Origin of the sequence: Corynebacterium sp. P4-C1 (assembly GCF_030503595.1) — a bacterium.
Classification (GTDB): Bacteria; Actinomycetota; Actinomycetes; order Mycobacteriales; family Mycobacteriaceae; genus Corynebacterium.
Genome location: NZ_CP129966.1, coordinates 2,229,680 through 2,285,641, shown reverse-complemented (window position 1 = coordinate 2,285,641; position 55,962 = coordinate 2,229,680). Strand labels below are relative to the sequence as shown.

Here is a 55,962-nt window from a genome sequence, read left to right as displayed (position 1 = left end):
GTACGCGATCTCGAGCACGCCGCGCGGAATGCGGCCGAGTTGCCGAGCGACGGTGGCGAGCTCTTCCTCAGTGGGTTTCTGCATGACGCTCATTGTCGCACACGACAGGCTACTGCTGTTCGGGGATCTCCTCGGGCGGAGCTGCCTCTTCTTCCTTGGGAACCTCGCGCAAGGAATTCCAGAGGATCTCGTTCCACGGCGCACCCGCGTTAGGGTCCTCCGCGTGCTCGCTCGTGATCGTCGAACCCTCCATGCGCGGGTCGATGATGCGCCACGCGGTCTCCCCCGGCTCCACCATGCTGAGCCGGCGACGGGCCTCCTGCTTTGCGTACTCGGGGTCGCTGTAGCGCTCCAGATCCTCCTGAAGCTGGGCCTTTTCCTCTTGCTTCGCCGCGATCGACTCGTTGAGACGCGCGATCTCGGCCTTACCCGTGTAATAGTTGCGCAGCGGAACTGCGATCGCGACGAGAACGACGAGTACGACCGTGATCAAGACGGCGACACCGACAATGTCGCCTTTGAGCATGTCTGTGCGCGAGCGCTTCTGCTTCCTCGCGGCCCGCTCGGCGTCGCGGCTGGCCACGGGCACCGTCGTCGGACGACGACGTGAGCCCCCAGCACGTCCGGGCATGCCGGTGTGCTGGGGGCTGGTGTCGCTTCGGAGAGCGCCTCGTGCGGAAGAAGTGGCCATAGTGACTGTGTAGTCTACGTGGCCCCGCTACCCGCGGGCGGAAGGCGCGCTACGTGCCGCTACTTGTTGAAGCGCGGGAACGCGTCACGGCCGGCGTAGACCGCAGCCGGGCCGAGCTCCTCCTCGATGCGGATGAGGCGGTTGTACTTGGCCACGCGCTCGGAACGTGCCGGCGCACCCGTCTTGATCTGGCCGCAGGACAGGGCCACGGCCAGGTCGGCGATGGTCGTGTCCTCGGTCTCGCCGGAACGGTGGGACATCATCGTGCGGTAGCCATTGCGGTGGGCGAGTTCGACAGCGTCGAAAGTCTCAGTCAGGGTGCCGATCTGGTTGACCTTGACCAGCAGGGCGTTGGCGGCCTTCTCCTCGATGCCGCGTGCGAGGCGCTCCGGGTTCGTGACAAAGAAGTCGTCACCGACGATCTGCACCTTGTCACCGATTTCGGCGGTGAGCTTGGTGTAGCCCTCCCAGTCGTTTTCGTCCAGCGGGTCCTCGATGGACACGATCGGGTAGTTCTCAACCAGGTCAGCGTAGACCTTCGCCATCTCCTCGGCGGAGTGCTGGCCGCCCTCGAAGTTATAGGAGCCGTTCTCGAAGAACTCGGAGGATGCGACGTCCAGAGCCAGAGCAATGTCGGTGCCCGGCTTGTAGCCGGCCTTCTCGATGGCTTCCACAATCAAGTCGAGAGCCGCCTTGGTGGAATCGACGGAGGGGGCGAAGCCGCCCTCGTCGCCAAGTCCTGTGGACAGGCCCTTGTCTTTGATGACGGACTTCAGCGCGTGGTAGACCTCGGCACCCTGGCGCAGCGCCTCGGTGAAGGTCTCAGCGCCGATCGGGGCGATCATGAACTCCTGGACATCCACACCCGAGTCGGCGTGCGCGCCGCCGTTGAGGATGTTCATCATCGGCACCGGAAGGACGTGCGCGTTCGGGCCGCCGATGTAGCGGTAGAGCGGCAGGCCGGCAGAATCAGCAGCAGCCTTCGCCGCTGCCATGGAGACACCCAGGATTGCGTTAGCGCCGAGGTTCTTCTTGTTGTCGGTGCCGTCGGCCTCGATCATGGTGGCGTCCAGCACACGCTGATCATCAGCCTCGATGCCGGCGATGGCATCGGCAATGGTCTCGTTGACGTTGCGGACAGCGTTCAGGACGCCCTTGCCTGCGTAGCGGTCATCGCCGTCGCGGAGTTCGTGCGCCTCGTGTTCACCGGTCGAAGCGCCGGACGGAACGGCGGCGAGACCGTGGGAGCCATCGTCGAGGAAGACCTCGACCTCGACCGTGGGATTACCGCGGGAATCCAGGATCTCGCGGGCGTACGTCAGCATGATGTCAGCCACTGAAATTCTCCTTGCATCGAAGTAGCCTTTGCGCCCTCAATTGTTCCAGAAAATCGGCCTGCCGGTCAGAGCCTTCGGCGCCAGTCGGGGCTAACACCTCAGCAAAGACACATATGCACTATGCGACACTTCCGCCCCATGCGTTTCACTCTGCTAGGCCTTAGCGCGTTCAAAGACCCCAGCCCGCCCGCCAAGGAAGGACCGACTATGCGTTTCACCCCCGCCAAAACCGCGGCCGCTGCCGCCGCCCTCGTCGTTTCCGCCGGACTCTTCGCTGCCGCGCCGGCACAGTCCCAGACCGCCAACTTTAAGAACCTCATGAAAGTCGCCGCGCAGGCCGACACCATCTCCTGCCCCGACCTGAAGAAGCAGCTGGACAAGACCGGCCGCGTGAACGCCAACACCACCCGCACCGACTTGGTGAACATGGCCAACGCCGAGCTCGCATCCAAGCCGGCCCTGCGCGCCGCCGCTGGCGGCACCATCAACAAGGTCGCGGACCGCGCCGTCGCGTGCGGCCTGGTCAAGACCGGCAACGGCGGAAACAACGCGCCGGCCCCGTCCAACCGCCTCCCGGGCGTTCCCGCCCCGGCACGCCCGTCGGCACCGGGACCGGCACTTCCGGCCAACCCGGTCAACCAGATCGTCAACCAGGTCAACCAGGCCATCGGCAACCCGGCCCAAATGTCCTCTGCCGCCCAGGCACAGCTCAAGAACCAGATCAACGCATACCGCGCGCAGGTCAACGCGAACCTGCCGGCTGGCTCCAGCATCTAAGCAGAAAATCTCTTGAAATGAAGGCCTCTCTCCCCTCCCAGGAGAAGGCCTTTTCACGCGGCCAGGAATAACTTATAAAGCGGGCACCCCAGACCCCTCCTCGTCGACAGAGATCATCCACTCAACCCGAAGAGTATCCAGGTCAGCCAAGTAGTCAGCTTCGACTCCGATTTCGTAAAACTTGTCTAAACCACAGTCCAAGAAGTCATCAAAACTCTCGTTGCTGCACTTCGGCCGCTGGCAACGTTGTTCGATAGAGATGATGCTTGTCATGACCTCTCCTCCCAGCAGGTCACCCTCTTCAACTGCTTCACAAGTTCGCGAGAATAGTTAGGGTTCGAAGACGAAACGTGGACAGACTTATCCAGCCTCGTTTCTCGGCTTCGCGAAGAATCGCTTCAAGTTCTTTTTGAATGCACGGACCGAAGAGGCACTCAGATTCTCCCGACGATTGAGCCCCGGCAACCGTCCCCAAATCCTCAGGCCAGGCTCACCCACCCAGCTCCAAACCTAGCCCCGAGCCAAGCCTTTTCTACCTATGCGCCGGCTGGCCAAGCGCGTAGTTTGCCGCCGCGTCACGCACCCTGATCACGTAATCGTTCGACTGGTTGTACCCGAGAATCGCCTCCTGCCAGTCCTCCGGCGTATCCAGGTCGCGGCCCCCGGCACACAGCAGATTCGCCGCTCCGAGCGCCGCGTCGTCAATCTGCTGGGGGTCGGCGTAACCGTCGCCGTCCGCGTCCCGGCCGTAGCGCGCCCAGGACTCGGGAATGAACTGCATCGGCCCGACAGCCCGGTCGTACTCGGCGTCGTTGTCGTGCTCACCACCGTCAGTGTCGGGGACATGCGCGAAACCATCGCCATCCAGCGCCGGACCGATGATGGGTGGAGTGGGGCGGCCAGCGTCGTCAAGCCGAGCGCCCGACGCGATCTTGCCGGTGTAGGTGCCGTGGCGCGTTTCCACCCAGCCGAGCCCCGCGAGCGTGTTCCAGTGCAGGTTGCACCCGGGCCACGCTTCCCGCGCGATGAGTTCCGCGTTGCCGTAAGCCCGCACCGCCTGCGGTGAGATATCGATGCTTTCCGCGATCGGTGCCGCCCAGTTCGCGAGCTGATCCGCGGTGCGCCCGGGCCCATGCACGTCAATGTCTGGCGGGCTCACCGCCGCTGCCGGGGGCACATCCGCCGGAACGGGTGCCCGCTTCTTCGTGCTGAGCGGCGCGTCGAGAATGCTGAATAGCCACATCAGCAGCGAAATGATTAGCACGATCGCCATCACGATGATCAGCGCTCCCCCGCACCCGCAGCCCGCGGCGTTGCGCGGGCGCCCTGGGTTTCTACGAGACGGGTTCACGATCGCTCACTTTACCGCCCGCCCCCGCGGACCCATTCTTCCCCACGGAAATTCGCCTTTAAGCCACAACTTTCACTACAGTCACTGTAGTATCAACGTTCGTCTGGAAAACCAGATTCGCGCATCCCCATGCAAACAGCCCGAAAGGACTCCCCCACCATGCGTTTCCGCACCGCTGCCATCGCCACCGCACTGGCCGCCGTCGCCACCACCGGCGTCATCTCCTCCAACCAAGCCGACGCACAGAACAACACCCTCGCCCTCGTCAGCGCCCTCAACGGCAACATCGCCAACCTCGACTGCAACAGCGTGGGCACCCTACTGCGCGGCGCCAAGCTCGTCGGCCAGGACACCACCCGCTCCCAGCTGACCGCCACCCTCAACAGCAAGATCGGCACCGACCCGGCCTTCGCCCTCCTCGGCGCCCCCACCGTCAACGCCATTGGCAACCGCGCCCTCCAGTGCGGCGTGGTCAAGCCCGACCCCGTCACCCCGCAGTCCCAGGCCATCGACTTCGCCTCGGAGCTCTCCTCCCAGGCCGGCCTGCCCGAGCTGCGCAACGTGCTGCCGGCTATCGCGCCGAACGTGAGCCGCTTCTAAGGCGCTTGCTAAACGGCGTAGGCGCTGACCCGCAATTGGGCCAACTTCATCCCATCATTCGAAGAATCGGAGGCAGTAAAGAGAGGGCCCCGCCCCCTAAGCGGTGAAGCACGGATTTCCATCCTTACTCGGGCCTACCTCACCGTTGATTGGATCCATCCCTTCAAGCACTTTGGTTATGACCTGGTTCAGAGTTTGCCGCGGACCATCAGGTACAAGTCGTGAACGATCCCTGAAAAACCGCACTTTTTTAGATTTCCTGATTACCGGAGCGGGCTCGATAACTTCAAGGCGTATCCCAAACTTAACCATGACCGTCAGCGGCTCCTGCCAAGCCCCTTCCACGACCGAGAGGTCGAACAGGCCCCTCTACTACGAATTTTTCTTTTCCCGCCGCTTCCCCTCCGCCCACAGGCGGTCCTGTTCGTCGACCGGGACGGTGCCGGTGGAGCCGTCGAAGAAGTAGGGGGCGCGGTTGCGCATCTTGTCCACGAAGGCTTGGGCGACATCCGGGAAAGTGAAGGCGCCGCGGCGGGACGCGATCTCAGCGTGGAAGAGGACCTGGAGAAGGAGGTCGGAGAGCTCTTTCTTGAGGGCGGTGTCGGGGTGGTGGTTGCGGATGGCGTCGATAAACTCATGCGTTTCCTGCTCGAGGTACTCAATGAGCGTCTCGTGCGTCTGCGCCATCTCCCACTCACCGCGGGTACGGGCAGTGCGCATGACCTGCTGGGCTTGGTGGAGCGGGTCGCTTAGCGACGGAGCCTCAATGACCTTCTCCCCCGCCGCGATGCGTGTGCGCACCTCCACGTCATCAGGATCGGTCGTGACCAGCGTCCCCGTCGCAGACTCCGTCGTGCTGATATCCCCGAGGTTCCAGCGGACGGAGACCGGCACCTCGTCGGTGTAGACGACGGGGCCTTCGAGGCTCGTGGCGGCGGCCAGCGGGATCATGTCGGGCCAGCGGGAGTCCAGGACGAGGATGGTCATGGGCTAGATACTAGTGTCTCTCAGTTGCCCCTGAACGCCCGGTCATTGAGCTCCCGCCGCGCCTGCTCGAGAGCGACCAGGTCGGAGAACAAAGCGTTGTAGGCCATCTCGTCGTCGCTGGGGCGCATACGCTGCAGCTGAGACTTCAGCTGGGCGATCTGGTTGCCCACGCGGACTTCCTGCAGGCGGGAAAGGACAGAGTCAGCGTAGGAGGCGGGGTCCTCGGCGAGGATCTCCTCGACGGCGAGCTCGGACACGAAAGTGCGGCCGGTGGGATCGAGCATCTCGTCGGCGACGTGGGAGATCCAGGTGCCGGCCCCGATTGCGGCGGAATTCGACGTGCCGCCAGCTCTGCCCATGGCGTCGCGGACAGCGCGGTAGGCGGGGTGGGTGAACGCGTCGGGGTTGATGCCGTCGAAGTAGCTGCCGGCAGCCTCCGGATATTGAAGGGCCACCTTGAGCGCCTCCCGCTGGGCCCACAGCATCGGGTCGTCGGGGTTGGGCAGCTCGAAGGCGGGCTGGTTAGGAGCGGGCTGGTTCGCCGTGGTGGAAGTGCCCTCCCAGACGGTCCGTTTGACCAGCTTGGGGTTCTTGGCCTCCTTACGGACCTGCCGGATCACCTCGCTCGGATCAGGCCAGCCGACCCAACCGGCGAGCTGGCGGGCGTACTCGGTCTGCAGCGGGGTGTCGCGGATCTGGGCGACGACGGGAACGGTGCGGCGCAAAGCCTGCAGGCGGCCCTCGGGGGTGTCCAGGGAGTAATCCTGGAGCAGAGATTCGATGACGAACTCGAACATGGGAACCCGGGAGGCCACAAGGTCGCGCACGGCGGAATCGCCCTTGGCCATACGCAGGTCGCAGGGGTCCATGCCGTCGGGAGCGACGGAAACAAAGGACTGGCCGGTGAACTGCTGGTCGCCCTCGAAAGCACGCATGGCGGCTTTCTGCCCAGCCTCGTCGCCGTCGAAGGTGTAGATCAACTCGCCGCGGAAGTAATTGTCGTCCAGCATCAGGCGGCGGATGATGCTCATGTGGTCCTTGCCGAAGGCGGTGCCGCACGATGCCACCGCGGTGGTCACACCGGCGGCGTGCATGGCCATCACGTCCGTGTAACCCTCCACCACGACGCACTGGTGGCCCTGGGCGATATTCTTCTTGGCCAGATCCAGGCCGAACAGCACCTTTGACTTGTGGTACAGCATCGTGTCCGAGGTGTTCATGTACTTGCCCATGGTGTCGTCATCGAAAAGCTTGCGGGCACCGAAACCGATGACGTTGCCGGCCACGTCCTTGATGGGCCACAGGAGACGGCGACGGAACTTGTCGATGGGCCCGCGGCGCCCCATCGTGGACAAACCGGCATCGATAAGCTCCTGGACATCGAAGCCCTTGCGGAGCAAGTGCTTTGTCATTGTGTCCCACCCGTCGGGCGCGTACCCGCATTCGAAGTGGTGGATGATCTCCTTATCGAAGCCGCGGTCGAGCAGAAAACGACGCCCCACTTCGGCTTCCGGCTGCTCGAGCTTGTCGCGGTAAAACTCGTGCGCGGCCTTATTCGCGGCGAGCAGTCGCGCGCGGGTACCGGGTTTGACGTCGCGCGCGCCCGTGGATCCGCCCTGGTAATTAATGTGGTAGCCGATCTCCTCGGCCACCGCTTCGACGGCCTCGGGGAAGCTGAGCTGCTCCATCTCCATCATGAAGGAGAAGACGTCGCCGCCTTTTCCCGTGGAAAAGCAGTGGTAATAGCCGCGCGCGGGGCGCACGTGGAAGGACGGCGTCTTCTCGTCCTTGAACGGGGACAGCCCCTTCAGCGAGTCGTGCCCGGCGGGTTTGAGCTGGACGTACTCCCCCACAATGTCGGCGATGTTGGCGCGCTCGCGAATAGCCTCGATATCACTATCCGGAATTCTGCCCCTAGCCATGGCGCACATCCTACCGCGCGCGTGTGTTTAAAATGAACGCATGTCTACTGAAGGAGACAGTTCGAGCCATTCGGTGGCTCTGCCTTTGATTCTCATCGTCGGGCTCATCACTTTGGTGTCAATCGTCTACACCATCCTGCACGATCCGGAGACCGCCAGCGCCCCGCAAGCAACGGACGGCATCAGCGCGTGCACGTCGGTTCCGCAAGAAGCAACAGAGCTTATCGACGACATCCACTCCAACGGCCCCTTCACCTACCCCCAGAACGATGGTGCCCACTTCGGCAATTACGAGCGCGTTCTCCCGGAGGAGGACTCCGACTACTACCGGGAGTACACCGTTCCCACCCCGGGCCTGAAGCACCGCGGGGAACGCCGCATCGTCACCGGCGGAGGCACCGAGACCGACCCGGACGTGTACTACTACACAGACGACCACTACGAGTCGTTCTGCGAAATGGATGTCAAGTAATGAGCACTCCCGCGAACACCGAGAACACCGAGAACACCGCGACCTCTGCGAACACTGCGAACACTGTGTGCGTCACTCGGCCCATCCACTCAGTCGAGGACCTCGGAACCGCGATCATCGACGCCGTCTACGACTCCCGAGAAGTGGAGGAGAACACCCCGACCCGTCCGGTGCCGCGTAACCTCGATGCCCTCGCCGACCTTCTGCGCGAAACGCGGGTGGATCGAGTCATCGTCACGGATTGGCGCGTACCCAGGGATCTCGGCGACCAACTTCTACACGTGTTCACCTGCGAAGGCGTGGCACTGACACACATGTAGAGCGCACCTGCCCGCTGTCCTTCCCCTTTCCGCTCTCTGAGAAACAGAGCACCCTGGGTAGTGCATCAGCACCGTTGCCTAAAACCTGATTCCAGAAGGTGAAAACGGGCCGATATTGCGCATTTCAGTGCGCAATATCGGTCCTTTTATCGGGTTTTGGAGAGAATCCTGAATTCATCCGGGGTAAACAGGAGACATGGCTGGGGGTCGGGATTGGGAAAGCTTTGCTAAACAGGACGTTCGGGAGATTCGCCAGAGGTTTATCCGCGAACGGATTCAGGTTTCACGAAAGGGTACAGGGAACCTTCCCCCTAATCTCCGCCAGATCTCGCCGACCAGCGCAGTCGCGGCCGAGTGGTTCCGCAGCCTCGGCCTGAGACGCCAGTTGGTGGTGCGGGGAGCCGCAGCCTCGCAGGAATCGCGGAAGGCGGTGTTAGTCGGCCCCTGGGCGGCCGCGCAATGGGGCATGTGGTTCATCCCGCCGAAGGACCACTCGGTGTTGTTTGCACTGCCGTCGGGGTACCAGCCGTCGAAAAGCATGCTGCCCCATGGTGTGCGGTTCAAGTCCATGAAGCTCCGGGAGGAGGAAATCGAGGAGCTCGACGGCGTGCGCGTGACGGATCCGCTGCGGACGTACCTGGATATGTGCCGGCTGCGGCAGAATTCGAATGCGTGGCTCGCGGCGGGCTGGTTGCTCGAGCGCGGACTGACGGCGGAGGGGATTTCTGCTTATGCACGGGATTTCGAAGGGCCGCTTCACCCGAACCGGAAGCGGATGGCCGCGTCGCTTCCGCACACCGCCAAGGAGCTGAAGTCCTACCGGTACCTGCTCGCGTATTCGCTTCTTCTCGACTCCCCTGTCCGGGTCCGCATCAACTGCGAACTCGATGAAATGGGGCACGCCGTTCTCCTAGCCGGCAATGACTTAGTCATCGCGGTCGACGAGGACCCACTGTTCCGTGAGCTCGAAGAAGAACCGCACGGGCGGATGCTTGCCCGGAACCTGCGGAAGCGCGACCGGTGGGCTGCGGCGCGCGGATACCGCAAGCTCCACTTCACTACCCGGGAAATCGAGGCCGACCCGGAGGGGTTCGTAGGTGAGGTGCTCGGGGCACGGCGGCTACGTCGCCGGGACCTTTCATTCTGACCTAGAGGTACCCGTCCAAGGAAGCGGTCTTTTTCGCCGTGCGCTCGAGGCGGGACTCGGTCATGGAGGCAATCTGATCGATGATCACGCGCTGGCGGGCTGCTTCCGAGTCGGCTTCGTGCCACCAGGCGGCGAACATGGTGTCCAAAGCTCCGGGAGCGCCGGCATTCAGGTAGTCGTAGACGCGCACGATGCGGCTGCGCTGCCGGTCCTGCCGCGCGATATGGGATGGCATGTCCATGACGTAGAGCACAGCCACAGTCTTGAGTAGCCGTACTTCTGCCTCCGCCTCCGGCGGGACGACCAGTTCGCCGTGCATGCGTCCGACGGGGAACGGATTGGCCTCCTTCGTCGCGGTGATAACGGCGGCAACGTAGCGTCCGACCAGCTCGGAGGTCATCTTCTTCAAGGTGACGTAGCCGGTGAGCGAGAAGTCGAAATCCGCGGCGGCGCAGACGATGGGGAGGGAGCGGAGGCGGGCGGCGGCGTCGATAAGCTCGTCTGCCGTTCCCCCGAACGCCGCCGCCCCTTTAGCTGCGAGCGCGGCCAGCTCGACGAGGTCCCACAGCACCTTGAGGTCGACGCGGCCGGAGACGATTCCGTCCTCCACGTCATGGACGCTGTAGGCGATGTCGTCGGAGCAGTCCATCACCTGCGCTTCCATCGGCGGCAGATCGTCCGTGTGCCCCTCACGGAGCCACGCCAGAACCTCGGCGTCTTCGTCGTAGGCCCCGTATTTCCGGCTGATCGTCCCGTCCGGGTTGGTGCGTGTGCGCGGGTATTTGCACGCGGCGTCGAGTGCCGCCCGGGTGAGGTTGAGGCCGAAGGACTGCCCGCCGTCCAGGACTTTCGGCTCGAGGCGGGACAGAATGCGCAGGGTCTGGGCGTTGCCTTCGAAGCCGCCGCAGCCGGCGGCGAGCTCGTCGAGCGCCACCTCCCCGTTGTGCCCGTACGGCGGGTGCCCGATGTCGTGGGTGAGGCCGGCCATTTCGCATAGGTCGGGATTGAGTCCCAGTCCCATGCCGATACTGCGGGAAATTTGGGCGACTTCCAGCGAGTGCGTCAGGCGGGTGCGCGGGGTGTCTCCGTCGCGCGGCCCGACAACCTGGGTTTTGTCCGCTAGGCGACGCAGCGCCGCCGAGTGCAGCACGCGGGCGCGGTCGCGGGCGAAAGCATCGCGGTGCTCCTGCATGCGGGTGAGTTGGGAGCCCTTCTCCCCCTCCACCACGCGGCGGGCGAGATCCGCCGAATCATACTGGTACGTCATAGCGCCATCGAGCCTAGACGGGAATCGCGTAAACCCACGGCTACCACGCGCCCACGGGTACTCTTGTGCCCATGACTCCGCGCTATCTCCGTATTGCCCTGGCCGCCCCGCTGCTCGCCGGCGGCGTCGCTTTGTCCGCCGCTCCCCAGGCGTTGGCTGTGACAGATTCTGTGCTGACGCAGATGGCTCCGACTGAGCTGAAGGACAACGTCGTCGACGAGGCTGGCGTGCTCTCTGGCGGGGAGAAGGCGGAGATCGAGGACGCCATCGCGAAGCTGAAGGAGTCGAAGAAGCTCAACGCGTATGTGGTGTACCTGTCATCCTTCGGCGGCGAGGACCCGGCGACGTGGGTGCGCGAGGCTGTCACGGACAAAGGCCCTAATACCGCGGTGATCGCGATTTCGCCTGAGGAGGGCAAGTACAACGTCAACGCCGGTTCCCAGTGGGCGGCTGGCGACGTAGACAAGATGTCCGACGCGGCGTACAGCCAGTTGACGAACAAGAACTACGGGGCGGCGGGCCTGGACGCCATCAACGCTGTCAACGGCTCCTCCGACGGTGAGGGTGCGGCATTCGTCGCCGGCGGTGTGGGCGCGGCGGCGCTCGCCGGCGGCGGCTTCTGGCTCTACGGCCGGAACCGGAACAGGAAGCGGGATGAGGAGCAGCTGTCGTCGGCACGCGAGCTGGCCCCAGGCGACACCGAGTCCCTGGGCCGTCTGCCCACGCACACCCTGGAACAGCTCGCCCAGGATGCTCTGGTGGACACCGACGAGTCGATCCGCGTGGGCAAGGAGGAGCTCCAGGTCGCCAACGCCGAGTTCGGTGCTGAGCGCGTCCGCCCGTTCACGGCCGCGATGAACGAGGCGACGTCCGCGCTTCAGCGCGCGTTCACGACCCACCACCGGCTCTACGACTCGATCCCGGAGACCGAGCCCGATAAGCGTGCCATGCTCATCGACATCATTTCCTCCTGTGGCAAGGCGGAGCAGGCTCTGCGGGACAAGAGCCAGGAGTTTCAGGACATGCGCAATGTGCTCATGCGCGCCGACAGCGAGATCGACGGAATTTTCCAGCGCACGGTCGACCTGCGCGCCCGCATTGAGCCCGCGCGCAGCACGCTCGAGGATTTGCGGTCCCGCTATTCAGAGCAGCTTCTGGAGTCCATCAGCCACAACACGGACATCGCTTCCGAATCCATCGACGAGGCCGAGCGGCAGATCGAGGAGGCGCGCAGTCTCGCCGGCCAGCCGGCGGGCAAGCAGGGCGCTCTCGTGGATGTGTTGCGCGCCGCGAAGCACGCCGTCGATGTCGCGGACACGAATCTCGCGTCGATCGAGCACGCGGACACAAATATCCAGACGGCGCGCACCAACCTGCCCGCCCTAGTCCAGGAGATCAAGGACGAGCTCGACGATATTGAGCGGCTCAAGGCCGAGCGCAGCACGGGCGCGCGTATCGACGTCACCGCCCTCGATGCCGTCGCCGACCGTGCTCGCAGGGAGCTCGGCGCCATGGGCAACCGCGAGCAGACCGATCCCCTCGCCCTGTACACGGAGTTGACGGAGCTGGACGCGGATATCGACGCCGAGATTGACACCGCCCGCGGCGCCGCCAGCGATCAGCAGCGCCAGCTCCAGATCCTCGACCAGCAGCTCCAGGTCGCGGCGGCGCAGATTCAGGGCGCCCAGGACCTCATCCAGTCCCACGGCCGGATCATCGGCTCCCAGGCACGCGCGCTGTTGGCGGAGGCCGGCCGCCAGTACGCGGAAGCCCAGAACAACCGTGTCAAGGACACCCGCGGCGCGATTGATTCCGCGCGCAGCGCCACCAACACCGCCCGCCAAGCGGTGAGCAGCGCGGAGGGCGATATCAACCACTACCGCCGCCAGCAGACCAACCAGTCGATGAACAGTATGGCCAACGCCATCATCTGGGGCTCACTGCTCTCCGGCGGGGGTGGTTTCGGCGGCGGCTTTGGCGGCGGAGGCGGCGGCTTCAGCGGTGGTGGCGGTGGCGGAGGCGGGTTCGCCGGCGGCATGGACGGCCGCGGCGGCAGCTTCTAGCCCCGGCTAGATCTTCGTCCTGCGCCCTGGTGTGTCCATGAGGGTCAGCGCCCAGGTGATGAAGGCGAGGTCGGCGACGGGGGCTGCGTCGTAAAGCTCGACGTGCAGTTCTGTCCCGTTGCGGGGCGCGGTGCGTGCGACGAGCTCCCCCTCTTCGTTGACGATGGACCGTTTCGTGCTGAAGGTGCCGTCACGCTGCGCGGTGTAGCGGCGCGGGCCGCATTGCGCGGTCAGCGTGCCTGTGCCCAGCCCGCGCATGCGGATCTGGAAGTCTTCCTCCGCCGCTGCGCCGGAGACTTCCCAGCGCAGCGCGCCGGCTGTGTGGGAGACGGAAATCTTTGTTCCGTCTGCCACCAGTTCGTTCCCGGCGGTGACTGCGGCGATGACTGTGCCGCTCTCAGCGACGAGAGCCGCTTTTTCCCACACTGCTTTCACCGCACCCGCCATGTTCTACCTCGGCCCGATGAGCCAGACGAGAACGATGAACACGCTGAGGAAGACCAGGAAGCCGATCAACGCGGTCGAGTTGATCATCTTCCGCGCCTCCAGCACGAGGCGGCTGACCCAGGCGAGGGCGATGACGTCGACCGGGTTCAGCGCCGTTTCTCCCTCGAATTCGAGGATGGAACGCCGCACACCGTTGTGATCGGAGGTGAATTGGCCGATCTTCTCCCCGTTCGCGTCGTCGATGATCCAGTTCTTGGACGTCTCCGCAACGAGCACGTAGCGGCGGCCCTCAACGGTGACCGGGATCTGCTTGTCGCGGCGCAGGGAGCCCTCCGCGCGGACGACCTCGCGGCCGTCCTGCTGAGCCACGGCGCCACCTTCCGGGGTGGTCACCAGCTCCCACACCTCGCCCGACGTGAGCTCGGCGTTCGCGTGCGTGAACTTCGCCAACGCGGCCGGCCCTTCCTCGACGAGCAGGACGGGGGCTTCGCGGTCCGCGCGGTCCCAGCTGACGTAGTGCATGGTCTTTTGCCCCTAGCAGCCGATCAAGCGTGCGGCCAGGTAGGACTCAAGCTCATCGATCTTGACGCGCTCCTGCTCCATGGTGTCGCGCTCGCGTACGGTCACAGCGCCGTCCTCCAGCGAGTCGAAGTCGTAGGTGACGCAGAACGGGGTGCCAATCTCGTCCTGGCGGCGGTAGCGGCGACCGATGGCGCCGGAAGTGTCGTAGTCGACATTCCAGTGCTGGCGCAGCGTGTCCGCCAGCTCCTGCGCCGGGCCGGACAGCTCCGGCTTCTTGGACAGCGGGAGCACAGCCACCTTCACCGGTGCGAGACGTCGGTCGAGCTTGAGCACGACGCGCTTGTCCACGCCGCCCTTGGCGTTCGGGGCCTCGTCCTCGTGGTAGGCGTCGATAAGAAAAGCCATCATCGCGCGGCCGAGACCGGCAGCTGGCTCGATGCAGTACGGGATCCAGCGCTCGTTGGTCTCCTGGTCGAAGAAGCTCAAGTCCTCGCCGGAGCCCTCCGCGTGGGTTTTCAGGTCGTAGTCGGTGCGGTTAGCCACGCCCTCCAGCTCGCCCCACTTGGAGCCCTGGAAGCCGAAGGCGTACTCGATGTCCACGGTGCGCTTGGAGTAGTGCGACAGCTTCTCCTGCGGGTGCTCGTAGAGACGCAGGTTGTCCGGGTTGATGCCCAGGTCAATGTACCACTGGTGGCGGTCGTCGATCCAGTACTGGTGCCACTTCTCGTCCTCGCCCGGCTTGACGAAGAATTCCATCTCCATCTGCTCGAACTCACGAGTGCGGAAGATGAAGTTGCCCGGCGTGATCTCATTGCGGAAAGACTTGCCGGTGTTCGCGATGCCGAACGGCGGCTTCATACGCGCCGAGGTCATGACGTTCTTGAAGTTCACGAAGATGCCCTGCGCCGTCTCCGGGCGCATGTAGTGCAGGCCTTCCTTGTCGTCGACTGGACCCAGGTACGTCTTCATCAGGCCGGAGAATTCGCGCGGCTCCGTCCAGTTGCCCGGCTGGCCGGTCTCCGGGTCGTTGATGTCGGCCAGGCCGTTTGCCGGCGGGTGGCCGTGCTTCTCTTCGTACGCCTCGAGCAGGTGGTCGGCGCGGTAGCGCTTGTGGGTGTACAGGGACTCAACCAGCGGGTCGGTGAACACATCGACGTGGCCGGAGGCGACCCACACCTGGCGCGGGAGGATGATGGAGGTGTCCACGCCGACGACATCGTTGCGCGACTGGACCATGTGCTTCCACCACTGGCGCTTTAGGTTCTCTTTCAGCTCCACTCCCAGCGGACCGTAATCCCATGCGGACCGGGTGCCGCCGTAAATCTCACCGGCTGGGTACACCAAGCCGCGGCGCTTACACAGGTTCACAACGGTATCGATCACGGTCGAAGCCATGGGTAGTTCAACTCTCCTGAATAACTCGGGTAACTCGTTCGTTACGTCAACGGGAACAAGTGTAGCCGGTCGCCGGAAACACAGGCGTGGCGGCCAGCGGCAAAGCAAAGCGTCTTTCTTTCCTCAAAAAACAAGCGATCATCCCGTTTTTTCTGGGGCCTAGCTGAAAACTAGGACACCTTCTTATTAAACTAAAGCGACAATCTAAGTTTTCTGCACACCTGGAGACGACGAGGAAGATGAGCGACCCCACGACGTGGCCCGCGGACAAATTGAGCCGTACCGCGGAGGTCATCAGCGCACTCGACTCTCCCTTGCGCCTGCATGTTCTTCTTCTGCTGAACACCCGCGATCACGTCGTGCACGAACTCGTGCGCATCCTGGACAAGTCCCAGCCGCTCGTGAGCCAGCATTTGCGGGTGCTCAAGAACGCGGGCCTCGTGGAGGCCACCCGCTCCGGCCGCGAGGTGGTGTACCGGCTCGCCGTCCCCGGCATCATCCCCACCCTCGAATCCATCTCCTTGCTCACGGAACGCGCTGATGAGGCACCGGAGGACGAGCTCGCTGCCCGCCGGAAACCCTCCCCGGACTTCATCGACGCCTCGAACAGCGCAGGCGCGGCCGCCGCATTCGGGCCCCTGCCGGACTGCACTCCAGAAACCGATCCGGGTCTTGCACCGGACACCTCTGCACCTCCACACTCATAAGCAATATGGTGGAGGGCATGACTACCCGCCCGGCAAGGAACGAGACCCCGAAAATCGGAGCGCGCAACACGCGCCAGCGCAGCGCCGTCGTCGACGTGCTCCAGGAAATCGACCGATTCGCTTCGGCCCAGTCCATCCACCGGGAACTCACCGACCGCGGCCAGAAGGTCGGCCTGACCACAGTCTACCGCACGTTGCAGACACTCACCGAGGTCGGCGCAGTCGACGCGCTCAACTCCGACACCGGCGAGACCCTCTACCGTCATTGCTTGACTGACCGTCACCACCACCACCTGGTGTGCACGAACTGCGGACGGAGCGAGGAGATCGACGGCGGCCCAGTCGAAGAATGGGCGAAGCAAACCGCCGAGAAATACGGCTTCGAGCTCAGCGGCCACGACGCCGAGATCTTCGGTGTCTGCGGGACCTGCAGGAAGCGTTAAGCGCCCACCACCGAGCCGAAGAGCGCGCCGAGCAGGTACGTCACCAAAGCAGCACCGAGTCCGATCACCAGCTGCCTGAACGCCCTCAGCGCAGGTTTCTTTCCGGAGAGCAGCCCAGTGATTCCACCGGTGATCAGCAACGCCCCGGACACGAGAATCAACGCCACGATCGCACCTAGGCGCGGGCTGGCGCCGAACAGGAACGGGATGATCGGGATGAAAGCGCCGGTGGCGAAGAAGACGAACGACGCGATCGCCGCCGACCAAGCGCCGCTGGCATCGGTGTCCTCCGGTTCCAACCCGTCCTCGACGTGGTGGTGCTGGTGCCCCGTCATCATGGACCAGAACACGTTCTTCGCCTGGGTGTCGGCTTCTTCGGCGCTCATCCCGCGTGCGCGGTAGACCAAGGCGAGCTCGTTCTGGTTCACGTCCAGTTTCGGCAGCAGGTCGCGGGCCTCGGGGGCGGGCGTCGATGCGTCGAGAAGCTCCGCCTGCGATTTCACCGAGACGTACTCGCCCGCCGCCATCGACAGGGCGCCCGCTAGCAGACCGGAAATGCCGGTGAGCAAGATGAAATTCGAGGACACTCCGGAACCCATCACGCCGAGCACGAGCGCGACGTTGGAGACCAGACCGTCATTCGCGCCGAAGACTGCCGCACGGAAGGACCCGGAGAGCTTCTCCCGGCCTTGAGAGGCCAGCGCGCGGACGACCTCCGCATGCATCGCCTCATCCGCCGCGATCTCGTCGGAGGCGTCCTCGTCGTCGAGGTACGGGGAACGCTGCTCCGAGGTCTGCATCAAGGCCAGGGCGAAAACGGGCGACACATTGCGCGCCATGAACGACATGAAGCGCGTGTGCAGGTCCGGCTTGATGGGCATTCCCACTTCCGGGCCGAGCTTGTCGCGCCAGTATTTCTCGTGGCGCGATTCCGCTTCAGCGATCTCCTCGAGGATCTCGCGCTCATCCCCCTCCCGCTTCTTCGCCAGCTCGCGGTAGGTGGCCGCCTCAGCCCGCTCGTTGGCCAAGTACTGGCGCCACTTGCGGATTTGGCTGCGGGTGGGTTGCTGCACCGGTGCGGTCCCTGTCATTTCACACCTCCGAACCTGCGGTCGCGCTTGGCGTATTCCAGCACCGCATCGTACAAATCATCGGCAGTGAAATCTGGCCAGAGGATGTCCCGGTACACCATCTCCGCGTACGCCGACTGCCACAGCAGGAAATTCGAGGTGCGCTGCTCACCCGACGGGCGGAGGAACAAATCCACGTCCGGCATATCAGGGCGGTACAGGAACTCGGCGAGCGTCTTCTCGTTGATCTGGCCCGCCTTGATCTCCCCGCGGGAGGCCGCCTGGACGAGCGAACGCGCGGCGTCGACAAGCTCGGCCCTGCCGCCGTAATTGATGCACATAGCGAGCGTCAGGCCCGTGTTGTTCTTGGTCAGTTCCTCGGCCGCTTCCAGCTCACGGATGACCGAGCGCCACAGGCGCGGGCGCCGGCCCACCCACACGATGCGCACATTCTTCTCGTGCAGCTGGTCGCGCTCTGCACGCATGATGTCCCGGGAAAAGCCCATGAGGAAGCGGACTTCCTCCGCGCTGCGCCGCCAATTCTCCGTGGAGAACGTGTAGGCGGAGAGCCATTCGACCCCGCCGAGCTCAATAGCCGCGTCGACCATGTTCATCAGCACCTTCTCGCCGACACGGTGGCCTTCGGTGCGCGGCATGCCGCGTTCCTGCGCCCAACGGCCGTTGCCGTCCATGACCATGGCAATGTGTCGGGGAATGAACTCGCAGGGGATATCGGGGATGGTGCTCACCCCGCCCATTATGCCTGCTCCATGATCTTCAGCGAAGACACGGCCGATTCCACATTGAACTGCAGGTGGGCGGTGGATAGCCGGTGCACCTGAATTGCCGTCGTCTCAGTCAGCTTCTGCTCCGCCGCGCCGCGGTAGCCCCCGGCGAGCAGCCACATGATGTGCAGGGTGTCCTCCTGGACATCGAAGGAGCCAGGCGGACGGCAGTGCACGCACGCCGCCCCGCCGACGGCCGGGTGGAAGGCGTGGTGCGGCCCCGGGCGGCCGCACTGGGCGCAATCGAACAGGCTCAGCCCCCAGCCGGCATGCGCGGTGGCCCGCAGGATGAATGCGTCGAGCACCAGTGTGGGGAAATCCGTGTCCTGCAGAGCCTCGAGCGCTGTTCCCACTTCCGCGAACAGGAAGGAATCCGCCTCGTCGGCGTAGCTGAGCTTCTCCGCCGCCTCCAGCACGGCGCAGGCGGCGGTGTAGCGGTCGAAGTCCTCGATGATGCCGCGCCCGTAGTACGCGACGGTGTCGGCCTGTGTGATGGTGGCCAGGTTGCGGCCCGGGTAGAGCTGCACGTCGATGTCCACGAACGGCTGCACTCTCGAACCGAAACGGCTCTTCGTCTTCCGCACGCCTTTCGCTACGGCCCGGACGAGACCGTGGTTTTCTGTGAGCAGCACGACGACGCGGTCGGCTTCGCCGAAGTCGTAGGTGCGCACGACGAAGGCGCGGTCGCGGAAGCTGGGTCTAGAAGCCAAGGCGCCCCAAATGCTTCGGGTCAGACTGCCAGTTCTTCAGCACTTTGATGCGCAGGTCCAAATAGACATTCTGGCCGACCAGCTCCATGATCTGCTTGCGCGAGCGCTGCACGATACCGGACAGGCGCCGGCCGTCCCGGCCCTCGATGATCGCTTTCTGGCCCGGACGTTCGAGGTAGATCACCGCGTAGATCTTGGCGCGGCCGCCTTCGTTGATGATCTCGTCCACCTGCACCGCCACGGAGTGCGGCAGTTCGTCGCGCAAGCCGCGCAGCGCCTCTTCGCGGATCAGCTCGGCGATGCGCGTCTCGGTGTCCTCGTCGGTGACGTGCCCCTCCGGGTAGAAACGGGGCCCTTCCGGCAGGTGGGAAGCCAACACGTCGAGAAGCACGTCCAGCTGGACATCCTCAGTCGCGGACACGGGCACGACATCGACGTTCTCGCTGCCGGTGGCCTCCACCAGCATGTCGTGCAGCCGCACCAGCTGCTCGCCCACTTGGTCCTTCCCGGCGCGGTCGAGCTTGGTCACGATGCCGACAATCGGGGTGCCCGGCTTCGTCTTCAGCACCGCGTCGAGGATCCAGCGGTCGCCGGGACCGATCTTCTCGTTCGCGGGAATGGTCAGTCCGATCACGTCCACGTCCGCGAAAGTGTCCTTGACCACCTCGTTGAGGCGTTCGCCCAGCAGCGTGCGCGGGCGGTGCAGGCCGGGCGTGTCCACAACGACGATCTGCGCGTCGTCGCGGTTGACGATGCCGCGGATCGGGTGGCGGGTGGTCTCCGGCTGGTCGGCCATGATGGCGATCTTCTCGCCCACCAGAGCATTCGTCAGCGTCGATTTGCCCGTGTTAGGGCGGCCGACGAAGCTGACGAATCCGGAGCGGAAGCCCTCCGGGGTGTCGGTGAACTGGGAAAGGTGGTCCATGCCTGCTGATGGTACGGCACTGAAACTGTCTTCCGGTGCCACGATGAGGTCCTGCCGCTCCACCAACGGCAACCCGGCGAAGCTGTTGTCCAGCCGGGTCGTTTTCTGCGCGGCCACGACCATGCCGTATAGGGACGCGGCGATGTGCTCGAGACGATCGGCTGGAGCCTCGTCGATGAGCGCGGTGTACATCGCGGCGGCGAGATCGCCGGCGCCGACGACGTTTCCCCCGATGCGCGGTGTTTCCACGTACCAGGCTCCCTCCTCGGAGATGTCTAGCATGCCGATCGTCTCAGGGTTCCCCGTGTCCACGCTGGTGATCAGGGCCCTGCTCTTCAGCGCCCGGGCGGCATCGACCGTTTCCCCGATGCTGTTCAGCTCCCTGCCGGTGAGCAGCGCCAGCTCCCACTGGTTCGGGCAGATGGCGTCGGCCAGCGGGATGATCTCCTCTTTGAAGATCGCCGGAATGTCGTCGTCGACGAACGAACCGACTTTGGCGTTGCCGATCACTGGGTCGCACACCCACTCCGCTTCCGGGTTCGCCCGCTTGATCTCCCCCACCGCTCCGACGATGACAGACGCCAACGCAGAGGATCCCAGGTAGCCGGTCAGAACCACGTCCACGAGCGGGTAGGCGGAGCACATTCCGTCGAGCACATCGGCGACATCTCGCGGCGCGATTTTCGGGCCGCGCCACGACGGGTATTCGGTGTGGTTGGAGAAATTGACGGTGTGCACCGGCCACACCTCGTGGCCGAGACGCTGCATCGGGAACACGGCGCCGGAATTGCCCACGTGCCCGTACGAGACCGCCGACTGGATGGAGAGGATATTCACAGCGCGGTGACCTCGAACTGCATGCGCGGGTTCGCGTAGAACTCCTGCGACTCCACCAGGAGCAGCTCCGGCGCATCCGCTTTGTAGGTGGCTTCCAGCAGGTCGAACACACTGCTCGCCGTCTTCGCCAGCGCATCCGCCGCGTCGCCCGATTCCATGTAGTGGCCGGTGAACAGTGCGCTCGCGACATCCCCGGAGCCGTTGCGCTTGAACGGCAGCCGCGGTGTCTGCACGATCCACGCGCCATGCTGGTCCACCGCGATCATTTCGAGCACGTCCGCTGGCTGGTCAGGCCGCTCCACGGAGGTGACCAGAACAGTCTCTGGCCCCATGCGCTGCGCCTCCTCGACCGCCTTGAGCGTCGAGTCGAGTCCGGAGCACTCAACCCCGGTCAGGTAGCCCAGTTCGAACTGGTTCGGGGAAATAATGTCGGCGACCGGCACGACTTTGTCGCGCAGCAGCGGCGGAATATTGTCCGAGACGTGGCAGCCGGATTTCGCGTTGCCCATCACCGGGTCGCACGCGTAGACGGCCTTAGGGTTCAGCTCCTTCACACGCGCGACGGTGTCCACGATCACCTCGGCGATGTCGTCGCCGCCCTGGTAGCCGGAAAGGACCACGTCGACATCCTTGAGGGCTCCGCGGTCGTCGATCCCCGCGATGACCTCGCGCACGTCCTCCGCCGGAATCATCGGCCCTTTCCACGATCCGTAGCCGGTGTGGTTGGAGAAATTCACGGTGTAGACCGGCCACACTTCATGCCCGATCCGCTGGAGCGGAAACACCGCCGCCGAATTCCCGACATGGCCGTAGGCGACCGCCGACTGGATGGAGAGAACGTTCTTCATGCACCTATTGTGCACCGTCGTGGTACCTGTCCTGTTCACGGGGCTGCTCCGGGACGTCGATGAGCACGGTACGCACCTTCACGCGCCCGCGGCGATCGTGACCGCCTTCCGCGGTGTAGCGCAACCCGTCGACTTCCACATACGAGCCCGGCAGCGGCACGCGCCCCAATTCATACGACAGCAGCCCGGCCACCGTCTCCACGTTGTCGGTGATTTCCTCGTCGAATTCGAGGTCGTAGTCGAGTTCGTCCTCGAGGTAATCGACCAGGTCATCGAGCGGAAGCCGCGCCTGCGCGCGGTATGTCCGTTCCTCGACCGGCTCGATCGGCGCTTCCTCGTCGGCGTCGTACTCGTCCGCGATCTCACCGACGATCTCCTCGAGGATGTCCTCCATTGTCATCAGCCCGGCGATCCCGCCGTACTCGTCGACAAGCACCGCGATGTGCGTCTGGTCCCGCTGCATCTCCGCGAGCAAATCATCCAGCGGCTTGGAGTCGGGGACGAATTTCGGTTCGCGCATGATGTCGGACACGGCGACGCCGCTGCCGCCGTCGGTGCGGTTGTAGGTGCGCTCCACGATGTCCTTCAAGTAGATCACGCCGACAATGTCGTCGACGCTCTCTCCGATCACAGGCACGCGGGAATGGCCGGAGCGGATCATCAGGTTCGCCGCCTGGCCGGAGGTCTTCTCCGCCTCGATCCACACCATTTCCGGGCGCGGCACCATCACCTGCCGCGCATGAGTGGTGGCCAGGTCGAAAATATTCTGGATCATGCGGTGCTCGACAGTCTCCACCACGCCTTGTTCCTGCGCGATGTCCACCGCCTCGCGCAGTTCCACGTCGGTGGCGTACGGGTTCTCCAGCGATTCCTCACCGGGGGTGACGAGGTTGCCGATCCAGATCAGCAGCTTCGACACCGGCCCCAACACGGCATAGACGACGGTGAGGATCTGCGCCGCGCGCAGAGAGATCGAGTACGGATTGAGCTTGCCCGCACGCCGCGCGATCACGCCGATGATGCCGAAGCGCATGAGCGTAACCACGATGATCGCCACCGTGATCGCCCAGCCGCGCTGCGGAATCAGGTCCAAGGCGGTCAGCAGGGCGAACACAGCGGCGAGCGTGTCCAGCACCGTCTGGATCAGCGCCAGCAGGCCCAGATGGTTCGACCGCGCGTCCACGACGCGCAGCAGCGACGCAGCGCCGCCGACATCGTCCTTCGCCATCGATTCCACCCGGGCGCGCGAGATGGGCACGAGCGCGGACTCGAGCATTTTCATCACGCCCGCCCCCAGCAGGGACACCAGCGAGATGAGCAGGTAGGTCACCCACAGATCCACTTATTCGCCCCGCTTCTCGACGAGCCCGTCAAGCTCCTCACGGTCCGCCGCCGACGGGAAGGCGTGCTTGCCGTCCGGTTTCGGCTGGAACTCCACCCCGCGGGCTGAGAGATCGTCGTACCAGTCGGCCAAGATCTCGTTCTGCAGCGCGAACATTTCGCGCTCGTCCGCCGGGGTCGCGTGATCGTAGCCGAGCAGGTGCAGGCAGCCGTGGACGGTCAGCAGCGCCATCTCGTGGCCGAGGCTGTGCCCCGCCGCGTCCGCCTGCTTCCGGTCATAGGCGGGACACAGGATGATGTCCCCCAGCATCGCCGGTCCCGGGGCAGGTGCGTCCGGTCGCCCCGAGCCGGGGGTGAGCTCGTCCATAGGGAAGCTCATCACGTCGGTTGGGCCGGGCAGGTCCATCCAGCGGACGTGCAGGTCCGCCATTGTGTCCGTGTCCACGCACGTGATGGTCACCTCAGTGTCGGGGTGCACATCCATCGCGGTCAGGGCGTAGGAGGCGACGTCGACAAGCATCTCCTCGTTGATGTCTGCCTCGCCCGACTCGTTGAGGACCTCGATGCTCACTGTTGCTCTCCCTTATCTGCTCGTTGTGCGTCGTACCGATCGTAAGCAGCGACAATGCGGCCGACAAGCTGGTGGCGCACCACGTCGTTTGCGCCGAATTCCTGGAAGTGGATGTCCTCGACGTCCTTGAGGATCCGGCTGGCCACCCGCAACCCCGAGATCACACCGCGCGGCAGGTCCACCTGCGAAATATCGCCCGTGACCACCATCTTGGAGCCAAAACCCAAACGAGTGAGGAACATCTTCATCTGCGCCGGGGTGGTGTTCTGCGCCTCGTCGAGAATGACGAATGCGTCGTTCAGCGTTCGTCCGCGCATGTACGCGAGCGGCGCCACCTCGATGATGCCGGCCTCCATGAGCTTCGGGATCATCTCCGGGTCGAGCATGTCCCGCAGCGCGTCGTAGAGCGGCCGCAAATACGGGTCGATCTTGTCGTTCAGCGTGCCCGGAAGGAATCCGAGCTTCTCCCCCGCCTCCACAGCCGGACGGGTGAGAATGATGCGCTTGACCTCTTTGGCCTGCAACGCTTGGACCGCTTTCGCCACAGCGAGATATGTCTTGCCGGACCCTGCCGGGCCGATGCCGAAAACAATCGTGTTGTCGTCGATCGCGTCGACGTACTCGCGCTGCCCCGCCGTCTTTGGGCGGATGATCTTGCCCCGGCGCGCGACGATCTCCTGGCCGAGGATTTCCGCCACGGATTCGGGCATGTCCGTGGCCATGATGTCCACCGCGTGCTTCACCGCGTCGGACGTGATCACGATGCCGCGGCGCGCCATCGCCTCGAGCTCGGAGAGCACCCGCGCCCCGTGTGCGACCTTGTCCACCGGCCCGCGCAGCATCACGGAGCCGCCGCGGGCGAAGAGGTCGATGCCCAGAATCTCGTTGAGGGCGCGCAGATTCCCGTCGGTGATGCCCAAAACAGCCTGGGCGAGTTCCGGGTCGAGCTCGTAGGAGCTGGAGACGAGTTCTGCCATGCGGTTCACCCTACCAGCGGGAAAGTGCCCCAATGGCACTCAATCCCGCGAAGGCCGCGGAAGCCGTGCGCAGGACTTCAGGCCCCAGCTTCACTTTCTGCGCGTCGAGCAGCTCGAGCTCGTCGTCGCCGATTCCACCTTCCGGGCCGACGATCAAGAACAGCTTGTCGACGCTAAAATCTACCTCTCCGATCTTCGTCTCCGCATCCTCGTGGAGGACCACGGCCGATTCTCCCCGGATCAGCTCCGCCAGCTGGTTCGTGGTCACCGGCTCGTGCACCTCCGGGATCCACGGCCGCCGCGACTGCTTCGCCGCCTCGCGGGCTGTCGCCCGCCATTTCTCCACGTTCTTGCCCACCTTTGCGCCCTGCCAGCGGGCGATAGTCCGGTGGGAGACCCAGGGGTAGATCTCGTCGGCCCCGCCCTGCGTGGCCAGGTCGACGGCGAGCTCCGCCCGCTCGGATTTCGGGATCGCCTGCACCACAATCACAGCCGGCCCCGGCTTCGGCACCTCGGCCACATCCACAACACGCCCGGTCAACTGGTCCTTCCCGGAAATATCTTCGACTTCGACTTCGGCGACGGTCCCGCGGCCGTCGGAAAGCACAATGTGCTCCCCGACTTGGATGCGCTTGACTGTGACGGCGTGCCGCCCCTCCGGCCCGTCCAATCGGCCCGATGCGGGATCCTCGGCGATGAAATAAGGCAGGCTCATTAGCGGCGGAAACGGTCGCGGAGACGGGAGAAGAAGCCCTCGTCGTGGCCCGCTTCTTCTTCGACGTACGAGGAATCCCCGTGCGCGTCGCGCAGCTCTTCCAGGCTGCGACGCTGCTCCTTGGTCAGTTCCGTGGGCACGACGACCTGGACGTGCGCGACCATGTCGCCGGTGCCTTCCCGGCGCAGGCGCGGCATGCCCTGGCCGGTAAGCACGAGCTCCTCCTCCGGCTGCGTGCCGGCCGGAATGTCGATCGTCGTGGTCTCGCCCGCCAAATTCTCCACCTCGACGGTGGTGCCCAGTGCCGCGTCGTACATCGGCACGTTGACCTTCAGGTGCAGGTTGTCGCCTTCGCGCACGAACACCGGGTGGGTCTCCGTGTCCACCTCCACGTACAGGTCGCCGGCCGGGCCGCCGCCGTGCCCGACCTCACCCTGGCCGGCCATGCGGATTCGCATGCCGCCAACGATGCCCGCCGGAATCTTCACGGCGATATCCCTGCGCGAACGGACACGCCCCTGCCCGCCGCACTTCTGGCACGGGTCGGTGATGATCTCCCCGAAACCGGAGCACTTCGGGCACGACGTGGTGGTCATGATGTTGCCCAGGAAGGACTGCTGCACCTGCTGGACCTGGCCCTGGCCGCCGCATTCGTCACAGGTGACCGGCTTGGATTCCGATTCGGAGCCTGTGCCGTGGCAGTGCTCGCACAGCACAGCGGTATCCACGGTCACATCCTTGCGGGTGCCGGAATACGCCTCCGCCAACGAAATCGTTGTGCGCAGCAGGGCGTCGTTGCCCGGCTGCACGCGCGAACGCGGACCACGCCCGCCGCCTGTGTCCCCGAAGAATGCCTCGAAGATGTCCCCGAAACCGAATCCGCCGGTGCCGCCGGCTGGGCCTCCGCCCTGCTCCATCGGGTCGCCGCCGCGGTCGACGATGCTGCGCTTCTTCGGGTCGAGCAGAACCTCCTGCGCCACGGAGATTTCGCGGAATTTCTCCGCCGCTTCCTCAGTATCGTTAACATCCGGGTGGTACTTGCGCGCCAGGCGGCGGTACGCCTTCTTGATCTCCGCGTCGGTGGCGCCCTGGTCCACTCCGAGAATGCCGTAATAGTCGCGAGCCATCTAAAGTCCTTTTCCGCTAAATCTGTTCATCTTCTAATCGTGTGAAAACGCGGGGTGTCATCCGCCCTCTTCGCCGAGGATGTGGCTGATGTAGTGGGCCACGGCGGCGACCTTCTGCATGGTACCGGGGTAGTCCATGTACGTCGGGCCGAGGACACCCACCCCGCCGAGGGTTTCTCCGGCCGCACCGTAACCGGTGGTGACGATGCTCGCTTTGGACAGTTCCTCGTCCTCGTTCTCCGCGCCGATGATCACGCTGACGTTTCCCAGTTCCGGCAGGTTGGCCAAGAGTTTGAGCACCACCACCTGTTCTTCGAGCGCCTCGACAACGCTGAGCAGGTCGGTGGTCATGGGCACCAGGTTCGCGGCCCCCGCGATGAGCACGCGGTCGCTCGGGCTCTCCACCAGCGTGTCGATCAATACAGCAATGGCCCTGTTCAGCGGCTCGGCGATGGCGGCTGGGGCGTCGTCGGCAAGCAGGGCGAGCGATGTCGACGCATCCCCCATCGTCTTGCCTGCCAGGGCCCGGTTCAGGAGATCCCGCAGCTGCGTCAGTCCGTCCTCGTCGATCGGGGCGGCCAGCTCCACATTCCGCTGGTCCACTCTCCCGTTGTCCGTGATGAGCACGAGCAGCAGGCGCATCGGTGTCAGCGCCACCACCTCGCAGTGCTTCACGCGCGAGACCGCCAGGGTGGGAAGCTGGACCACAGCCGCCTGCCGCGTGAGCTGCGCCAGCAGGTGCGCCGACCTGCGCATCACGTCCTCGAGGTCGACGGAGGACTCGAGAAAGTCCGAAATCGCCCGGCGCTCCGGAAGCGACAGGGGCTTGACGTCGTTGATCGCGTCCACAAAGGCGCGGTAGCCCTTCTCGGTGGGCACGCGGCCGGAACTGGCGTGCGGCTGCGCGATGAAGCCCTCCGCTTCGAGGACGGCCATGTCGTTGCGGATCGTCGCGGAACTGACTTTGAGCTTGTGGCGTTCCACGAGGCGCTTCGAGCCAACCGGTTCCTGGGAAGAAATGTAGTCCGCGACGATCGCACGCAGGACTGCTTGCCTGCGTTCGCGCGCGACACCCGCCATACTTGGCACTCTCCTTCCTCGACTGCTAAGTCACGAGTGTAGCGCCCGCGTCACTCCGCGGCCAAGATGTCCGTGACCACCCCGTCGATCAGCAATCTTCCGGCGTCGGTCGCGGAAATTCTCCCGTCTTTCTCCGCCAGCACACCGCCGCGCACGTGCTTATCGACGACCCCCTGCGCCTTTCCCCCCACCCATTCCCGCGGGATTCCTTCTTTCAGGCGCAGCCCCAGCATGATCTGCTCGAAGTGGTGCTCCTCGTCCGTGATGATCTCGCTGCCGCCGACAGGAAGAGCGCCGTCCGCCAGCATCACGTTGTATTTCTCCGGCCGTTTGACGTTGAAGTACCGGTAGCGGTCCACGTAGCCGTGCGCCCCCGGCCCGGCACCCCACCAGTTGCCGCCGCGCCAGTAGATCAGGTTGTGCCGGCACTCTCCGCCCGGCTTCGCCCAGTTCGACACCTCGTACCAGCCAAAACCATTTTCCTCGAGCCGTGAAGCAATGATCTCGTACCGGTCCGCGTACGTGTCCTCTTCCGGCGCCGGCAACTGCCCTGACCGGATCTTACGCGACATGGCGGTGCCGTCCTCCACGATCAACGAGTAGGCGGAAACGTGGTCCACGTCCGCGCTGAGCACCGCATCCACCGACGTGCGCACGTCGTCGTCCGTCTCCGTCGGCGTGCCGTAAATTAGGTCCAAGTTCACGTGCTCGAAGCCGGCGCGTTTCGCCTCTTTGGCCGCCTCCACCGCACGACCCGGGGTGTGCTGGCGGTCGAGCACCTTCAGCACCGGGGTCGATGCCGACTGCATTCCCAGCGACACCCGTGTGAATCCCGCTTCTCTGAGGCCCGCGAAATACTCGGGGCTGGTCGACTCCGGGTTCGACTCGGTGGTCACCTCGGCATCTTTGGCCAGGCCGAATGTATTCCGGACCCGGTCCAGAATTCTTCCCAGCCCTTCGGCCCCCAACAGGGATGGGGTTCCCCCACCGATGAAGACAGTCTCCGCGGCCACCCCGACCTTTCCGGCGACCAGTTCAAGCTCCTTGTCCAGGGAGTCGAGGTAGGCGGAATAGCTCGTTTCGGTCTCCGACGGAGTGTACGTGTTGAAGTCGCAGTAGCCGCACCGGGTCGCGCAGAACGGGACATGGACGTAGACACCGAAACTCATGCGCCGCGGCGCGACCGCTTCGCCGCCACCTTCGCCACAATGGCGTCAACGCGGGCGCGCTCCTCCAGGAATTTCGGGGGGTTGGATCCGCGCATCGCGCGGGTGAAACCGGGGTGCTCGGCGACCACAGCGTCGAGCCAGCCGTCCACAGCCGACTCCACCAGCTCGCCGACGCGGGCGTACAAGTGCGGCAGCGACACAGCCGCCAGATTCTGCGCCACCATGTCGGTCTGCTCGAGGGTGTAGTCCACCACTTCCCCGAGGTGCTGCACGATCAGGTCTGTGCGCTGCGTGCACACCTCCGTCATGGCCTTCACCGGGGTAGGCGAACTCAGAGGGAACAGCTCGAACAGCCCCGCCGCATCCAGCGGTTCCGGCTCCGGAAGCCTTTCACTAGCGGGAAGAGCGGCTGAAATCGAGCCGGCCTTCACCCCCGACACCAGCGCCTGGCGCAGGCCGATCAGCTCGCCGACCACCCGGCGGGCATCGGTGCGTGCGTCATCTACGATCTCGGAGAACTCGGCCAGGCAGTCGTCGGTGAGCTCCCCGTCGTAATCCGCGACGGCCTCGGCGATGTGCTCGATGTACTCCGCGACCTCGTCTCCGATGTTGTAGACCTCTTGGGTCAATTCGCGGTGGCGCAGCGTCGCGGCAGTCCGGTGCACACTGGCCCCCTTCAACTCAAGTCCTGTTATGGCGTTCGAGCGTTGACTCTAGGCCAGAGTTTCACAGCGTTTTGTACGGCGCGCCGGGGAGCTACCCGTAAAGCTTCCGTATCTGGTGGCTGAAGGTCCGCAGCACCACCGGCCGCTTCCGTCAGGTCGCGGGGAAGAATGCGGAATTTCTTGATCTGTTCCGCCCTGCTGACGGATGCGTTCACCCGGTTCACCGCATCTTGCACCTCACCGCGCAACTCCGGCAGCTTCGCCAGCTTGTATGCGGGCAAGTCCAGCCCACGCGCTTCTTTCCACCGGGACAGCGCATCCTCGGCGAGGGCGATCAGCACCCCGATGAACGGCTTTCCGTCACCGACCACGACAGCCTGGGAGATCAGCGGATCCTGGCGCAGCATTTCCTCGAGCGGCTGCGGCGCCACATTCTTGCCGCCGGATGTCACCAGGATGTCCTTCTTGCGGCCGGTGATGGTGATGAATCCGTTCTCGTCGATTTCGCCGAGATCGCCGGTGTGGAACCAGCCGTCGATAAGCGCTTCTTTTGTTGCTTTCTCGTTCTGCCAGTACCCGACGAAGATTCCGTCACCCGAAAAACAGATCTCTCTGTCCTCGGTCGTCTTCGCAGAATAACCGAACATCGGCTTACCCACGGACCCAATTTTTGCGTCGTCCCCGAAATTCACGGCGGCCGCCGACGCAGTTTCAGTGAGCCCATACCCCTTGTACACGGGCAGTCCGGCCCCACGGAAAAAATGCCCGAGCGGCACCCCCAGAGCCGACCCGCCCGAAATGCCGTACTGCACATTGCCGCCGAGTGCCTCCCGGATCTTCGAGTAGACGAGCTTGTCGAAGATCGTGCGCTTGAGCTTCAAGCTTATCGACGGCCGCCCCCTCCCCTCCAGCGCCTTCGAATACTCGATGGCCGTCTTCTCGACCTCCTTGAAGATGCGGGCACCGATAGCCGAACCGTCCGACGCCTTCACGTATGCGGCGTTGCGCGCCTTCTCGTACACCCGGGGAACCCCAAGCACCACATCCGGCTGGGCGCGCTGGAATTCCGCGGCGACCGTCTTCACATCCGACCAGTGGGTTTGGAGCGTACCCGAAATGGTCGCCAGCAGGTGCACGGAGCGCGCCATGACGTGCGCCAGCGGCAGGTACGTCACCATCTTTGTGCCCGGCCCCGCGATCTTGCCGATCGGGTGCTGCTGCAGCCCTTCGAACGCCCCGTTGTGCCCGAGGTGTAGACCAGCGAAGCGATATCGTCGTGCCGGATCGACGCGATTCTTTCGTCCAGCACCTCGTCGCCGATGATTTGCCCGGCGCGTTCGAGATAGCCGACTGCGTCTTCGTTGAACAGCAGGATCTGCTCCACGGGCGAGTCGGTCAGGTGCGCGAATTTCACACCGTGGTCGCGGGTCTCCCCGATAGCGAACCCTGCTCCGGAATCCTCCACGATCCACTGGATCTAGTCCAGCGAACTCGTCGGGTAGATCGCCACCGTCGTCGCCCCGGAGGCCATGATGGCGATGAGCCCCTTCGCGACCTTCCGCACCTGCGCGACGAATTCAGCGGCGGTCACGTCCACCCAGTCGTGCTCGCCGGGGCGGGAAAACAGGACGTTGTCCGGGTTCTTTTCGGCGGTGTCCACCAGAGCGGAATAGCAATTCTCGTCCGGGGCGACGACGAACCCAGCGGGAACAGTGAAAGTGGTCACAAAAGCCTCCTTAGTTTTCAAGTACAAAGTAGTTGGTTTCCAGGAGGCTCGTGCGGTTTTAGCGGTAGAGACGCTCGATCTGCTTCGCGTAATTCTCGATGACCACGTTGCGCTTCACCTTCATGGTGGCGGTGATCTCGCCGTTCTCCTCGCTCAATTCCTTGGTCAGAATGCGGAACTTCTTGATCTCCTCGGCGTGGCTGACCGTCTTGTTCGCCTCGTTGATCACGTCCTGGACCGCGGCGCGCAGCTCAGGCGTCTTCACCAGATCCTTCAGCGGGCGCTCGCCCATGTTGTTCTGCTTGCGCCAGCGGCTCAGCTCATCTTCGTCAATGGTGACCAGCACGCCGACGAACGGCTTGCCGTCGCCGACCACCACAGCTTGGGAAATCAGCTTGTCCGAGCGCAGGATGTCCTCGAGCGGGCCCGGGGAAATATTCTTGCCGCCGGCGGTGACGATCAGGTCCTTCTTGCGGCCGGTGATCCTCACGTAGCCTTCCTCGTCGATTTCGCCCAGATCACCGGTGACGAACCAGCCGTCGACAAGAGCTTCCTTCGTTGCTTCCTCGTTGTTCCAGTAGCCCTTGAACACGCCGTCGCCCTTGAAGCAGATCTCGCCATCTTCGTTGATCTTCACCGAGTAGCCGTTGTTCGGCTTGCCCACCGTGCCGATCTTCGTGCCGCCCGGGTAGTTCACGCATGCGGCCGCCGCGGTCTCCGTCAGACCGTAGCCCTCGTAGATCGGGATGCCCATGCCGCGGAAGAAGTGCAGCAGATCGGTCGAAATCGCCGAGCCTCCGGAGATCGCCAGCGTCGCCTTCCCGCCGACCGCGTCGCGGAGCTTCTTGTACACGAGGCGGTCGAAGACCTTGTGGCGCACCCGGGAGCGCAGCGACAGCCGCTCCCCCGAATCCATCGCCTTGGAGTGCTCGATAGCGACCTTCTCCGCCTCAAGGAATGTGCGCGCCGCAAAGTCCGACCCTTCCGCCGCCTTGTTGTAGGCGCCGTCGCGGACCTTCTCATAGACACGCGGCACGCCGAGCAGCATCTCCGGCTCAAAGCGCTGCAGCGCCAGCGTCAAAGTCCGCATGTCCGCCCAGTGCGCCTGGTGGGCACCGCCCATGGAGCTCGCCAGCGCCACCGAGCGCGCCAGCACGTGCGCCAGCGGAAGGATCGTCATGTAGTGCGTGCCCTGCTTGTCGTTGATCAAGTGGCCGATCGGGTTGGTCAGCAGCGCCTTCGCCTGAGAGGCCCACACCAAGTGGGTGAGGATGCAGCCCTTCGGCCGGCCCGTGGTGCCCGAGGTGTACACCAGCGAAGCCAGATCATCGTGCTGGATCTTGGAGATCCGCTCGTCGATCACGGAGTCCTCGACCTCGCGGCCGTCCGTGGTCAACGCGCCCACCGCACCGGTGGCGAAAGACAGGGTGCGCTTCAGCTGGGTCGGCGAGTCGCGCAGGGGCGCCTTTCCCTCCTCGTTGAGCACCAGGTGGTCGTAGAGGCGGCGGTTCGACTCTGTGTCGGTCAGCGCCAGCTTCGCACCGGAGTCCTCCACGATCCACTGCACCTGGTGCTCCGACGACGACGGGTAGACCGGCACACTCGCGGCGCCCGCCGCCCAAATCGCGTAGTCGAGCAACGCCCACTCGTAGCTGGATTCCCCCATGAGCACCACGCGGTCGCCCTGCTCCACGCCGTTGGCCACGATTCCCTTCGCCACCGCGCGGACCTGGTCGGCGAATTCCTTGCCGGTGACCTCGATCCACTCACGGCCTTCCGGGCGGGAGAAGAATGTCTGGTCCGGATACTTCTCGCATTGCGCGAGCATCATGGTCAGGCAGTTGTCCCCCGGCGCCAGCGTGAATTCGGCGGGCTTGGTGAAGACTTTGGATTCTTGTGCAGTCACTGTGAAACCTCCCTCGGTGTGGGCTATCTAACAATGACCGTACCCTTGCCCCGTAGCTCACCGCTCACCAGTACCTGCACTTTTGCGCAGGAAATCTGTGGAGGCCGTCATTCTTTGGCACAATGACGTGTTGTGGCTGATACGGAACTGCTCGAGCAACTCGCGACCGCGTACGGGTTCACTTTGACGTACCGGGGCCAAAATAACGAGATCGTGGCCTCGCCGCGCGATTCCCTGGTCCTCCTCCTGAAAGCTCTCGATGTTCCGCTTTCCGACGACCCGGCCCCCGAGGAGCTCACCGACGCCCTCCAGGCGTGGCGCACCCACTGGGACACCCGCCCCTTACCCCCGGTGGTGATCGCGCGCGAGGGACGGGAGACCTACTTCAACGTCCACGTCCCCGAAGGTGCCCCCGCGCACGTGTGGATCACCCTCGAAGACGGTTCCGAGTCCCCCGCCTACCAGGACGAGAACTGGGCTCCGCCGACGGAAGGTTGGGGGGAAGCGACCTTCCATACCCGCGGCGACCTACCCACCGGTTGGCACACGATCCACCTCGAATCGGGCGACATCCGCGAGGAGTGCACCCTCGTCGTCACGCCCCAGGTGATCCGCCGCAACCTCGAGCTGCTGCAGAACCCCGCCTACGGCGTCATGGCGCAGCTCTACTCGGTACGCTCGGAGCATTCCTGGGGGATCGGCGATTTCCACGACCTGGGCGAGCTCGCAAAGGTCCTTGCCCGCCACGGTGCCGAATACCTGCTTATCAACCCGGTCCACGCCGCCCAACCGCTGCCGCCGATCGAGGATTCGCCGTACCTTCCCACCTCCCGCCGCTTCATTAACCCGATCTATATTTCGGTCGAAGACGTGCCGGAATACGCGCTTCTCGACGACGACACCCGCGCCGACATCGACGAGCTCGCCGCCGAGTTCAAGGCTCTCAACACCTCCCCCGCCTTCATCGACCGCGACCCGATCTTCGACGCGAAACTCGCCGCCCTGAACGAACTCTTCTACGTCTTCGAGGAATCAGGCGACCACGAGGAATTCGACCGCTTCGTCGAATTCGAGGGAGAGGGTCTCCGCAACTACGCCCGCTGGTGCGCGGAATTCGAGGTCGACGGCGATTCCGACGACCTGGTCCGCTTCTACATGTGGCTCCAGTTCGTCGCCGACAAGCAGCGCGAGCACGCCCAGAAGGTGGCGAAGGACGCCGGCATGTCCATTGGCATCATGACGGACCTCGCCGTCGGCGTGCACCCGGGTGGCGCGGATGCTTTCACTCTGCGCGACGTCCTCGTCCAGGATGCTTCCGTCGGTGCCCCGCCCGACGGGTACAGCCAGCACGGACAGGACTGGTCCCAGCCGCCGTGGAACCCGTTCAAACTGGCAGAAACCGGCTACACCCCGTGGCGCGAGCTGCTCCAGACTGTCCTGCGCCACTCGGGCGGGATCCGCGTCGACCACATTCTGGGTCTGTTCCGCCTGTTCTGGATCCCGCGCATGGGCACCCCCGCCGACGGCGCGTACATGAATTACGACCACGAGGCGATGCTCGGCATTCTCGCCCTCGAGGCCGACCGCGCCAATGCTGTCGTTGTCGGGGAAGACCTGGGCACCTTCGAGCCGTGGGTCCAGGAGGAGCTGCGCGACCGGGGCGTGCTGGGCACCTCCGTCATCTGGTTCGAGCACGCCCCCACCGGCGAACGCCCGATGCACCCGCAGGAGTACCGCAACCTCGCTTTGTCGTCGGTGGGCACGCACGACTTGCCGCCGACCGCCGGGTACCTCTCCGGCGCCCACAACGAGCTGCGCGCCCAGCTCGGCCTCGTCGACGAATCCCTCGACGAGATGGACGCCGAGGACATCGCCTGGCAGTCCCATGTCCTCAACACCGCCCGCGAGCACGGCTATTTCGCGGGCACTCCACTGGCCGACACCGATTTCGACGGCCTCGGACGGGACGAACGCGGCGACGTCGATGAGCTTGTCTTGGGCCTCACCCGCTTCATCGCCGACACGGGTTCAGCTTTGACCTGCACGAACCTCGTCGACATGGTCGGCGACACCCGCATCCAGAACCAGCCCGGCACCAATTCCCACCAGTACAAGAACTGGTGCGTCCCGTTGAGCGACGCACAGGGAAACGCTGTCCTCATTGAGAACCTCGAGGACATCGACCTGTTCCACCGGGTGGCTGAGGCCAGCGCTAGAACAGCCCGATAAGCCCCATCACCACCACGAGGGCGATGAGCACCCACAGTGCCTGGGTGACACGGGAGCGCGGGTACTTCCTGCGCGCCTTCGGCAGCTTCATGTCCTCTTTGCGCAGGTCTTCGGGGTTAGCCATGGGATCCTCCATTCAATACGGCAGCCAGCCAGTCCACTAGCCGCAGCAGCCCGACGGACGCGAGCCCAGCCAACGGAAGCGCGATCGCCAGAACAACCGGCAATTGCAGCCACGGACTCGCCTGCGTGAGATCGATCATGTCGCTTAAGCTTAGGCCCCATGAGCTCCCCGGTTGAAGTGACGTGCCCTGCCGGCACCATCATCGGTACCGCGCGCGGGGACATCTCCTATTTCCACTCCATTCAGTACTCGCGCATTCCGGCGCCCTTCGACGATGCGGAACCAGCACCGAAGGGCCTTCTTATCGACGCACAACGCCCCACCCCGGACACCACCGCCCTGTCCATCGTCGCCCCGAAAACCGGTGAGAATCTCCCCGTCGTCGTCCACATTCACGGCGGCCGCTTCGAGATGAGCAACCACGAGGACGAAGGCTCCCCCGGCGAAGACCTCGCCCGCAACGGCGTCATTCTCGTCCGCATCAATTACCGGAAGAAGCTGCCCGGTCTCGTCCCTTTCCCCGACGACCACCCCCACCACTACCGCGCCACCGATGACGTCGCCCTCGGCTTGGAATGGGTCCAGTCCAATATCGAGTCCTTCGGCGGCGACCCCACCAATGTCACCCTCACTGGGCAGTCCGCAGGCGCCGCTATCGTCCTGTGGTTGATGCGGAGAGACCATTTCCGCGGCGCTTTCCGCCGCGCGGTCGCCATGTCCCCTGCTTTTCCCCGCGGCAGCTTCCAGCAAAGAAAATCCTCGCTTCGCATCCCCACGACCCGACGTTGGCTAAACCGTGCACGCCCGAGAACTCTCGACCGCGCCTACAACCGACTGCGCCGCCGCTATTTCACCGACATGGCGTTGGGCCCATACCCCCTCGCACCGGAGGAAATGGCCGACATCGACCTCGTCGTGTCCTCCCACGAGCGGGAATTCCAGCACCCCATCATCGGGAACCGCCTGACCAACCGCATCATCCGCAACCGTGTCCGCGAGGTCATCGACCGCGCGCCCGGCACGGTCTGGAATGTCACCTTCACCGGTGACTCAAAGCACTGCGACGAACTATTCCCGCTCTTCAGCGGCCCGCTCACTCCGTGGCTGGTCGAGTTCGCGTCCTCCGGGGACCCACACCTCAAACCGGAAACTGAGCTAGCTCTTCCACCAGCCACGGAGAGAAGATGAATGGACAGCGGGACACTGCTTCCCGCAGATCATCCATGCTCACCCACTGGTATTCGCAGACTTCCTCAGGCCGCGGATTCAGGTCACCGTCAAGCGCGGCGAAGAAGACCGGGCACACTTCATTCTCCACGATCCCGGAAGCATCCACCGCACGGTAGCGGAAATCGGGGAGGACCGACTCAATGTCCTTCACCGCGGCCCCCAGTTCTTCGCGGCTCCTTCGCACCACCGCTTCCTCGAACGTCTCCCCCGGCCCTGGGTGTCCGCAGAAGCTGTTCGTCCACACGCCCGGCCACGTCAACTTGGACAGGGCACGGCGGGTGAGGAGAACGTTGCCCTCACCGTCGAAAAGCCATGCCGAAAACGCGAGGTGCAGCGGAGTGTCCGCAGTGTGCACCGAAACCTTCGGCGCAGTGCCGATTTGTTCGCCGTCCTCGGTGCACAGCACCACGAGCTCATCCACTAGTTGTTCAGGTTCCCTTCAAAGACGACGTTGCCGATCTTGAACGTCGCGTCGGAAAGATTGCCCGAGCTGACATCGAATGCGTACTGCACATTCATTGTCGCCCCCTTGCCCAGCGGGAGATCGAGCCCGTCGGTCTCGATACCGGCCTCTTCCGCGCTCATGCGGCTGGCTTTCTCCTTGCCGCCCTTGTACTTCAGCTCAGGTTCGCCGAGAGCCTCCGGCGGCATGATGTTGTCGGAGTGGTTCATTACCGCGACAGTGACCACGGTGCCGCCGTTCGGGGCGTAGGTAGTGCCCTGCCACTTGTAGGAGACATCCATGCCCGGATCCTCAACGACCTTGCCGTTAATCTGGTCGGTGGTCAGCGGTTCGGCACTGTGGGTCTCGAAAGATTCCGGTTCCTCCGTCGGTGTGGCCACGCCCGTGGTCGGGGTGATGGAACTTCCCTCTTGGTCGACAACTCCGCTGTCGCCGCATGCGGCCAGAATCAACGCTGATGAAACTGCCGCCACAATGCCAAGAGCCCTACGCGTCATGATGTGCCTTCCTATCGATGAAACTCCAACACACTTTACAGTGGAGCCTGTGCAGCCACTAGTACGAATCATCCGTAGCGCATCCGCCCTCTGGCCCTATTACGTCGGCATTATCCTCATTTCCACCGTCACGGCGGCGCTCAACCTCGTTTCACCGTTCATCATCCGTGAAGCGACAAACATCATCGTCGACGGCGGAAAACTTGGCACGGTCGCCTGGCTCGCCGTGGCACTGTTCGCCGCCTATTCCGCGAACACACTGATGCAGAACATCGGCGGCTACCTCGGCGATGTCGTCGCCGTCCGCATCCGACAAGTGCTGTCCACGCGCTACTTCGCCAAACTACTGGCTCTCCCGCAGCGCTATTTCGACGGCCAAGTCACCGGCACGATCATCGCGCGCCTGGACCGTTCAATCATGAACATCACCCAGACGGTCCAGACCTTCTCCAACACCTTGCTGCCGATGCTGCTGCAGGTTACGGCGATCCTGGGCATCACCGCATTCTTCTACTGGCCCCTCACCCTCCTCCTGCTCGCGCTCTTCCCCATCTACCTCGGCCTGACTGCCTTGACATCGAAGCGTTGGCAGAAATTCGAGAACGAGAAGAACGAGCAGATCGACCTAGCCAACGGCCGCTTCGCCGAGGTCGTCGGGCAGGTCAAGGTCACGAAGTCCTTCGTCGCCGAATCCCGCGAGCTTCAAGCATTCGCGAACCATTACGGAAAGACGGTCGGCCTCACCCGCCCCCAGTCGCGCTGGTGGCACAGTATGGATGTCGCGCGTGGACTGGCGATGAACCTGGTCTTTTTGGGCATCTACATGATCCTGTTCGTGCAGACCTACAACGGCCGTTTCACCATCGGCGACATGGTCATGCTCATCCAGCTGGTCACCATGGCGCAGCAGCCGGTCCACATGATGAGCTGGCTCGTCGATTCCGCCCAGCGCGCCATCGCCGGTTCCCGTGACTACTTCAAGGTGATGGACCAGGAGATCGAGGAAGCTGCCAACACCCAGATCGTCGCCGCCACCGAAGCCGCCGATGTTCCCGAGCTCGACACCGCCCCTGTCATCCCGTTGCCCGCCGCGGAGCCGACCATCAAATTCGACCGCGTTTCCTTCGCGTACGACGAGGGCGAACCTATCCTCGATGACATCACGTTCACCGCCCGCCACGGGGAAACGGTCGCCCTCGTCGGCGAATCCGGCGGCGGAAAATCCACGCTGGTCAACCTCCTTTTGGGGCTCTACCCCATCTCCACCGGTTCCCTGACCGTCTGCGGCAAGGACATCGACACCGCAGATGTCGAGCGCGTACGAGCCTCTGTCGGCGTCGTCTTCCAGGAACCCGCCCTGTTTTCCGGCACCATCCGCGAGAACATCGCCTACGGCAAGCCGGATGCGACCGAACAGGAGATCATCGACGTCGCCAAGCGCGCGAACGCCCACAGTTTCATTTCCAGTTTCACCGACGGTTACGACACCGTGATCGGCGAGCGCGGTCTGCGCCTTTCCGGCGGCCAAAAGCAGAGGGTTGCCGTCGCCCGGGCCATGCTCAAGGATGCCCCAGTTCTCGTCCTCGATGAAGCCACTTCCGCCTTAGACACCAAGTCGGAGAGATTGGTCCAGGCCGGTCTCGACGAACTGATGAAAGACCGGACCACCATCATGATCGCGCACCGCTTATCGACGATCGCCGATGTCGACACCATCATCACCCTCAAGGACGGAAAAATCGACGAGATTGGCACCCCCTCCGACCTCGCAGTCTCCGGCGGAATTTATTCAGAGCTGCTCGCACTTACCGCCTCGTCGTCGGCCGCCGACCGGAAGCGCCTCAAAGCCTTCGGCTTCAAGGCGTAGGTTGGGGCCATGCAGTTCCCAGATCTTGAGACCCTCCGCGCCCGCGGCACCCGCAAGTGGACCCAGTTCGAGGACGATGTCCTCCCACTCTGGGTCGCCGAGAGCGATTTCCCCACCGCCGAGCCGGTGAAAAGCGCGATCCAGGACGCGGTCGACCGAGAAATGTTCGGCTACACCCCTGCCCACCACACTCTCGGAGACTCCCTGAGCAGGTTCTATTCCGAGCAGTACGGATGGACACCGAATCCGGAGCACATTTTTCCCGTCGCCGATGTCGTGCGCGGCATGCTACTTGGCATCCAGTACTTCACCAAGCCGGGTTCTCCCGTCATCGTTCCGGTCCCCTCGTATCCCCCGTTCCTCGAGCTTCCCGAAACCGCCGGCCGCGAGATGGTCGAGGTTGGGGCAAAGGACGGCCTGGACCTGATGGAAATCGAGGCCGCCTTCAAGAACGGCGCCGGATCCATTCTCCTCGCCGCGCCCAATAATCCGTGGGGCTACACATTCGACGAAGAGGAGCTCGTCCAGATCACCAATATCGCCGACAAATACGGCGCCCGGGTGCTTGTCGACGAAATCCACGCCCCCATCGTTTATGAGGGAAAACACCACTGCGCCGCTGGCGTCAGCGACACCGCCGCGAATGTCTGCATCACCGTCACCGCCACCTCGAAGGCGTGGAATGTCGCCGGCCTCAAGTGCGCCCAGATGGTCTTCAGCAATGAAAAAGACGTCGACACCTGGAAGAACCTCACCGGAGTGGCGAAGGACGGAACCGGCACCCTCGGCATCGTCGCCGCGCAGGCCTGTTACGACCACGGAAAAGAAGCCCTGGATGACCAACTGAAAACCCTCAAGGCCCACCGAGATTATCTGATCGAGAACCTCCCGGAGGCAGTCCCCGGCATCCAGTTCACCAAGCCGGAGGCCACCTACCTCATGTTCCTCGATTTCAGTGGCACTGTGATCGAAGATGAAAAACCGGCTACCTGGATTCGTCGAGAAGCGAAAGTCGCCCTCAATGAAGGGGTCACGTTCGGCCCGGGCGGCGCGCACCATGCCCGCCTGAATTTCGCGACCAGCCCCGAGATCTTGTCCGAAGCGCTCGACCGGATCTCTACCGCTATTGTTAGGGGCCATGGACTCCACTGACGAGCAAGGCTTCCTCATCGAGGCAGACGCCAGCGAATACGCCGCACCCGCCCCCGCCCCCGGCAACGAGCCCTGGCAGCGCCCTGACCCGGAGTGGTACAAGGACGCTGTCTTCTACGAGGTGCTCGTCCGCGCCTTCTACGACCCGGAGGGTTCCGGGTCCGGGTCCCTGAAAGGTGTCGAGGAAAAGCTCGACTACCTTCAGTGGCTCGGTGTCGACTGCCTGTGGCTGCCGCCGTTCTACGATTCCCCCCTCCGCGACGGCGGCTATGACATCCGCGACTTCCGCAAGGTCCTGCCCGAGTTCGGCACCGTCGAAGACTTCGTTTCGCTTGTCGACGCCGCCCACAAACGCGGCATTCGCATCATCACCGATTTCCCCATCAACCACACCTCCGACACCCACCCGTGGTTCCAGGAATCCCGCCGCGATCCCGAAGGCCCGTACGGCGATTTCTATGTGTGGTCCGACACCCCCGCCCCGTACGCGGACGCCCGCATCATCTTCATCGACACCGAAGAGTCCAACTGGACCTACGATCCGGTGCGCAAACAGTACTTCTGGCACCGTTTCTTCTCCCACCAGCCGGACCTGAATTACGACAACCCGGATGTCCAGGACGCCGTCATCGATGTCATCCGCTTCTGGCTAGACCTCGGCATGGACGGCATCCGCCTCGACGCCATCCCGTACCTCTTCGAGCGCGAAGGAACGAACTGCGAAAACCTCCCGGAAACGCACGAATTCATCAAACGCGTGCGGAGGCTTTTCGACGATGAGTACCCCGGCCGTTTCCTCCTCGCCGAAGCCAACCAGATGCCCGACGAGGTCGTCCAGTATTTCGGAGACAGCGACGAGTGCCAGATGGCCTTCCACTTCCCGGTGATGCCCCGCATCTTCATGGGAATCAGCCAAGAATCCGCCCAGCCCATCATCGACATCCTTCGCGAAACCCCGAACATTCCCGATTCCGCCCAGTGGGGCATCTTCCTCCGCAACCATGACGAACTCACCCTCGAAATGGTCTCCGAGGACGAGCGCGACTTCATGTACACCAACTACGCGACAGACCCCCGCATGCGCGCGAACGTGGGTATCCGGCGCCGCCTCGCACCTTTGCTCGGCGGCCACCGCGACCGTCTCGAGCTCGCCCACGCCCTGTTGCTGTCCCTCCCCGGCTCCCCGTTCCTCTACTACGGCGACGAGATCGGCATGGGCGACAATATTTGGCTCCCCGACCGCGACGGCGTGCGGACCCCCATGCAGTGGAACGCCGACCGCAACGGCGGCTTCTCCCGCACCGACCCCGAGCGCCTCTATCTGCCTGCGATCCGCAACGACACCTATGGTTACCAGGCCGTCAACGTCGAATCCCAGATGGAGCGGGAGAATTCCCTCCTCCACTGGGTCCGCGAGCACGTGCACATCCGCAAGCAGTACAAGGCATTCGGCCGCGGCGACTACCAGGAAGTCCAACACGGCAACCCGCAGGTCCTCGCCTTCATCCGTGAATACGACGACGAGCGCATCCTGTGCGTGAACAACATGAGTTCCCTGCCCCAGCCAGTGGAAATGCAATTGTCACACCTCGCCGGCATCGTCCCGCGCGAGCTGTCCGGCAACGTCGAGTTCCCCGCCATCGGTGAGCTTCCCTGGCTTGTCACCCTCGCCCCGCACGGCCACTTCTGGTTCGACATCTCGTAGGGTTTCCAGCATGGATCTGAAAAGCACCCGTTTCTACGGCGCCAAGTCCGAGCCGATCAACCACCAGTCGGTCGTCTCGGAACTTTCCGCTGGTTCGTTCACCTGGCAGATCCTCGAGGTCGACCACGGAGCCGTCGACCAGTACCAGGTCCTAGTTGCTGGCGGCCGCGACGCCCTCGAGACCGAGGCGGGCGCGCAGTCCTATCTCGAGCACCTCCACAATTTCGGCGAAATCACAGGAGATATGTCTGGGGGCACCGCCGTTCCTTTGAGGGCCGACCAGTCGAACACCTCCCTCGTGGTCGACGGCACCTGGATGCTCAAGGTTTTCCGCAAACTCGAAGAAGGCATCAACCCCGACGTCGAGCTGCTCAGCTCCATCGGTGACTGCCCGCATGTCGCGGGCGTGCGCGGGTACCTCACCCACGACGGAAAAGTCCTGGCGATGATGCAGGAGTTCATCACCGGTGGCCGCGACGGCTTCCAATTGTCTCTCGACCCTGGTCTCGATAATGAGCACGATCTCGGTGCCGCCATCCGCACTGTGCACGAAGCGTTAGCCGAAGCATTCGGAGCGGAAACCGTTGCCGGGTCCCGCATCCGGGGTTCCCTCAATTCGCATCTCGACGAGCTTCTCACCCAGACCGACGCCCTTTCTCCCTTCGAGGGCAATTTGCGGGAAATCTACTCCCGCATCCCTGACGGGGACGTCGACATCCAGCGCATTCACGGCGACCTTCACCTGGGACAGACACTTCTCGCGGATCGTTGGTACCTGATTGATTTCGAGGGCGAACCTGCCCGACCCCTCGAACAGCGCAGGCTCCCCGACCATCCGTTGCGGGATGTGGCCGGCATGGTGCGAAGTTTCGGGTACGCGCATGCGATGGGCGGTAAGGCGGACGTCGATAAGCTGCTCGCCGGTTACGGCACCTCCCGCTCCCCTGTCTTGGATGCGTATATCGCTGACAAGGCCGCGTACGAGGTGGTCTACGAAGCGAACAACCGGCCTGATTGGGTGGACATTCCGCTGCGAGCAATCCGGGAACTCTCCTAGTCTTCGGGCGGCGGCTCGAATTCCGGGTCGTACGGTCCCGGCGGCGGCTCAGGGTGGAAGGGGAAACGGAGCTCGTATTCCCTCTCCAGCTCCTGCAGCTTGCCGATGCAGGCCTCGTAGTCGAAATCCTCCTCGAAATCGTCCAGGACACGGTGGCACTTGGCGAAAAACCGGGCATTTTTGCGCTTCAACCGCTTCACGTCATCCAGGGTGCGCGACCACTTCGGATTCGTCGGAGTTATCTGGCCTTCCAGCACGCTGTCCGGCTCTACGCGGGCATAGGTGCCGTTGGCGAACAGCCAGACGATCTCACCCGTGACCGGATCGGGAACATAGAAGGCCAGGCGGTCGGTCTTCATGTTGTGGTGGTGCTGGCAGAGGCAGAAGAGATTGTCGGCGCTGGTCAGCCCACCCTCGTCGAACGGGATGCGGTGGTCGAGCTGGCACGTCCACGCACTGCGGTCGCAGCCCGGGTAGATGCAAGTACCGTCGCGGCTGCGGACGAATGCCTTGACGGCGTCTGGCGCGACATACCCGGCGACGGTGCAGGTAGCGGCCGCGTCGAGGTCGACCACGTTGAGGCTGAAGGAGTGGAACATCTCGGTGCCCACTGCACCCGACCAGCCGAAGCCAGGAATGAAGACCGGCCTAGTGACATCGACGGAACCGTCTGCGTTTTTGGGTGCGTAGGCGAAGATCGTCGCGGGAAGCTCAGGAGTCAGGCGGCCGCAGATGAGTTTAAGGGCGGCATCCGAATCCGAGAGGTCGTGCTTGCGGGCCGTAGCGGCGATGGACGCTCTGGCGGCTGCCATCGAGGCATTATCCGCGGACAGGGTCAGAGCGGCCAATCCGACGCCGGAGGGATCAGGGTGGAACTCAACATGGCCGATCCCGGGCGGGCCTTCCGACCGCCTCTTCTTTTTGTCCGCGTCGAACGACACCGAGCAGTCGAGTGTGGCCAGAAGCTGGTTGAGTCTCAGCGTCACCATGTACGGCGTTGGCAGCTGCTGGTTTGGGTAGTCGGGCGTGAACAGACCGACGAGGAGCTCGTCGATCTGCCCGTAGTCTTCCTCCTCCACGTCATTGCCCAGACGGTTCACGGCTTTCTCGATGGCGGCGAGCCGTCTCACGTCCAACCGGTGGTTCTCGTCTTGGAGGGCACGGAGGCGGGGAAGCTGCTGGAGGCTCATGTAGGCGAACATGCCTTCCTTCACGTCACGGGGCGTCAGGCCGGTGGCGATGCTGACAGCTGTCACTTCCTCGTCCACATCGCGGGACCCGAGGAACTCATTCTGGTGGGCGTATTTCCCGAAGATGGCGTGCTGGTTCCGGCGGAACCCGGTTCCCGCGGCGGTCAGTGGGTCGTCGGGATTCTCACTGGCGAAGAACGCCCCAGTCGGGACGTGCGCTTCTTCTTCTGCTGCGGCAGTCACGGTCTTCTCCTTTCTGTGCTCGGAGCGGGTGCCGCCCGGGCGGCCTAGCACCACCCGTTCAAACGGCTGTGCGGACAGTGTTGCATGCGACCCGGACACCGCCCAGGAAAACTGCAGAGACTTATCCACAGATTCGATCACTTGTTCGATCGCCAATCCACAAACGGCAGGTCGCAACTGAATGATGGGATGGGAAATTCGAACAGCGAGAGGGCGTCGAAAAGCGAAATTTTCACGCAATGGGATTCTGTTCCGTAGCGTGAGATGATAGGGTGGCCCCTACATTTTGTTCATTTTCCTTGGGAGGCCCAATGTCTACTGCTGTGCCAAGCGGCAAGAAGACACAGACCAGCGCGATCGTCGTCACGGCGCTCGCACTTTTCTCGATGTTCTTCGGTGCCGGCAACCTCATCTTCCCGCCCATGCTCGCCGTGGAGGCGGGCGAGAATTTCTGGCCCGCGATCTTCGGCTTCCTGACCACGGGCGCGCTTCTGCCCGTGCTCGCGGTGATCGCGATCGCCCTCTCCGGCTCGAACGTGCGCGACCTCGCGCAGCGCGCCGGCACGCTCTTCGGAGTCGTGTTCCCCGTTCTGGCATACCTGTCGATCGGCGCCTTCTACGCCCTGCCGCGAACCGGCGCTGTGTCCTTCGAGGTCGCGGTGACTCCGCTGTTCGGTTGGGAAAGCACCCTGACCGCGGCGATCTTCAACATCGTATTTTTCGGCATCGCGCTCGCAATTTCCTGGAACCCGAACAGCATCACCGACACCCTGGGTAAGTTCCTCACACCGGCGCTGGTGGTCCTGCTGACCGTCATGATCGGCATGGCTCTGTTCACGATGACGAACCAGCACTACTCGCCGAGCGAGGACTACGCTTCCAGCGCTTACCCGACGGGTGTCCTGGAGGGTTACCTGACCATGGACTCGATCGCTGCGCTGGCATTTTCCATCGTGGTTATCTCCTCGTTGCGCTTCAAGGGCTTCGAGGAAGGCAAGCCGCTTGTCCGCGGCACGATCCTCGCCGCGGTCGTCGCCAGCATCCTGCTCGCCCTGATCTACCTGGGCCTCGGCCTGATCGGCCGCGCGATGCCGGACGCCGGGCAGTACGACTCCGGAGCGCCGTTGCTTGCCGACGCAGCACTCCAGCTCATGGGCCGCCCCGGCCAGACCGTTTTCGCGCTCATCGTTGTGCTCGCCTGCATGACTACCGCTATCGGCCTCATCACCTCGACCGCCGAGTACTTCTCCCAGCAATTCGCCGGCTCCTACCACACCTGGGCGGTCATCTTCGCCGTTGCATCCGCCGTCATGTCGACGCAGGGCCTCGACTTCGTCATCTCGATTGCCGGCCCCGTCATCGGCTTCCTGTACCCGCCGGCGATCGCCCTGATCTTCGTCACCCTGATCGAGCCGGCATTCCGTCGCCGCACGCGCCTGCGCTGGGGCTTCTTCCTGCCAATCTGGGTGGCGGTGGTCTGGTCCCTGATCTCCACCTTCACTTCTCTCGGCTGGGGCGCAGACGCTCTGTCGCCTCTGGTCGACTGGTCGCCGATGCAGGACTACGACCTGGGCTGGCTGCTGCCGACGGCAGTGGCATTCGCGATCGGTGTCATCATCGACTTCGCGAAACCGCATGCCCCGCTCGAAATCGGTACACAGCGCACCGTTGACGGCGACTCTTTGGAGGAGGCCGAAGCGCAGAACGTATAGGTGGAATGAGGTGGCCTTCCGTCACGTTGCACGGGGTGACAAGAATCCCCGAACGGAAGGACCACCATGACCCCGCTGTCCCTGCTGGATTTCTGCACTGTCCGCGACGATGAGACGCCGGGCCAATCCATGGCCCGCTCAGTCGAACTCGCCCAGACAGCGGAGAAGCTGGGGTACGACCGCGTCTGGTACGCCGAGCACCACAACATGCCGTCGATCGCATCGTCGTCGCCGGCGGTGCTCATTTCCCATATCGCCGCCAAGACCGAGAAGATTCGTCTCGGTGCTGGCGGCGTCATGCTTCCCAACCACTCCCCGTATGTGATTGCGGAGCAGTTCGGCATGCTCGCCGAGCTGTACCCGGACCGCATTGACCTGGGTCTCGGACGCGCACCCGGCACAGACCAGAACACTCTTGGGCGGGCCCTCCGCAGGGATCCGATGGCGGCGGAAAATTTCCCGGACGATGTCTTGGAGCTCCAGGGCTATCTCGCCGGGAATTCGGTGGTGCCGGGTGTGACCGCCATGCCGGGAGCCGGAACGAATGTGCCGCTGTACATTCTCGGATCTTCGATGTTCGGGGCGACATTGGCGGCGAAGCTGGGGCTACCGTATTCATTCGCCTCCCACTTCGCACCGACGCACCTGGAGGCGGCGACGACCTACTACCGCGAGAACTACCAGCCCTCCGAGCGGCACCCGGAGCCGTACGTGATCGCCGCAGTGAATGTCACTGCGTCAGATAGCGCAGCGGACGCCGCGCGCCAGACAGAACTTGTCCACCGCGCGAGGGTGCGCGCGCTCCTGGGACGCCAGGGGCGGACCCTCACCGAAGAACAGCTGGACAATGTGATGGCCTCGCCGCAGGGCCAGCAGATCGTCGGTATGCTGCGCTACACCGCGCAAGGCACTGGCGAGCAGGTCGCGGACTACCTGGAGAATTTCGCGGCGCACGCGAAGGCGGACGAGCTGATGGTTTCGTTCCAGTCCCCCACCCACGACGAGGCGGTCCGGGCAATGGAGATCGTTTCCGGCGCAGTCTAGATGAATATTTATGTCGGTGTTTTTGTACTCTAGCGAGAGGTTGTCGGGTAAAGTTTAGACAGTTTGACAAGTTCGAGCCAGGAGAATTCCCATCGCACGCCGACAGCAGCACGAGGAAATCGCGGACTATCTCCGCGGCTTGATCGATGACGGAACCCTCGCACCGGGCGATCCTCTCCCCTCCGAGGCGGAGCTGTGCGCGCAATTCGACACTTCGCGCGGCCCCGTGCGCCAAGCTGTGGCGAACCTGCGGGGCATGGGCCTGATCTCGTCCGGCCGCGGCCGCCGCTCGCTCGTGCTGGAGGCCCCGAAGACGAACAGCTTTAACGCGCTCATCTCCGCATCCGCACTCGTCGCGGAAGCGGGCCAGACCCCGGGCGAGAAGATCATCCGGGTCGCGAGGGAGCCCGCCGGCGAGAAGATCGCTGTGGCGCTCAACCTGAAGGTCAACGACCCCGTCGTGGAAATCGTGCGCGTGCGCTCGGCGAATGGGGTACCGGTGCTCATCGAAAGGCTCGTGTTCCCCCTCCGCTTCGGCGAGCGGTTCCTGGCTTTGACCCCGGAGAGCGAACCTGTGCACGACCAGCTTTTCGACGCCGGCGTGGTCATCGACAACGCGTCCCGCACCGCGCAAGTGGACAGGGCCACCGCCACGCACGCGGAGCTTCTGGAAATTCCGGAAGGCGACCCGGTTTGGCGGCTGGAAATGAGGGGTTTCACATTCCAGGGTGAACCGGTGGAATACGCGGAGAATATTTACCGCGGAGATATGGTCAAGGTCGAACTCAGCAGTGTGCGGGGTGCGTCCATTCCGTTGAGGTTTGAGATCACCGCAGCGCAAGAATAGCCTTTTGCACATGAGAGCACTCGGTACCGTCATGGCGGTACTTTCGGTCGGATTGCTGTCTGCGTGTTCCGCCGGCAGCACGGCATCGAATGTCGGCCGTATCGAACCGGACAGCGTGGTCGTGGGCACGACGTCGGCGCCCGCGTCGCTCGATTTCACCACCACCGGAGGTGCCGCGATCCCGCAGGCGCTCATGAACAACGTGTACGAGACGCTCGTGCGTATCGACGACTCCGGCCAGCCTCAACCCTTCCTCGCCGAAAGCTGGGACATCAGCAACGACAGGACCGAATACACGTTCCACCTCAAAGACGGTGTGGCCTTCTCCAACGGCGAGAAATTCACTGCCGAGACCGCCGCATTCTCAATCAACTACGTGCGGGAAAAATGGACGAACGGGTTGTCCGCACAGATGGCGCCAGTCAGTGGCGTCGAGGTCGTCGATCCGCTGACGTTGAAGGTGACACTTCAGACCCCGTCGAATAGTTGGCTGTGGTCGATGGGGACGCTGACGGGGGCGATGATGGCTCCGGGAGGCATCGATAAGCTCGCGACCGATCCTGTGGGGACCGGGCCGTACATCGTCGATCATTTCGCGCTCGGCGAGTCGATTTCCTTCTCGGCGCGCGACGATTACTGGGGTGATCCCGCGCGGCAGGACGCTGCGATCAGGTACTTCTCGGATGCTGTTTCGTCTGTGAATGCCCTGCGCGTGGGCGATGTCGATGTGGTGTGGGGGCTGCAGGCCCCCGAATTGCTGGAGACTTTGCCCGGTGAATTCGGCGTGGATGTGGGGACGACGAACGGCGAGGTTTTGCTGAGCTTGAACAATAAAGCCGTTCCGTTCAACGACCCGGATGTGCGCCGCGCGGTTGCGTACGCGATCGACAGGGACGCGCTCAACGACATCGTGTGGTCCGGCATGGCCGCTGACACCGGCGGTGCCCCCGTCGCGCCGAGTGACCCGTGGTTCACGGGGAACGATTATTTTCCCTACGACCCCGACAAATCGCGCAAGCTTCTAGCGGGAAAAACCCCAGAAGTGGAGTTGACCGTGCCGTCCCTCCCGTACGCGCAGGACGCGGCGGAACTGATTTTCTCGCAGCTCAAGGACGTCGGCTTCGAGGTGAAGCTGACCACCGTCGAATTCCCCGCGGTGTGGCTGAACCAGGTGCTCAAACAGGCGGACTACCAGTCGTCGTTGATCGCGCACGTCGAACCGCGCGATATGCCGCAGCTGTTTTCCCCCGAGTACTACGTCGGGTACAACTCCGAGGTGGTGCGGGACGATTTCGCCGGGGCGGATGCCGGCACCCCGGATCAGCAGATCGAGTTCATGCACGACGCCGTCGACTCGATCATGGCGGATGCGGGCTCCCTGACCCTGGCAAATCTGCCCAATATCGTTGTCACCGCCCCCGGCGTGAAAGGAGTCGATCCGGACGTGGTCACTGACGGACTCAGCCTGGCGGAGGTGACTAGGGGATGAAGGCGGTCGGACGCTTCGTGTCGCTGCTCTTCGCCGCGAGCGTGATCATCTTCCTGCTGCTGCGCGCAATTCCGGGCGACCCGGCGCGGATCGCGCTAGGTGTGACCGCCTCGGAAGAGGACGTGGCGAAACTGGCGTCGCAATTGGGCACCGACCGGCCGCTGGTCGTGCAGTATTTCGACTGGGTCGGCGGAATGCTGACGGGCGATTTCGGTACCTCCCTGACGAGCAAGCAGGACATCACTCCCCTGGTGATCGACAGGATGCAGGTGTCCCTGATCCTGACGGTGAGCGCCATGGTGCTCTCAATGGCCATCGCCGTTCCTTTAGGCACGTATCTCGTGCGGCGGCGCGGAAAGCTGGACACTGCGATTGTTTCGGCGTTGACCCAGGTCGGGATCGCGGTACCGAGCTTCCTCGTGGGCATTCTCGCCGTCGTGGTGTTCTCCGTGTGGTTGGGCTGGCTGCCGGCGAACGGTTGGGTCCCGCCCAACGCGGGATTCGGCGCGTTCCTGGCGCATCTGGTGTTGCCGGTGATCGCGCTGGCGCTTGTTCAGGCAGCGATCCTCACACGCTATGTGCGCAGCGCAGTCAACGAGGAACTGGACAAAGACTATGTCCGCACCGCCCGTGCTGTGGGCCTGTCCACCCGCCAGGCGCTGTACCGGCACGCCCTGCGCAACGCGTTTCTCCCTGTGCTGACAGTCACGGGACTGCAGTTCACCACTCTGATCGTGAGTGCGGTGGTCATCGAGCGCGTGTTCGCCCTTCCGGGGCTGGGCTCCATGCTGCTGGATGCGGTGGCGACCCGCGACCTCACCACGGTGCAGACCCTCATGATGCTCCTCGTCGTGTTCACCCTGGCGGTCACACTGGTGGTGGACGTGCTGTACAGGTTCATCGACCCGCGGTTGAGGAGCCAGGCATGAGGAAGTGGCTAGGCCTCCTGTTCGTCGGTATGGCGGTGCTCTTCGCTGTGGTCGCGATGGTGTGGACTCCGTACGACCCCGTGCACGCAGTGCCGGCGGAGAGGCTGCAAGGATCAACGCTCGCCCATTGGATGGGGACGGACCAGTACGGGCGCGACGTGCTCAGCCGCGTGATGGACGGGGCACGGACCACGCTGACAGTCGCGGTGGCGTCGGTCGCGCTGTCTGCCACGGTCGGGGTTCCGCTGGGAGTGTGGGCCGGCATGAGCCGCGGCTGGACCGAGCGGCTGATCATGCGGGGCAACGATTTGCTCCTGGCATTCCCCGCGCTGCTGTTGGCCATCGTGTTCACAGCGGTGTTCGGGAGCTCGATGTGGATTGTGGTGCTGGCCATCGGCATCGCCGGTATCCCCGGGTTCGCACGTGTCTCGCGGGTGGGGACGCTGCAGGTGATGGCGCAGGACTACGTGCTCTCGGCGCGGATCTCCAAGGTCTCCGGGGTCGTGATTGCGTGGCGGCATGTGCTGCCGAATATCACCGCGACGCTGGCGGTGCAGGTCTCGGTGGCGCTGGCTTTGGCGATCCTGGCGGAGGCGGGGCTGTCTTTCCTGGGCCTGGGAACGCCTGCGCCGTACGCCTCTTGGGGGCGGATGCTGCAGTCGTCGCAGGCATTCCTCTCCACTGCTCCCCACCTGGCGCTGTGGCCGGGTCTAGCCATCGCCGCGACAGTGCTGGGCTTCAACCTGCTCGGCGATGCTGTGGCTGACAGGAGGTCCCACCGGTGACACTCGTGCATGTTGAAGATGTGTGCATCGACGGGATCCTAGACCGGATCTCATTCGATATCGCGCCCGGCGAACGTCTCGGCCTGATCGGCGAATCAGGCTCCGGCAAGTCGATGACGGCCCTGACGATCATGGGGCTGCTGGATGAGCGGCTCCCGGTGTCCGGGACGGTCACGCTCAACGGGACGGACATGATCGGCTCGTCGCCGCGGGTGAAGCGTAAGCAGCGCGGTTCGACGGTGTCCATGGTCTTTCAGGAGCCGATGACGGCGCTCGACCCGCTGATGACGGTGGAGCGCCAGGTGGCGGAAGCGTGCTCCATTCATAAGGCGCGCGAGCTTCTGCGAGAGGTGGGTGTCGACCGCACGGACGCGTACCCCCACCAGCTTTCGGGCGGACAGCGGCAACGAGTTCTGATCGCCATGGCCATCGCGGGCGACCCGGACCTGCTGATCTGCGATGAGCCGACGACGGCTCTCGACGTGGAGGTGCAGCGGCAGATTCTCGTCCTGCTGGACACACTGGTGCGGGAACGGGGGATGGCGCTGCTGTTCATCACCCACGACCTCGCCGTGATCAAGAAAATGACCGACCGGGTCATTGTGCTCAAGCACGGACAGATTGTGGACCCCGACGCTGATTTGGATAACCCGCAGGTCGACTACACCGCGCAGTTGGTGGCGGCGTCGAAACCGGGCCTTCCCGCGAAGCTCAGGGAGACCGGCGGGCCGGCGATCGAATTGCGCAACGTGACTTGGAGACGCGGCGGCACGGTGGCGCTCGACGACGTGAGCTTGTCGGTGCGCAAGGGCGAGCGGATCGGCATCGTGGGCGGTTCCGGCTCGGGCAAGACGTCGCTCCTGCGGATCATTTCGGGGCTCAACCAACCGGATTCGGGAACGGTGAACGTCGACGGGGGCCTGCAGATGGTCTTCCAGGACCCGTACTCGTCGCTCAACCCGCGCCGCACGGTCCGCGATTCGATCAAGGAGGCGGGCGCAGGCGACACACGGGCAGACGAGGTTCTCGCGCAGGTCGGACTTGAGGGAGTTGGCGGCCGCTACCCGAGCCAATTTTCGGGCGGCCAGCGGCAGAGGATCTCGATCGCGCGCGCCGCGGCCCCGCACCCGGAGATCCTCATCGCGGACGAACCGGTCTCAGCCCTCGACGTGTCCGTACGGGCGCAGGTGCTGGAGCTTATCGACGAACTGGTCGTCCACGACAACGTCACCCTCGTCTTCGTGTCCCACGATCTGTCCGTTGTCCGGCAGGTCTGCCCGACGATCGCGGTGCTCCACCACGGCCGCATCGTGGAGACAGGCCCTACCGAGGAGGTGTGGGCGAACCCGCGGCACGAGTACACCAGGAAATTGCTCGCGGCGATTCCGTAGGGTAAAAGCATGGCTTTCAACATCGTCGTGGTCGGCTCCGTCAACGCCGATCTGACCGTTAACGTTCAGCGGCATCCCCACCCCGGCGAGACGCTGCTGGGCAGCGGCGGCGGCATCACGCCCGGCGGAAAAGGGGCGAACCAGGCCGTCGCGGCGGCGCGTCTGGGAAGCTCCGTAGCGCTCGTGGGGGCGACAGGAAACGACGCGCACGCCGACGACGCGAAGCAGTTGCTTATCGACGCCGGCGTCGACCTCACAGCCGTCGAGACATCCCCCACCCCGACCGGACTGGCGGTCATCACAGTTGCGGCGGACGGAGAGAACACCGTGATGGTGGTGCCGGGGGCGAACGGTGTGGTGGGGGCAGGTGTCGTCGATAAGCATGCTGCGTTGATTGCCGACGCGGAACTTGTTTTGTTGCAGGGCGAGATCCCCGCGGATGGTTTCGCGCGGGCGGTCCAGCTGGCGCGCGGGCGCGTGGTGGTGAATCTGGCGCCGGTGATCGAGGTGGACCGGGAAGCTCTGCGAAGAGCCGATCCGCTGATCGTCAACGAGCACGAGGCGCAGCTGGTGCTCGGAAAGAAGTCTTCGCCTGAGGTCTGTGCGGACGAGCTGTTGCGCGAATTTCCTTCTGTCGTCGTCACGTTGGGTGCAGACGGGGCGCTGGTGGGAAATGGCGGCGGAGTCGTGCGGGTCGCATCTCCCCGTGTGGAGTCTGTCGATTCCGTTGGCGCAGGCGACGCCTTCACGGGCGCGCTGTGCCACCGCCTCATTCAGGGCGATTCTCTCGTGGAAGCCGCCCGTTTCGCGGCGAAGGTGGGTGCTTTCGCGGTCACGCGCCCCGGCGCTCAGCCCTCGTTCCCCTGGGCGGGCGATATCTCGTGAATCGCGCGGAATAGTTCTTGTCCGTGGTTGTAGATAGCGTCGTGGTCCCACTCCGGGTGGGTCCAGACGGTGAGATTGCCGATCGCGGAGGCCGCCTGTTTTGCCAGGTCAATAGGGACGAACATATCGCGCTCGAAGAGGGCGACGGTGGCGGGGACCTCGTTTTTGGCGAGCTGGGTTTCGTCGAAAAGCGGGGGCCAGTCGTATGTTTCCATCTCCTCGACCGCGGCTCTGAACGGCTTTAGCGCGGGATCTTCCTCAAAATGGTGCCGGAAGAAATGGTTGCCGAGCAAATAGTAGGACTCAGCTGAGGCCGGATCTGCTGCGAGGTGCGATTGCCCCACCGCATCCGAAGAACCGATGAGGGTTTGGTGGACGACCGGCCACAGCGGGTTGACCTCCGTGCTGATGAAGCCGCTGACCTGGGCGAGAAAATCCTTTCGGAGCCGCTTTTCGTGTTCGTAGAAGGGTGATTCCAGCAGGTTAGCCAGCATGGTGAAGCCGAATTCTGCGCCCAACGCCACGCCGATGAAACGGAAGCGGTTCGCGGAGAGTTTCTCCCCCGTCGGCAAGAATTCGTCTGTTTCTTGCAGGTGCGCGCACACTTTTCGGACGTTCTCCTCGGCGAAGGGAACAGCGTCGTAGAACTCTTGGCAGCGCTTATCGACGAGATTCAGCGTGATCTCATTATACTCGTCCGGGGTCCAGCCGATGTGGGGAAGAGCGCCGGTGAGAAATGCCCTTCCGAGTCCTTCCGGAGCGAACGATAGATAGGCGCCCACGCACAACGCGCCGAAGGAATTACCCAGCACGTCCCACGTCTCGAATCCGAGATGGCGCCGCAGATCTTCCGCGTCCGCCACCACGTCCGGGCAGCGCAATTTCGACAGGATCTCTGGGCGGATGAGGTCCGGGGTGCCCTTGTCGATCTTGCCGGACCGGCCGGTGCCGCGTTCGTCGAGAAGAAAAACGCGGTAGTGCTTGAGCGCCTCCGGGATCCATCCCTGCACCATGCGCGGCGCCGGATTGCCCGGACCGCCCTGCAGGAACAACAGGGGCGGAAGGGACTCGTCCGTGTACAGCTCGCGCGCAAAGAGCGTGAACGTGCCGAGATCCGAGTTTGTCCGGTCCCACGGCACCTTTAACTCATGCTCACGGGTGGACGCGTTCGGCGGAATGATCGTTGAAAACACGACCCGAGTATAAGGGGGTCAGTCGAGGGGTGCTCCGGCAAGGAATTCAAATGCATCAATCCATGTCACGGAGCCCGTGGAGGGAGGAATCCGGTCAGCAGTGATCAGATAGGTGCGGGCGCGGTCCGCGTTTGCCGCCAAGGGGCGCAGCTCGCGCTCGAGCGTCGACGCATCATCGGTGGAGTACGCCACCTGGATGAAAGCCGTATCCTTGCCCCGCGTGGCCACGAAATCAATCTCTGCGTTTTTCGAATGCCCGGTGGAGACCCGGTACCGGCGTCTCCTCAATTCCAGGTAAACCATGTTCTCCAGATCGTGCCCCCGGTTCACATCCCGCGATCCGAGGAGAGCAGTCCGGAGACCGGGGTCGACGAAATAGAACTTCCCGTTCGTTTTCAACCACTGTTTTCCCTGGGTATCGTACCGGGAGCACCGGTATATCAAGTGGGCATCTTCCATCAACCCTAGGTAGCGGTCGACCGACTCCGGCGAGGAGGAGTAGCCCTGGCTCTTCAAATGGCTACTGATTTTGTTGGTCGACAACGGGGATCCCGCGTTATCGAAAACGAAGCGCGCCACGCGAAGGAAGACTTCGGTGTCGCGGATCTGGCCGCGGGTGGCGATGTCCCGGGTGAAGATCGAATCGAACAGGCTGGAATTGATCTGGTCTGTGATGTCCGGGTCCCCAGCCAGCACTGCCGCTGGAAACCCACCGATATCCATCCACGTCCGATACGCCTCCGCGCTGCTGCCCGAATCCTTCCTGAATCTCCGGAACTCGGCGAGCGACAGGGGGAGCATATGGAGCTCGATATACCTGCCGGCGAGGTACGTCAACGACTCACCGGAGAACATCGTGGCATTTGATCCCGTGACGCATATTTCGAGACCGGGATTCACCCGCAATGAATTGACTACACGGGACCAGTCACCTAGCTCTTGAACCTCGTCGACGTGGAGATACCGGACAGAATTCACTTCGACCTGCTCGAGAACATGAAGGAGAAACGCATCAGGTGAGCGCAAAGCG

At 63.8% G+C, this 55,962-nt stretch carries 57 protein-coding genes and 1 pseudogene (2 of these 58 only partly in view); 22 read left to right on the top strand and 36 right to left on the bottom strand.

The genetic code is table 11. The features are described 5' to 3' along the window. The 3 genes in view from QYR03_RS10880 to eno are tightly spaced (at most 59 nt apart) and all read right to left on the bottom strand, a layout consistent with a single transcriptional unit that may run on beyond the window. Positions 1-93: the 5' end (the start) of a DUF501 domain-containing protein gene (locus QYR03_RS10880; protein ID WP_301712844.1), read on the bottom strand. The gene continues 465 nt to the left of window position 1, outside the view; the window shows 93 of its 558 coding nt (coding positions 1-93); it begins with the start codon at positions 91-93; its stop codon lies beyond the left edge, outside the window. 16 nt (positions 94-109) lie between these two features. After that, positions 110-691: a septum formation initiator family protein gene (locus tag QYR03_RS10875; RefSeq protein WP_301712845.1), complete on the bottom strand. Its 582-nt coding sequence runs from the start codon at positions 689-691 to the stop codon at positions 110-112. A 59-nt stretch (positions 692-750) separates the two neighbouring features. After that, entirely contained in the window at positions 751-2,028 is a 1,278-nt protein-coding gene (gene eno / locus QYR03_RS10870) for a phosphopyruvate hydratase (protein WP_259851107.1), read from the bottom strand. Positions 2,029-2,166: 138 nt separating this feature from the next. On the opposite strand from eno, the gene QYR03_RS10865 reads away from it, so the two are divergent. Further along, complete coding sequence (locus QYR03_RS10865; protein WP_301712846.1) at positions 2,167-2,805, top strand: hypothetical protein; 639 nt, start codon at positions 2,167-2,169, stop codon at positions 2,803-2,805. 72 nt (positions 2,806-2,877) lie between these two features. On the opposite strand, the gene QYR03_RS10860 is transcribed toward QYR03_RS10865, so the two are convergent. Together QYR03_RS10860 and QYR03_RS10855 are read right to left on the bottom strand one after the other, a co-directional pair. Next, positions 2,878-3,078 carry a hypothetical protein gene (locus tag QYR03_RS10860; protein ID WP_301712847.1) on the bottom strand — a complete coding sequence of 67 codons (201 nt, stop codon included), beginning with the start codon at positions 3,076-3,078 and terminating at the stop codon, positions 2,878-2,880. 259 nt (positions 3,079-3,337) lie between these two features. Next, a complete protein-coding gene (locus QYR03_RS10855) occupies positions 3,338-4,078 on the bottom strand; it encodes a lytic transglycosylase domain-containing protein (RefSeq protein WP_301712905.1) in 741 nt (246 codons plus the stop codon). A 237-nt stretch (positions 4,079-4,315) separates the two neighbouring features. Here QYR03_RS10855 and QYR03_RS10850 point away from each other — a divergent pair, with 237 nt between their 5' ends. Continuing rightward, the gene (locus QYR03_RS10850) at positions 4,316-4,756 is read left to right on the top strand and encodes a hypothetical protein (protein WP_259851111.1); all 441 of its coding nucleotides are present in this window, start codon (positions 4,316-4,318) and stop codon (positions 4,754-4,756) included. A gap of 372 nt (positions 4,757-5,128) precedes the next feature. Here QYR03_RS10850 and QYR03_RS10845 read toward each other — a convergent pair whose 3' ends face one another. Then, positions 5,129-5,743, bottom strand: coding sequence for a MazG nucleotide pyrophosphohydrolase domain-containing protein (locus QYR03_RS10845; protein ID WP_259851112.1), 615 nt, complete (start codon positions 5,741-5,743; stop codon positions 5,129-5,131). A gap of 20 nt (positions 5,744-5,763) precedes the next feature. Then, a complete protein-coding gene (gene dnaG / locus QYR03_RS10840) occupies positions 5,764-7,665 on the bottom strand; it encodes a DNA primase (protein ID WP_301712848.1) in 1,902 nt (633 codons plus the stop codon). Between the two features lie 40 nt (positions 7,666-7,705). On the opposite strand from dnaG, the gene QYR03_RS10835 reads away from it, so the two are divergent. The 3 genes from QYR03_RS10835 (at position 7,706) to QYR03_RS10825 (ending at position 9,604) form a co-directional block, all read left to right on the top strand. Next, the gene (locus tag QYR03_RS10835; RefSeq protein WP_259851116.1) at positions 7,706-8,137 is read left to right on the top strand and encodes a ribonuclease domain-containing protein; all 432 of its coding nucleotides are present in this window, start codon (positions 7,706-7,708) and stop codon (positions 8,135-8,137) included. Continuing rightward, on the top strand, positions 8,137-8,457 hold the full coding sequence (locus tag QYR03_RS10830; RefSeq protein WP_301712849.1) for a hypothetical protein: 321 nt from the start codon (positions 8,137-8,139) through the stop codon (positions 8,455-8,457). Before QYR03_RS10835 ends, QYR03_RS10830 begins: the two co-directional genes overlap by 1 nt. A gap of 391 nt (positions 8,458-8,848) precedes the next feature. After that, positions 8,849-9,604, top strand: a complete 756-nt coding sequence (locus QYR03_RS10825; RefSeq protein WP_301978660.1) for a hypothetical protein — start codon at positions 8,849-8,851, stop codon at positions 9,602-9,604. A gap of 1 nt (position 9,605) precedes the next feature. On the opposite strand, the gene QYR03_RS10820 is transcribed toward QYR03_RS10825, so the two are convergent. After that, on the bottom strand, positions 9,606-10,871 hold the full coding sequence (locus QYR03_RS10820; protein WP_301712851.1) for a deoxyguanosinetriphosphate triphosphohydrolase: 1,266 nt from the start codon (positions 10,869-10,871) through the stop codon (positions 9,606-9,608). Between the two features lie 71 nt (positions 10,872-10,942). On the opposite strand from QYR03_RS10820, the gene QYR03_RS10815 reads away from it, so the two are divergent. Further along, the gene (locus QYR03_RS10815) at positions 10,943-12,934 is read left to right on the top strand and encodes a TPM domain-containing protein (RefSeq protein WP_301712852.1); all 1,992 of its coding nucleotides are present in this window, start codon (positions 10,943-10,945) and stop codon (positions 12,932-12,934) included. Between the two features lie 6 nt (positions 12,935-12,940). Here the strand turns inward: QYR03_RS10815 and QYR03_RS10810 are convergent, their stop codons facing one another. From QYR03_RS10810 to QYR03_RS10800, 3 genes are read right to left on the bottom strand one after another with little or no spacing between them, the layout of a single operon-like run. Further along, positions 12,941-13,381: a hypothetical protein gene (locus QYR03_RS10810; RefSeq protein WP_259851126.1), complete on the bottom strand. Its 441-nt coding sequence runs from the start codon at positions 13,379-13,381 to the stop codon at positions 12,941-12,943. A 3-nt stretch (positions 13,382-13,384) separates the two neighbouring features. After that, positions 13,385-13,903: a hypothetical protein gene (locus tag QYR03_RS10805; protein WP_301712853.1), complete on the bottom strand. Its 519-nt coding sequence runs from the start codon at positions 13,901-13,903 to the stop codon at positions 13,385-13,387. A 12-nt stretch (positions 13,904-13,915) separates the two neighbouring features. Continuing rightward, on the bottom strand, positions 13,916-15,298 hold the full coding sequence (locus QYR03_RS10800) for a glycine--tRNA ligase (RefSeq protein WP_259851130.1): 1,383 nt from the start codon (positions 15,296-15,298) through the stop codon (positions 13,916-13,918). A gap of 239 nt (positions 15,299-15,537) precedes the next feature. Between QYR03_RS10800 and QYR03_RS10795 the strand changes: the two genes are divergently transcribed. Beyond that, positions 15,538-16,005 (top strand): helix-turn-helix transcriptional regulator, encoded by a 468-nt coding sequence (locus QYR03_RS10795; RefSeq protein WP_259851131.1) that lies wholly within the window; start codon positions 15,538-15,540, stop codon positions 16,003-16,005. 17 nt (positions 16,006-16,022) lie between these two features. Next, positions 16,023-16,448: a Fur family transcriptional regulator gene (locus QYR03_RS10790; protein WP_259851132.1), complete on the top strand. Its 426-nt coding sequence runs from the start codon at positions 16,023-16,025 to the stop codon at positions 16,446-16,448. On the opposite strand, the gene QYR03_RS10785 is transcribed toward QYR03_RS10790, so the two are convergent. From QYR03_RS10785 to QYR03_RS10700, 18 genes and pseudogenes are all read right to left on the bottom strand, one after another. Continuing rightward, complete coding sequence (locus QYR03_RS10785) at positions 16,445-17,539, bottom strand: VIT1/CCC1 transporter family protein (protein ID WP_259851133.1); 1,095 nt, start codon at positions 17,537-17,539, stop codon at positions 16,445-16,447. The two genes, QYR03_RS10790 and QYR03_RS10785, sit on opposite strands and share 4 nt — an antisense overlap. Next, entirely contained in the window at positions 17,536-18,276 is a 741-nt protein-coding gene (locus tag QYR03_RS10780) for an isoprenyl transferase (protein ID WP_259851134.1), read from the bottom strand. The genes QYR03_RS10785 and QYR03_RS10780 overlap by 4 nt, the downstream gene beginning before the upstream one ends. After that, positions 18,276-19,013: a DNA repair protein RecO gene (gene recO, locus QYR03_RS10775; protein WP_259851135.1), complete on the bottom strand. Its 738-nt coding sequence runs from the start codon at positions 19,011-19,013 to the stop codon at positions 18,276-18,278. The genes QYR03_RS10780 and recO overlap by 1 nt, the downstream gene beginning before the upstream one ends. Beyond that, positions 19,003-19,938, bottom strand: coding sequence for a GTPase Era (gene era / locus QYR03_RS10770; RefSeq protein ID WP_301712906.1), 936 nt, complete (start codon positions 19,936-19,938; stop codon positions 19,003-19,005). Before era ends, recO begins: the two co-directional genes overlap by 11 nt. 75 nt (positions 19,939-20,013) lie before the next feature. Beyond that, positions 20,014-20,715 (bottom strand): annotated as a pseudogene (pdxY, locus tag QYR03_RS10765) (pyridoxal kinase); the annotation flags it as partial. A 56-nt stretch (positions 20,716-20,771) separates the two neighbouring features. Continuing rightward, positions 20,772-21,623 carry a pyridoxal kinase PdxY gene (gene pdxY, locus QYR03_RS10760; protein WP_259851137.1) on the bottom strand — a complete coding sequence of 284 codons (852 nt, stop codon included), beginning with the start codon at positions 21,621-21,623 and terminating at the stop codon, positions 20,772-20,774. Positions 21,624-21,627: 4 nt separating this feature from the next. Then, positions 21,628-22,965, bottom strand: coding sequence for a hemolysin family protein (locus tag QYR03_RS10755; RefSeq protein WP_259851139.1), 1,338 nt, complete (start codon positions 22,963-22,965; stop codon positions 21,628-21,630). Next, positions 22,966-23,535: an rRNA maturation RNase YbeY gene (gene ybeY, locus QYR03_RS10750; protein ID WP_301712854.1), complete on the bottom strand. Its 570-nt coding sequence runs from the start codon at positions 23,533-23,535 to the stop codon at positions 22,966-22,968. Next, positions 23,532-24,512 carry a PhoH family protein gene (locus QYR03_RS10745; protein ID WP_301712855.1) on the bottom strand — a complete coding sequence of 327 codons (981 nt, stop codon included), beginning with the start codon at positions 24,510-24,512 and terminating at the stop codon, positions 23,532-23,534. Before QYR03_RS10745 ends, ybeY begins: the two co-directional genes overlap by 4 nt. A 10-nt stretch (positions 24,513-24,522) precedes the next feature. Continuing rightward, the gene (locus QYR03_RS10740) at positions 24,523-25,227 is read right to left on the bottom strand and encodes a 16S rRNA (uracil(1498)-N(3))-methyltransferase (RefSeq protein WP_259851145.1); all 705 of its coding nucleotides are present in this window, start codon (positions 25,225-25,227) and stop codon (positions 24,523-24,525) included. Further along, entirely contained in the window at positions 25,227-26,354 is a 1,128-nt protein-coding gene (gene dnaJ, locus QYR03_RS10735; RefSeq protein WP_259851147.1) for a molecular chaperone DnaJ, read from the bottom strand. The genes QYR03_RS10740 and dnaJ overlap by 1 nt, the downstream gene beginning before the upstream one ends. Positions 26,355-26,411: 57 nt before the next feature. After that, positions 26,412-27,434, bottom strand: a complete 1,023-nt coding sequence (gene hrcA / locus QYR03_RS10730) for a heat-inducible transcriptional repressor HrcA (protein WP_259851149.1) — start codon at positions 27,432-27,434, stop codon at positions 26,412-26,414. A gap of 50 nt (positions 27,435-27,484) precedes the next feature. Beyond that, positions 27,485-28,603: a radical SAM family heme chaperone HemW gene (gene hemW / locus QYR03_RS10725; protein WP_301712856.1), complete on the bottom strand. Its 1,119-nt coding sequence runs from the start codon at positions 28,601-28,603 to the stop codon at positions 27,485-27,487. Then, complete coding sequence (locus tag QYR03_RS10720; RefSeq protein WP_259851153.1) at positions 28,600-29,268, bottom strand: hypothetical protein; 669 nt, start codon at positions 29,266-29,268, stop codon at positions 28,600-28,602. Before QYR03_RS10720 ends, hemW begins: the two co-directional genes overlap by 4 nt. 26 nt (positions 29,269-29,294) lie before the next feature. After that, positions 29,295-30,446, bottom strand: a complete 1,152-nt coding sequence (locus tag QYR03_RS10715; protein WP_301712857.1) for a long-chain fatty acid--CoA ligase — start codon at positions 30,444-30,446, stop codon at positions 29,295-29,297. After that, a complete protein-coding gene (locus QYR03_RS10710; RefSeq protein WP_301712858.1) occupies positions 30,440-30,733 on the bottom strand; it encodes an AMP-binding protein in 294 nt (97 codons plus the stop codon). The genes QYR03_RS10715 and QYR03_RS10710 overlap by 7 nt, the downstream gene beginning before the upstream one ends. 12 nt (positions 30,734-30,745) lie before the next feature. Beyond that, positions 30,746-30,994: a hypothetical protein gene (locus tag QYR03_RS10705; RefSeq protein ID WP_301712859.1), complete on the bottom strand. Its 249-nt coding sequence runs from the start codon at positions 30,992-30,994 to the stop codon at positions 30,746-30,748. A gap of 58 nt (positions 30,995-31,052) precedes the next feature. After that, positions 31,053-32,825 (bottom strand): long-chain fatty acid--CoA ligase, encoded by a 1,773-nt coding sequence (locus QYR03_RS10700; RefSeq protein ID WP_301712907.1) that lies wholly within the window; start codon positions 32,823-32,825, stop codon positions 31,053-31,055. Between the two features lie 207 nt (positions 32,826-33,032). Between QYR03_RS10700 and QYR03_RS10695 the strand changes: the two genes are divergently transcribed. Next, positions 33,033-35,129 carry a 4-alpha-glucanotransferase gene (locus QYR03_RS10695; protein WP_301712860.1) on the top strand — a complete coding sequence of 699 codons (2,097 nt, stop codon included), beginning with the start codon at positions 33,033-33,035 and terminating at the stop codon, positions 35,127-35,129. On the opposite strand, the gene QYR03_RS10690 is transcribed toward QYR03_RS10695, so the two are convergent. Beyond that, on the bottom strand, positions 35,113-35,253 hold the full coding sequence (locus tag QYR03_RS10690; protein WP_259851158.1) for a hypothetical protein: 141 nt from the start codon (positions 35,251-35,253) through the stop codon (positions 35,113-35,115). The genes QYR03_RS10695 and QYR03_RS10690 overlap by 17 nt on opposite strands. Further along, complete coding sequence (locus QYR03_RS10685; RefSeq protein WP_259851159.1) at positions 35,246-35,392, bottom strand: hypothetical protein; 147 nt, start codon at positions 35,390-35,392, stop codon at positions 35,246-35,248. Before QYR03_RS10685 ends, QYR03_RS10690 begins: the two co-directional genes overlap by 8 nt. Before the next feature lie 20 nt (positions 35,393-35,412). Between QYR03_RS10685 and QYR03_RS10680 the strand changes: the two genes are divergently transcribed. Continuing rightward, the gene (locus QYR03_RS10680) at positions 35,413-36,441 is read left to right on the top strand and encodes a carboxylesterase family protein (RefSeq protein ID WP_301712861.1); all 1,029 of its coding nucleotides are present in this window, start codon (positions 35,413-35,415) and stop codon (positions 36,439-36,441) included. On the opposite strand, the gene idi is transcribed toward QYR03_RS10680, so the two are convergent. Together idi and QYR03_RS10670 are read right to left on the bottom strand one after the other, a co-directional pair. Then, positions 36,392-36,904, bottom strand: a complete 513-nt coding sequence (gene idi, locus QYR03_RS10675) for an isopentenyl-diphosphate Delta-isomerase (protein WP_259851161.1) — start codon at positions 36,902-36,904, stop codon at positions 36,392-36,394. The genes QYR03_RS10680 and idi overlap by 50 nt on opposite strands. Next, positions 36,904-37,443, bottom strand: coding sequence for a hypothetical protein (locus QYR03_RS10670; RefSeq protein ID WP_259851162.1), 540 nt, complete (start codon positions 37,441-37,443; stop codon positions 36,904-36,906). Before QYR03_RS10670 ends, idi begins: the two co-directional genes overlap by 1 nt. A gap of 49 nt (positions 37,444-37,492) precedes the next feature. Here QYR03_RS10670 and QYR03_RS10665 point away from each other — a divergent pair, with 49 nt between their 5' ends. Genes QYR03_RS10665 through QYR03_RS10650 form a run of 4 tightly spaced genes read left to right on the top strand, consistent with a single transcriptional unit; the run spans position 37,493 to position 43,224 of the window. Next, entirely contained in the window at positions 37,493-39,310 is a 1,818-nt protein-coding gene (locus QYR03_RS10665; protein ID WP_301712862.1) for an ABC transporter ATP-binding protein, read from the top strand. A 9-nt stretch (positions 39,311-39,319) separates the two neighbouring features. Beyond that, positions 39,320-40,462, top strand: a complete 1,143-nt coding sequence (locus QYR03_RS10660; RefSeq protein WP_301712863.1) for a MalY/PatB family protein — start codon at positions 39,320-39,322, stop codon at positions 40,460-40,462. Then, entirely contained in the window at positions 40,449-42,167 is a 1,719-nt protein-coding gene (gene treS / locus QYR03_RS10655; protein WP_301712864.1) for a maltose alpha-D-glucosyltransferase, read from the top strand. Before QYR03_RS10660 ends, treS begins: the two co-directional genes overlap by 14 nt. Before the next feature lie 10 nt (positions 42,168-42,177). Then, on the top strand, positions 42,178-43,224 hold the full coding sequence (locus QYR03_RS10650; protein ID WP_301712865.1) for a trehalose synthase: 1,047 nt from the start codon (positions 42,178-42,180) through the stop codon (positions 43,222-43,224). Here QYR03_RS10650 and QYR03_RS10645 read toward each other — a convergent pair. Next, on the bottom strand, positions 43,221-44,657 hold the full coding sequence (locus tag QYR03_RS10645) for an HNH endonuclease signature motif containing protein (protein WP_301712866.1): 1,437 nt from the start codon (positions 44,655-44,657) through the stop codon (positions 43,221-43,223). The genes QYR03_RS10650 and QYR03_RS10645 overlap by 4 nt on opposite strands. Before the next feature lie 311 nt (positions 44,658-44,968). On the opposite strand from QYR03_RS10645, the gene brnQ reads away from it, so the two are divergent. The 8 genes from brnQ to QYR03_RS10605 all read left to right on the top strand — a co-directional run bounded on the left by brnQ (position 44,969) and on the right by QYR03_RS10605 (position 53,739). Continuing rightward, positions 44,969-46,369 carry a branched-chain amino acid transport system II carrier protein gene (gene brnQ / locus QYR03_RS10640; protein ID WP_301712867.1) on the top strand — a complete coding sequence of 467 codons (1,401 nt, stop codon included), beginning with the start codon at positions 44,969-44,971 and terminating at the stop codon, positions 46,367-46,369. Positions 46,370-46,435: 66 nt separating this feature from the next. Further along, a complete protein-coding gene (locus QYR03_RS10635) occupies positions 46,436-47,413 on the top strand; it encodes an LLM class flavin-dependent oxidoreductase (protein ID WP_259851173.1) in 978 nt (325 codons plus the stop codon). Positions 47,414-47,552: 139 nt separating this feature from the next. After that, entirely contained in the window at positions 47,553-48,260 is a 708-nt protein-coding gene (locus tag QYR03_RS10630; RefSeq protein ID WP_301978648.1) for a GntR family transcriptional regulator, read from the top strand. A 10-nt stretch (positions 48,261-48,270) separates the two neighbouring features. Then, positions 48,271-49,749 (top strand): ABC transporter substrate-binding protein, encoded by a 1,479-nt coding sequence (locus tag QYR03_RS10625; protein ID WP_301712868.1) that lies wholly within the window; start codon positions 48,271-48,273, stop codon positions 49,747-49,749. Then, a complete protein-coding gene (locus tag QYR03_RS10620; protein ID WP_301712869.1) occupies positions 49,746-50,678 on the top strand; it encodes an ABC transporter permease in 933 nt (310 codons plus the stop codon). Before QYR03_RS10625 ends, QYR03_RS10620 begins: the two co-directional genes overlap by 4 nt. Continuing rightward, the gene (locus QYR03_RS10615; RefSeq protein WP_301712870.1) at positions 50,675-51,463 is read left to right on the top strand and encodes an ABC transporter permease; all 789 of its coding nucleotides are present in this window, start codon (positions 50,675-50,677) and stop codon (positions 51,461-51,463) included. Before QYR03_RS10620 ends, QYR03_RS10615 begins: the two co-directional genes overlap by 4 nt. Continuing rightward, on the top strand, positions 51,460-52,854 hold the full coding sequence (locus tag QYR03_RS10610; protein ID WP_259851177.1) for an ABC transporter ATP-binding protein: 1,395 nt from the start codon (positions 51,460-51,462) through the stop codon (positions 52,852-52,854). Before QYR03_RS10615 ends, QYR03_RS10610 begins: the two co-directional genes overlap by 4 nt. A gap of 9 nt (positions 52,855-52,863) precedes the next feature. Then, positions 52,864-53,739 carry a ribokinase gene (locus QYR03_RS10605; RefSeq protein WP_301712871.1) on the top strand — a complete coding sequence of 292 codons (876 nt, stop codon included), beginning with the start codon at positions 52,864-52,866 and terminating at the stop codon, positions 53,737-53,739. Here the strand turns inward: QYR03_RS10605 and QYR03_RS10600 are convergent. Beyond that, positions 53,703-54,932: an alpha/beta fold hydrolase gene (locus QYR03_RS10600; RefSeq protein ID WP_301712872.1), complete on the bottom strand. Its 1,230-nt coding sequence runs from the start codon at positions 54,930-54,932 to the stop codon at positions 53,703-53,705. The two genes, QYR03_RS10605 and QYR03_RS10600, sit on opposite strands and share 37 nt — an antisense overlap. A gap of 18 nt (positions 54,933-54,950) precedes the next feature. Continuing rightward, positions 54,951-55,962, bottom strand: the 3' portion of a protein-coding gene (locus tag QYR03_RS10595; RefSeq protein WP_301712873.1) for an ATP-binding protein. The gene runs 194 nt beyond the window's last position; 1,012 of the gene's 1,206 nt are visible here — the last part of the coding sequence; its start codon lies beyond the right edge, outside the window; its stop codon occupies positions 54,951-54,953.

What these genes read in the sequence shown, in the direction of transcription:
- QYR03_RS10875 (WP_301712845.1), bottom strand. Translation starts at nt 691, where the DNA reads ATGGCCACTTCTTCCGCACGAGGCGCTCTCCGAAGCGACACCAGCCCC.
- QYR03_RS10865 (WP_301712846.1), top strand. Translation starts at nt 2,167, where the DNA reads ATGCGTTTCACTCTGCTAGGCCTTAGCGCGTTCAAAGACCCCAGCCCG.
- QYR03_RS10860 (WP_301712847.1), bottom strand. Translation starts at nt 3,078, where the DNA reads ATGACAAGCATCATCTCTATCGAACAACGTTGCCAGCGGCCGAAGTGC.
- QYR03_RS10855 (WP_301712905.1), bottom strand. Translation starts at nt 4,078, where the DNA reads ATGGCGATCGTGCTAATCATTTCGCTGCTGATGTGGCTATTCAGCATT.
- QYR03_RS10850 (WP_259851111.1), top strand. Translation starts at nt 4,316, where the DNA reads ATGCGTTTCCGCACCGCTGCCATCGCCACCGCACTGGCCGCCGTCGCC.
- QYR03_RS10845 (WP_259851112.1), bottom strand. Translation starts at nt 5,743, where the DNA reads ATGACCATCCTCGTCCTGGACTCCCGCTGGCCCGACATGATCCCGCTG.
- dnaG (WP_301712848.1), bottom strand. Translation starts at nt 7,665, where the DNA reads ATGGCTAGGGGCAGAATTCCGGATAGTGATATCGAGGCTATTCGCGAG.
- QYR03_RS10835 (WP_259851116.1), top strand. Translation starts at nt 7,706, where the DNA reads ATGTCTACTGAAGGAGACAGTTCGAGCCATTCGGTGGCTCTGCCTTTG.
- QYR03_RS10830 (WP_301712849.1), top strand. Translation starts at nt 8,137, where the DNA reads ATGAGCACTCCCGCGAACACCGAGAACACCGAGAACACCGCGACCTCT.
- QYR03_RS10820 (WP_301712851.1), bottom strand. Translation starts at nt 10,871, where the DNA reads ATGACGTACCAGTATGATTCGGCGGATCTCGCCCGCCGCGTGGTGGAG.
- QYR03_RS10815 (WP_301712852.1), top strand. Translation starts at nt 10,943, where the DNA reads ATGACTCCGCGCTATCTCCGTATTGCCCTGGCCGCCCCGCTGCTCGCC.
- QYR03_RS10810 (WP_259851126.1), bottom strand. Translation starts at nt 13,381, where the DNA reads ATGGCGGGTGCGGTGAAAGCAGTGTGGGAAAAAGCGGCTCTCGTCGCT.
- QYR03_RS10805 (WP_301712853.1), bottom strand. Translation starts at nt 13,903, where the DNA reads ATGCACTACGTCAGCTGGGACCGCGCGGACCGCGAAGCCCCCGTCCTG.
- QYR03_RS10800 (WP_259851130.1), bottom strand. Translation starts at nt 15,298, where the DNA reads ATGGCTTCGACCGTGATCGATACCGTTGTGAACCTGTGTAAGCGCCGC.
- QYR03_RS10795 (WP_259851131.1), top strand. Translation starts at nt 15,538, where the DNA reads ATGAGCGACCCCACGACGTGGCCCGCGGACAAATTGAGCCGTACCGCG.
- QYR03_RS10790 (WP_259851132.1), top strand. Translation starts at nt 16,023, where the DNA reads ATGACTACCCGCCCGGCAAGGAACGAGACCCCGAAAATCGGAGCGCGC.
- QYR03_RS10785 (WP_259851133.1), bottom strand. Translation starts at nt 17,539, where the DNA reads ATGACAGGGACCGCACCGGTGCAGCAACCCACCCGCAGCCAAATCCGC.
- QYR03_RS10780 (WP_259851134.1), bottom strand. Translation starts at nt 18,276, where the DNA reads ATGGGCGGGGTGAGCACCATCCCCGATATCCCCTGCGAGTTCATTCCC.
- era (WP_301712906.1), bottom strand. Translation starts at nt 19,938, where the DNA reads ATGGACCACCTTTCCCAGTTCACCGACACCCCGGAGGGCTTCCGCTCC.
- pdxY (WP_259851137.1), bottom strand. Translation starts at nt 21,623, where the DNA reads ATGAAGAACGTTCTCTCCATCCAGTCGGCGGTCGCCTACGGCCATGTC.
- QYR03_RS10745 (WP_301712855.1), bottom strand. Translation starts at nt 24,512, where the DNA reads ATGGCAGAACTCGTCTCCAGCTCCTACGAGCTCGACCCGGAACTCGCC.
- QYR03_RS10740 (WP_259851145.1), bottom strand. Translation starts at nt 25,227, where the DNA reads ATGAGCCTGCCTTATTTCATCGCCGAGGATCCCGCATCGGGCCGATTG.
- dnaJ (WP_259851147.1), bottom strand. Translation starts at nt 26,354, where the DNA reads ATGGCTCGCGACTATTACGGCATTCTCGGAGTGGACCAGGGCGCCACC.
- hrcA (WP_259851149.1), bottom strand. Translation starts at nt 27,434, where the DNA reads ATGGCGGGTGTCGCGCGCGAACGCAGGCAAGCAGTCCTGCGTGCGATC.
- hemW (WP_301712856.1), bottom strand. Translation starts at nt 28,603, where the DNA reads ATGAGTTTCGGTGTCTACGTCCATGTCCCGTTCTGCGCGACCCGGTGC.
- QYR03_RS10715 (WP_301712857.1), bottom strand. Translation starts at nt 30,446, where the DNA reads ATGGTGACGTACCTGCCGCTGGCGCACGTCATGGCGCGCTCCGTGCAC.
- QYR03_RS10700 (WP_301712907.1), bottom strand. Translation starts at nt 32,825, where the DNA reads ATGATGCTCGCGCAATGCGAGAAGTATCCGGACCAGACATTCTTCTCC.
- QYR03_RS10690 (WP_259851158.1), bottom strand. Translation starts at nt 35,253, where the DNA reads ATGGCTAACCCCGAAGACCTGCGCAAAGAGGACATGAAGCTGCCGAAG.
- QYR03_RS10685 (WP_259851159.1), bottom strand. Translation starts at nt 35,392, where the DNA reads ATGATCGATCTCACGCAGGCGAGTCCGTGGCTGCAATTGCCGGTTGTT.
- QYR03_RS10680 (WP_301712861.1), top strand. Translation starts at nt 35,413, where the DNA reads ATGAGCTCCCCGGTTGAAGTGACGTGCCCTGCCGGCACCATCATCGGT.
- QYR03_RS10670 (WP_259851162.1), bottom strand. Translation starts at nt 37,443, where the DNA reads ATGACGCGTAGGGCTCTTGGCATTGTGGCGGCAGTTTCATCAGCGTTG.
- QYR03_RS10660 (WP_301712863.1), top strand. Translation starts at nt 39,320, where the DNA reads ATGCAGTTCCCAGATCTTGAGACCCTCCGCGCCCGCGGCACCCGCAAG.
- treS (WP_301712864.1), top strand. Translation starts at nt 40,449, where the DNA reads ATGGACTCCACTGACGAGCAAGGCTTCCTCATCGAGGCAGACGCCAGC.
- QYR03_RS10650 (WP_301712865.1), top strand. Translation starts at nt 42,178, where the DNA reads ATGGATCTGAAAAGCACCCGTTTCTACGGCGCCAAGTCCGAGCCGATC.
- brnQ (WP_301712867.1), top strand. Translation starts at nt 44,969, where the DNA reads ATGTCTACTGCTGTGCCAAGCGGCAAGAAGACACAGACCAGCGCGATC.
- QYR03_RS10635 (WP_259851173.1), top strand. Translation starts at nt 46,436, where the DNA reads ATGACCCCGCTGTCCCTGCTGGATTTCTGCACTGTCCGCGACGATGAG.
- QYR03_RS10625 (WP_301712868.1), top strand. Translation starts at nt 48,271, where the DNA reads ATGAGAGCACTCGGTACCGTCATGGCGGTACTTTCGGTCGGATTGCTG.
- QYR03_RS10620 (WP_301712869.1), top strand. Translation starts at nt 49,746, where the DNA reads ATGAAGGCGGTCGGACGCTTCGTGTCGCTGCTCTTCGCCGCGAGCGTG.
- QYR03_RS10615 (WP_301712870.1), top strand. Translation starts at nt 50,675, where the DNA reads ATGAGGAAGTGGCTAGGCCTCCTGTTCGTCGGTATGGCGGTGCTCTTC.
- QYR03_RS10605 (WP_301712871.1), top strand. Translation starts at nt 52,864, where the DNA reads ATGGCTTTCAACATCGTCGTGGTCGGCTCCGTCAACGCCGATCTGACC.